This window comes from uncultured Allobosea sp. (assembly GCF_945957345.1).
Classification (GTDB): Bacteria; Pseudomonadota; Alphaproteobacteria; order Rhizobiales; family Beijerinckiaceae; genus Allobosea.
Genome location: NZ_CAMFKW010000044.1, coordinates 1 through 44,908, shown reverse-complemented (window position 1 = coordinate 44,908; position 44,908 = coordinate 1). Strand labels below are relative to the sequence as shown.

The window sequence follows — 44,908 nt, the reverse complement described above, 5'->3', positions numbered from 1 at the left end:
CGCTGACCAAGGTCATGACGCTCTACATGCTGTTCGAGCAGATGGAGCGCGGCCGGTTCTCGATGGATTCCGAGCTCAAGGTCTCATCTTATGCGGCCTCCCAGCCGCCGACCAAGCTCGGCCTGCGCGCCGGTTCGACCATCGCGGTCGAGGACGCCATCAAGAGCATGATCACGTTGTCGGCCAACGACTCCTCCGTCGTCGTCGCCGAGAATATCGCCGGCTCCGAGGAGGCTTTCGCCGACCAGATGACGCGCAAGGCGCGCTCGCTCGGCATGAGCTCGACCCGCTTCTACAATCCGCACGGCCTGCCGCATTCTCCGCCGAACCTGACGACCGCGCGCGACCTCACCATTTTGGCCCGCGCCATCCAGGAGCGTTTCCCGAAATACTACCCGCTCTTCTCGACGCGGGCCTTCCAGTACGGCAGCCGCACGATCCGCGGCCATAACCGCCTGCTCGGCAAGGTCGAGGGCGTCGATGGCATCAAGACCGGCTACACCCGCGCCTCGGGCTTCAACCTGATGACCTCGGCCCGCTCCGAAGGCCGGCATGTCGTCTCCGTCGTGCTCGGCGGCCGTTCCGGCGCCTCGCGCGACAAGATCATGACCGATCTCGTCCTCGCCAATCTGCCGCGCGCCTCGACCAGCGGCCGCGCCTCGGTGATGGTCGCCGAAGCCCCGGAGCCGGAGGAGCGTCCGCGTTCGATCCAGCAGGCGGCTGCAGCCGAGCCGGCGCCGATCCCGGTGCCGCGTCCGCGCCATCAGCAGCAGGTTGAGGAGCAGCAGCCGCTCCCGGCCGCCGCCCGCGCCTATGCCCCGATGCCGACCACCACGCCGATCGCGCCGCCGCGCCCGGTCGCCGTCGCCGGTGGCCAGCCGCTCCAGATCTCCGGCATGCGCCCGGTCACCGCGACGACCACGCCGTCGGCCATGCGCTGGTCGATCGGCGCCCAGCCGGCCGATGCCAAGGTCCTGCGCCCGCCGGCGAATGTCGACGTCACCTCCTCGATCGCCAAGGCTCCGGAGCCCGCGGCGGAGCCGGTGAAGGTCGCAGAAGCCAAGGCCGAAATCCCCGCCGTCCCGGTCGCCCGCAAGGCCGAGGCCGCCCCGGCCAAGGTGCAGGCTCCCGAGCCGGCCCCGGCCATGTCGCACCAGGCCGCGGTCATCGCCTCCGGCAAATGGGTGATCCAGCTCGGCGCCACCGACGACGAGGGCAAGGCCAAGGAAATCCTAGCCCGTGCCCGGGCCAAGGCTGCCGGCACGCTCGCCAGCGCTTCGCCCTTCACCGAGAAGGTCGCCAAGGGCGGCTCCACCCTCTTCCGGGCCCGTTTCGTCGGCTTCGACGACTCGAAGGACGCGCAGAACGCCTGCACCCAACTGAAGCGCGGCGGCTTCTCCTGCTTCGCCACGCGCAGCTGACCAAGGCTCAGGGAAAGGAGTTCACGACATGTCGCAGACCCACTCCCCGACCCCTTCGCTAGCGCTGCTTCAGAAGGACGTCCTTGGCCTGGTTGACGCGAGCGGCAAGGCCGCTGGTGCCCCCGGCATCCGGGTGGATGCGCTTCATCAGGGCCCGGTGGGCTTCGCGGATCGCCTCCTCGCCCGCCCCCGATTGAAGCCCCAGGATATCGTAGGCCTCCTGTTGCGTCATCGCGCCCGCGCCCGGCGCGCCGCGCTGCCCCGCGTCGCCATCACGCTGAGCGTCTTCACGCCAGCCGGGCGACCGGCGGTCGAGATATGCCTCTAGCAGGCGCGCCCCGTCCGGATCCCGCGTAAGGCAATCGCGCATCAGCGCGGCAAGGTCGCTCATGCTCAGGCTATCGAGCGCCTGCCCCGCATAGGGACCGGCCGTGACGCGGCCTGCCATCGCGCCGCTGTCGTGGTCGAGTTCCATCTCCAGCAACGCCGACTTCACCTTCGAGGTTGCGCCCGGCGTCGGGCTTGAGCGATCAGCCCAGGGAAAACGGATGCCGCCCGGCCCGGTCGCGCTCCAGCCGAGCAGCCAGGCGCCGAGGCCGCCGAGGAAGACGGCCATGTCCATCCGGCCGCGCAGCATCAGCAGGGCGGCGACGCCGAGCGAGCCCACGCCACCGACCGTCTTCGCCACCCGCGCCAGAAACTTCGGGTTGGCCCCGGTGAAGAGCTTCGCCAGCCACCAGACCAGGATGAGTACGGCAATGCCGTAGAGCAGGCTCACCGCTTGCCTCCGTCCATCGCAGCGATCAGCCCCTTCACCGCAGGCGTCGAGCCCGCCAGCCGCAGCATCGCCTCGCGTCCGCCGGCGGCATAGGCCGCCGCACCACGCAACAAATCGAGCAGCGAAGCCGGCGCATTCACGTCGAACCGGGCATGGGCACCGCCGGTCAGCCGCGCGATCGTCGCGAAGGCCGCGCTCGCCGCGGGATCATGTCCCTCCTGGAAAACGAAACCGCGGATCCCGCGCAGGCCGAGCTCGCCGGCAAGACTGGCAAGCGCATCGACATCCTCCTCCATCGCATCGCCTACGAAGACGAAGGCCCTGACCGGCACCGCCTTTGCCTCGTCACGGACATGACGCAGCACGCGCGCGATCTGGGTCTGTCCGCCCTCGCAGGCGATGCGGCGCCTCAGCCCGATCAGGCGCGCGGGCTCGCCGACCCAGCCCGACGCGCGGCACTCGCCGATGCCCCTGAAATAGACGAGTTGCACGGCAAGGCTGCCGCTTTGCGTGGCAACGTCGAACATCCGCGCCTGCAGCGAGCAGGCCAGGTCCCAGGTCGGTTGGCGGCTCATCGTGGCATCGAGCGCGAAGACCAACCGCCCCGCCTGTCCCGTCACCAAGGGCGCAAGCTGCTTCGCCGCACCGAGAAAGCGATCAATCTCACCCGGCTGCGAATGCGTCACCGGCGCGGTCGCTCCCGCCTTGTCGACGGCCCGGTCCTTCCTCTCGCTCATCGACCCCTTCGATCCGCCTGAATCATACCCTGGCCCTGATATTGGCCATGGCGCCGGCATTTGCTACCCGTGCGCTCAACGGAGGACGCGCCAGTGGCTGGGATCACGGTTTTCGAGACGGTCGCCGCGCTGCGCCAGGCCGTTGCCGGCTGGCGTGCCGCCGGCGAGAAGGTCGCGTTGGTGCCGACCATGGGCGCGCTGCACGAGGGCCATGTCGCGCTGGTCAGCGAAGGCCAGCGCCATGCGAAGCGCGTGATCGTGACGATCTTCGTCAACCCGACCCAGTTCGCCCCGCATGAGGATTTCAAGAAATACCCGCGCACCTTCGACGACGATTGCGCCAAGCTCGTCGCGGCAGGAGCCGATGCAGTCTTTTTCCCCTCGGTCGAGGAGATGTACCCGGCCGGCTTCGCGACGCGCGTGCTGCTGCTCGGTCCGGCCGCCGTCGGGCTGGAGGACCGCTTCCGCCCGACTCATTTCGAGGGTGTCGCGACGATCTGCTGCAAGCTCTTCACGCAGTCCCGCGCCGATCTCGCGATCTTCGGAGAGAAGGACTATCAGCAGCTCAAGGTCGTGACCCGCATGGCCGCCGATCTCGATCTCGGCATCCGCATCGTCCCGTTGGCCACGATCCGCGAGGCGGACGGCCTCGCCATGTCCTCGCGCAACCGCTACCTCTCGGCCGAGCACCGGGCGCTGGCACCCCTGCTCCACCGCGTGATGCAGAATCTCGCCATCCGCATCCGCAACCGCGACGACCTGTTCAAGGCCGTCGCCGATGCCCAGAACGAGATCATCACCGCCGGCTTCGAGCTCGATTATCTCGAAGCGCGCCATGCCGAAACGCTGGCGCCGGTCGCCTCGCTGGCAGACGGCCCGGTCCGGCTGATCCTCGCCGCCCGCATCGGCAGCACGCGTTTGCTCGACAATATCCCGGTCTAAGCTGCCTAGAGCAGCCCGAGCCCCGCCAGCTCCCGCCGCAGCTCTTCCGGCATCTCGCCGATATCGCCGCCATGCTCGGAGAGATCGCGCGGAGCGTCCTTGACCTGCAGATAGCGCCAGCCCTGGAAGGGTCGGAACGGGCGCGGCTCGACCGGCACCACGATCGGCTCCATCACCAGATGGCAGCGGCCGATGCCCTCGCCATCGGTGAAGGGGCGGATATCCGTCAAGCGCTGGCGTGCGGAAATCTGACCCTTGATCACCCAGTAGAGCGAGCCGCCGTCTAGTATCTCCTCGATCTTCTTCGGCACCATGCGCGTGGTGTGCAGTTGCTCTGCCGGCTCGCCGCAGGCGCGCCGCTGCGCCTGGCGCTCGGCGATCCATTCCTCGAGATCGCTGATCGATTCGGCGCCGACGCAGAGCTTGAGCAGATGAAGGGACATGGCTTTAAAATAGGCCTGCGCCAGCCGCCGGACCAGTCTCCACCGCGCTTCTCCACAGCCCGGCGTCAGCCTCGATGTGACAGCACGTTGACCAGCCGGCCGAACGGGTCGCGCAGGAAGAAACGCCTGACGCCCCAGGGCTCGTCGGCCGGGCCGTATTCGATAGCGAGCCCGGCGGCTTCGACCTTCCGCAAGACAGCGTCGAAATCCTCGACCTCGATCGACAGGTCCGGCACCGGCGTGCCCGAGCCACCCTCGCTGGCGAAGCTCAATTGCGGGCCGGCCGGATCGCCATCGGCCGCAAAGGTCTGGATCCAGCCATGATCCATGACGGGGTGCATGCCAAGAATGTCGCCGTAGAAGGGTTTGGCCAGCCCGGGCTCGGCGGTTAGCATGTTCGCCACGATACGCTTCACCATCATGCTCTTTTCCTCGACAGGCTACGGACGCTCCATCATGCGCGGACTTGCAGGCAAGGCCATCCTCGTCACCGGCTCCTCCACCGGCATCGGCTGTGCGATGGCCGAGCGCCTCATTGCCGAGGGCGCCAAGGTGCTGATCCACGGCCGCGACGCAGCCGAGGTCGACGCGGCAGTGGCGAAGCTCGGCAACGCGACGGCCGGAGCGACCGGGGACCTCGCCGATCCTGCGACCGCCCAGGCCATCGTCGATGCCACGCTCGCCGCCTTCGGCCGCATCGACGGGCTCGTCAACAATGCCGGCATCTACCCACGCGGCATCCTGACCGAGACCACCGCCGCCTTCTTCGACCACATGTTCGCGATCAACACCCGCGCGCCTCTGCTCTGCGCGGAAGCGGCGATCCGCGCCTTCCGTGTCCAGAAATCGCCCGGAGCCATCGTCACGGTCGGCTCGATCAACGCCTATTGCGGCCTCTCGAACCTGACGGTCTATTCGATGTCCAAGGGCGCGCTGATGACGATGACGCGCAACCTCGCCAACACGCTCGGTCCAGAGCACATCCGCGCCAACCAGCTCAATGTCGGCTGGACCTGGACCGCCAACGAGGACGCGACCCAGCAGCGCGAGGGTCAGAAGCCCGGCTGGCAGAACCATGTCCCGCTCCGCCATGCCCCGACCGGCCGCATCATGCAGCCAGAGGAGATCGCCGCGCACACTGCCTTTTGGCTCTCGGATGACAGCGCCCCGGTCTCCGGCCAGATCTACGAAGCCGAGCAGTTCCCGATCATCGGCCGCGGATGAACGACACCCCCGCGCGGGTTTTCGAGCCCTGGCTGATCCGTTGGGATCTCGTACCGGACGGCGAGCCGATCAGGACCCATGCCAGCCACCTGCTGCCCGTCCTGCAAGGCAGCGAACCTGCGATGCTCAAGCTGCCCGAGGTCGAGGACGAGCGGCGCGGCTACCTGCCGTTGGAATACTGGAATGGTGACGGCGCCGCCCGCTTGCTCGCCCGCAGCGAGAATGGAGAGGCGATGCTGATCGAACGCGCCACCGGCCAACACTCGCTCGCAGCCATGGCGCGCAGTGGTGCCAAAGGTGATGATGAAGCCACCGCCATCCTCTGCGACGCCATCTCAGCCTTGCAGAAACCGCGTGGTCCTTCCCCAACCGGGCTAATCCGGCTGGAAACCTGGTTCAAGGACCTCTTTCCAGCAGCCGCAAAGCACGGCGGTCTGCTCGCTCGCGCCGCAGCGGAGGCAAACGCGCTCCTGCCCACCCAGCGGGAAATCCTGCCGCTCCATGCCGACCTGCATCACGACAACGTCCTCGATTTCGAGGAACGCGGCTGGCTCGCGATCGACCCGAAAGCGGTGATCGGCGACCGCGCCTTCGAATACACGATCCTGTTCTGCGATCCCGATCTCGCCGACCCCGAGCCGCCGGTCGCCGTCGCGCCCGGAGCCTTCGAACGTCGGCTGGAGATCGTGCTGGCAAAATCGGCGCTGGAACGGCGGCGCCTGCTGCGCTGGATCATCGCCTGGTGCGGTCTTTCGGCAGCCTGGTTCCTTGAGGACAACGACCCGCTGGCAGAGGTCAACCTGACGATTCTGGCAAAGGCTGCTACGGCACTGGGCGCTTAGCGCCGTCATGCTCGCCCTTGTGGCGAGCATCCACGTCTTGAACACGACCTTCGATCAGTGAAGGCGTGGATGGTCGGGACAAGCCCGACCATGACGAAACCAGCTTGAATCAAAACCTCAGCAGTCGCCCGCAAGCGACTCCGCTGACTCGCCTATTCCCCCAGCACGACCACCTTCGCGCCCTCGGCCACCTGCGCGCCAGGCTCGCCCACGACCTCGCTGACCGTGCCGTCGCGGGGAGCGGTCAGCACGTGCTCCATCTTCATCGCCTCGACGATGGCGAGGCGCTGGCCCTTGGTCACGGCCTCGCCGGGCGCGACGAAGAGCGCAACGAGCTTGCCATGCATCGGCGCCTTGATGACGCCGCCTGAGCCCGCCGCCGCATCGAGATCGACGCTGAACGGATCGAACAGCGCGACCGCCGTCTGCCGGCCGCGATGCAGCGCAAGCCATGTCCCGCCCTCGCCCTCGGCCAGCGCGATCTCATGCTCGCCCTCGCCGATCTCATGGCCGGGCAGGCTGACGCGCGCATCCTCGCCATGCCATTCGATCCGCGCCTCGATGCGTTCGCCATCGACCATAAGCGGCAGGCCCAGCGGCTGGCGTGGCATCAGCGAGAAAGCGTCGGGATCGAGCCAGGGTGAACGCGCCTCGCCCTCCGCCCGGCCCGCAGCCGCGATCATGCCCGCCGCCTGCCGCTCCTCCTCGAGCTGCAGGGCCGCCGCCGCGACGGCCGCAGCATCGAGCGGCTGCGGCTCCGCGCCGAGCGCGCTGATATTGCGGTCGATGAAGCCGGTATCGAACGGCCCCCTGCGGAAGCCTTCCGCCTCGGTCAACTTCTTCAGGAAGGCGAGATTGGTGCGCGGGCCGGCAACCACCGTCTCGCCCAATGCCGCGCCGAGCCGGTCGAGTGCTTCGTCCCGCGTTGCGCCATGGGCGATCACCTTGGCGATCATCGGATCGTAGAACGGCGTCACCGTATCGCCGGCCTCGACGCCGGTATCGATACGGATGCCCTCGCCTTCCGGGAATTGCAGCGCCCAGAGCTTGCCGGTCGAAGGCAGGAAGCCCTTCTCCGGGTCCTCGGCATAAAGCCGCGCCTCGACGGCGTGGCCCGCAGCCGAGACATCGGCCTGCGTGAAACCGAGCGGCTCGCCCGCCGCGACCTTCAACTGCAATTCGACGAGATCGAGACCCGTGATCGCCTCCGTCACGGGATGCTCGACCTGGAGGCGGGTGTTCATCTCCATGAACCAGAAGCCGTCAGCCTTCAGCCCATCGCGCCCGTCGGCGATGAACTCGACCGTGCCGGCCCCGACATAGCCCACGGCCCTGGCGGCCTCGGTCGCAGCCTTTCCCATGGCGGCGCGAACTTCCGCGCTCATGCCCGGCGCGGGAGCCTCCTCGATCACCTTCTGGTGGCGGCGCTGGAGCGAGCAGTCGCGCTCGTAGAGATGGACGACATTGCCGTGGCTATCGCCGAACACTTGGATTTCGACATGGCGCGGCGAGAGCACATATTTCTCGACCAGCACGCGCGCATCGCCGAAGGCGTTCTGGCCCTCGCGCTGGGCACTGGTCAGCGCATCGTCGAAATCTTCGGGCCGGTCGACCTTCTTCATGCCCTTGCCGCCGCCGCCGGCGACCGCCTTGATCAGCACGGGATAGCCGATGCGCCGCGCTTCCGAGCGAAGGAAATCGGCGCCCTGCTCGGCACCATGATAACCCGGCACCACCGGCACGCTGGCCTTCTCGACCAGCGCCTTGGCGGCATCCTTCAGGCCCATCGCCCGAATGGCCGAGGCCGGCGGGCCGACGAAGACGATTCCGGCCGCAGCGCAGGCATCGGCGAAATCGGCATTCTCCGAGAGGAAGCCGTAGCCCGGATGGATGCAGGCCGCGCCCGCCTCTTTCGCCACGGCGAGGATCTTGGCTGCGTCGAGATAGCTCTCGCGGGCCGGGGCCGGGCCGATATGGTAGGCCTCGTCCGCCATCTGCACGAACAGCGCCTCGGCATCGGCATCCGAATAGACGGCGATGGTGCGCAATCCCAGCCGCCTGGCAGTGCGGATCACGCGGCAGGCGATCTCGCCGCGATTGGCGATCAGGATGGAGGGTAGCTTGGCGGCGATCGTCATGGCGGCGGCATCCTCAGGAGACGTGCCGCCTTTATAGCCCGCCCGTGGCATCTGTCTGCGCCTTGTTGCGCAAACCGGGTTGGGACGCTTCCGAACCCACGCTTCGCCACAACGAGCGCCAGATCGCCCATGTCGCCTGGAAACAGATGCCGGCGACGACGAGGTCGAACAGATATTCCGGCCAGCGCGCCGGCGCGACACGGGCAGCAAGCCCGACCAGCGCGAAACCGGTCGTCGAGATCGTATCGTTGCGGCTCGACAGCCAGGTCGCCTTGATGACCGGATTGCCCTCACGCCGGAACCGCCAGAGCGCGGCGACGACGAGGAAGGCGATGACGATGGCGCTCGCCGCCGCAAAGCCCAGCGTCCAGATCTCGATCGGCCGCGGCCGGGCGATCTTGTCCCAGAGGTCGTAGAGCGTGTGCAATCCGGCGACCGCCATGACGGCGCCGATCGCGATTGCGGCGAGACGCTCGATCCGCGCCTCGCGGCCGAAGACGATCGCCGCGATGCCGTAGAGCGCCACGTCATAGACCCAGTCGACACCGTCCTTGAAGAGCTGTGCATTGCCGACGGCGAGCGCCCAGGCGACGGTCGCCACCGCCTGGATCAGGATGCCGAGCGCGATGCCCCAGATAGTGAGCGTATAAGCGCGGGCAATGGCGGGATTCGGAGCCGAGCCTCCTCCGCCATCGTCATGGTCAAGCTTGTCCCGACTACCTACGTCTTGCGCCGCTGCGGCCACCCTCACCCCTGTCATCCCGGACAAGCCGCATCAGCGGCGCCGATTCGGGATCCATGCCAGAGCCGTCCCGGAATGGATCCCGGTCTACGCTGCGCTCCGCCCGGGATGACGGCAAGGGGACAGCGACCGGAAAGAGTGTTCGTCACCCACGCCCGACGAGCGGGGCCTTGGTCGCCATCACCGTGACGAACAGCACGTTCGCCTCGGGCGGCAGGCCGGCCATGTGCAGCACGGTCGTCGCGACATGCTCGACATCCATCACCGCCTCGACCTTGATCGAGCCATCAGCCTGCGGCACGCCGGTCGTCATCTTGCGCGCCATCTCGGTCAGCGCATTGCCGATATCGACCTGGCCGACGGCGATGTCGTATTTGCGCCCGTCGAGCGCCGCCGTCTTGGTCAGGCCCGAGATCGCGTGCTTCGTCGCGGTATAGGCGACGGAATTCGGCCGCGGCGCGTGGGCCGAGATCGAGCCGTTATTGATGATGCGCCCGCCTTGCGGCTGCTGCTCCTTCATCGCCTTGAAAGCGGCTTGCGTGCAGAGGAACGGCCCGGTCAGGTTGGTGTCGACCACCTTCTGCCAATCCTCCAGCGAGAGGTCCTCCAGCAGCACGCCGCCCGGCGCGTTCACGCCGGCATTGTTGAAGAGCACGTCGACCCGGCCGAAGGCTTCCTTCGTCCTGGCGAAGAGGTTCTCGACCGAGGCCTTGTCGGTGACGTCCGTCGGCACCGCGAGTGCTCGGCCCTTGTCGACGCCGGAGAGCGCGATCGTCTCCTCCAGCGCATCGGCGCGGCGGCCGGCCAGCACGGTGCGATAGCCGTCCTTCAGGAAAGCGATGGCGACCGAGCGTCCCACGCCCGAGCCGGCGCCGGTGATGATCGCGACCTTGTTATGCCCAGACATGCATTTCCTCGTATTTCCCTAGGCCTAAATCGTTTGAGATGGCACCCGACCATAACGGGCGAAACCGCCCAGGGGAACCATGAGGCGGGTGGAGTTCCATGCGCTTGCCGCCCGCCAACGCTGTCCTATCGTTGTAGTCGGCAGGACGACGCGATGACCAGCCTGAACCGCCGCCACCTGCTTGCGGCCGGTGCCGCCGCGCTCGCCGGCCCGGCGCTCGCCCAGCAGCAGGGCCATGAGCATCACGGCCCGCAATATGAGCGCCTGAGCCAGCCGGGCCGGATCGGGAAGCCGCCGCTCGCGGCGACACAGAACGTCTTCGATTCGCCTGCACCGAAAGCCGCCACGCCCGGCCGCTGGAGCGCCAAGGCGCCCTTGCCGCTGCCGCGCTCGGAAATGGCCTGGGCGACGGCCTTCGAGGACAGGATGCATGTCGTCGGCGGCTATGGCGAGCAGCGCACCGACCGCGCCTATCACCATGTCTACGATCCCAAGGCCGACACATGGCAGGATGGCGCTCCGCTCCCACAAGGCGCGAACCATGTCGGCGTCGCCTTCCTCGACGGCAAGCTCTACGCCATCAGCGGCTTCCTCGAGCAGAACCGCAAGCCGCATCCGCGCTGCTTCGTCAACGACCCGAAGACGGATCGCTGGGCCGAGATCTCCGCCCTGCCCCGCGCTGCCGGCTCGGCGGCCGTCGTAGGGCTCGGCGGTGTCCTGCACGTCATTGGCAGGGCGATCGGCGAGACCACCGAGACCAAGCGCTCGATCGACTGGCATCTGGTCTACGACCCGAAATCCGATCGCTGGAGCGAGCGCAGGCCCCTGCCGACCGCCCGCGATCACACCGGCACGCTCGCCATCGGCCCGCTGATCCATGTCATCGGCGGGCGCGTCGATTCCTTCCACACCAACTCGAACCTGCACCATTCCTACGATCCGGCCGCCGACAAATGGACGATGCGCACGCCGGCGCCGACAGGCCGCTCAGGCCATGGCGCGGTGCTTTATCGCGGCAAGGTCTTCGTGATGGGCGGGGAAGGCACCAATCGCGTCTTCGGCCAGATGGAGGCCTATGACCCGGCGAGCGACGGCTGGGAGCAATACGCGCCGATGCTGACACCCCGCCATGGGCTGGGTGCCGCGCTCGTCGGCGATGCGATCCATGTTGCCGGCGGCGGCCCGGTCATGGGCGGCGGCGTCCAGAGCGCCGTGCATGAGGCGTTCGCGCTGGGGTGAAGCCATCTGGGACTGGCCAACAGTGATTCTAGGAACTATCAGGACCCAACCACTTATGAAAACCCTCAATATCAGGAAAAAGAATACTTGGATCGCCACAAAGCAAATTTACGCTCAACGCCAATGAGGAAATAAATCTATTCTTACATGTAAATTTATATAATATTGGATCATCGATATCCATATCAGCAAGCTGCGCCTCCAGCGGCCGATTGTCAGACCCATGGATTGTAAAACAAGAATTCTGAGCCTTTAGTCGGCTAAATATAAAATCAGGAACAACCGGCGATGGAAATTTACCAACGCCCTTTTTTTGTCCATTATCAAATGAATACCCTGAATAATTCAATATTATATCATTGTCTTGCGTCGGGATAACGCCCTCGCCACACCTAACCAATTCTACCAGCGCAAACGGATTAAGAACCCAGATCGTTGAACTATTGAGCTTCTTTGATAGCGGCATCGTTGCAAAATACAAAGCTGGAAACAGGGATTCTGACCAATCCAACAAGCGGGTCGGAACTCCAAAATGCTGCATCGCACACAGCCAATCAAAATCTGTTTTCATACTCGGAAACTCGACGCGCATTCGGCGCCGAAATTCGACGGAGACGATATTTTCATTATAGTTACTGCTACGAAGGACCTTCGGAACTAAACTAAAATTAGCTGACCTCACCCCCCTGTACCATACAGAATCCCAATCTTTTGTTATTTTTATAATCTGACGAAAAAGATCATCTAAAGAATCAAATTGATTTTCAGATACCGCTGGCATGTTACCCCGCAGAAACCAATAGACCGCCTCCAACTAGACGCATGTTAGGCCCGCTGTTGCTCTATTAATCGAACACCATCACATCCGGAACACACCGAACTTCGTCTCCGGCACCTCCGCATTCAGCGTCGCCGAGAATGCCAGCGCCAGCACGCGGCGCGTCTCGGAGGGCAGGATGATGCCGTCGTCCCAGAGCCGAGCCGTGGCGAAATAGGGCGAACCTTCTTCCTCATACTTGCTGCGGATCGGCGCCTTGAAGGCCTCCTCCTCGGCTGCCGGCCAGCTCTTGCCTTCGACCTCGATATTGTCGCGGCGCACGGTCGCAAGCACGCTCGCCGCTTGCTCGCCGCCCATCACCGAGATGCGGCTGTTTGGCCAGGTGAACAGGAAGCGCGGCGAATAGGCCCGGCCGCACATGCCGTAATTGCCGGCGCCGAACGAGCCGCCGACCAGCACCGTGATCTTCGGCACCCGCGCCGAGGCGACCGCAGTGACGAGCTTCGCGCCGTCCTTGGCGATGCCGCGCGTCTCGACATCGCGGCCGACCATGAAGCCGGTGATGTTCTGCAGAAAGAGCAGCGGGATGCGCCGCTGGCAGCAGAGCTCAATGAAATGCGCGCCCTTGACCGCGCTTTCCGAGAACAGGATGCCGTTATTGGCGATGATCCCGACCGGGATGCCGTGGATGCGGGCGAAGCCCGTCACCAAAGTCGTGCCGTAGAGCTTCTTGAACTCGTCGAATTCCGAGCCGTCGACGAGGCGCGCGATCACCTCGCGGATGTCGTACTGCTTCTTGAGATCGGTCGGGACGACCGCTTCGAGCTCGGCCGGATCGTAGAGCGGCTCGACCGGCTCGGCGATGTCGATATCCGGGCGCTTCACGCTGTTGAGATTGCCGGCGATGCGCCGGGCGATCGCTAGCGCATGGGTATCGTCGCCGGCATAGTGATCGGCGACGCCCGAGAGCCGCGCATGGACATCGGCGCCGCCCAAATCCTCGGCCGAGACGACCTCGCCGGTCGCAGCCTTCACCAGCGGTGGGCCGCCGAGGAAGATGGTGCCCTGCTTCCTGACAATCACAGTCTCGTCCGACATAGCAGGCACATAGGCGCCGCCGGCCGTGCACGAGCCCATCACCACCGCGACCTGCGGGATGCCTTCGGCCGAGAGCGTCGCCTGGTTGTAGAAGATGCGGCCGAAATGCTCGCGATCGGGGAAGACCTCGGTCTGGTGCGGCAGGTTGGCGCCGCCCGAATCGACCAAATAGATGCAGGGCAATCGGTTCTCGCGCGCGATCTCTTGCGCCCGCAGATGCTTCTTCACCGTCATCGGGTAGTAGGTGCCGCCTTTGATCGTCGCGTCGTTGCAGACGATCATGCATTCCCGGCCGGCGACGCGGCCGATGCCGGCGATCATGCCGGCGGCATGGACATCGCCCTCGTACATGCCGAAAGCGGCGAGCGAGCCGATCTCGAGAAAGGCCGAGCCCGGATCGGTCAGGCGCAGCACGCGCTCGCGGGGCAAAAGCTTGCCGCGGGCGGTATGACGCTCTCGGGACTTGGCGTTGCCGCCGAGCGCGGCGGTGGCGCGGTGCTGCTGGAGTTCGTCGCGCAGGTCGGCCCAGGCTTCGGCATTGGCGCGCGTCTCGGTCGAATTCAGATCGACCTTGCTCTCGATGACAGGCACGGGCGCGCTCCTCGATAACAACCTCTGCCGAGGTTATGGCGCGCCGCGTCGAAAACGCCAACCGGCGCGGACGCACGGACGCGGCCGCGCAAATCCGCGCCGCAGGGTCGGCTCATTCCTTCATCTTGTTGATCGAGCCGGTCACCGACGGCGCGGCGACCGCACCGATCGCGCCACCGGCAATGGCCCCGATCGGCCCACCGACGATCGCGCCGGCTCCCGCGCCGGCCGCTGCTCCAGCGATGCGCTGGTCGGTGGTGTTGCAGGCCGCGAGCAGCATGGCGAGGCTGCCCGCCAGAAAAAAGCTTCGCATCGTCGTCCCCATTTTCAGCCCCAACCCCGGAGCGAAAATGGCGGCGCCATGGCTAACGGTTGGTAAATCAGACTTGAACGGTCGGCCCGAACACCCGCTCGAACGCCTCGCGCAGCACCGAATCGACCTCCGGCATCGTCACCGGAAGGCCGAGGTCGACCAGCGAGGTCACGCCATGCTGGCTGACGCCGCAGGGTACGATCCCGTCGAAATGCGTGAGGTCTGGCTCGACATTGAGCGAAATGCCGTGGAACGAGACCCAGCGACGCACGCGGATGCCGATCGCGGCGATCTTGTCCTCGGTGCCGGCACTCTTGTCCGGCCGGCGCACCCAGACGCCGACGCGGTCCTCGCGTCGCTCGCCACGCACATTGAAACCGTCGAGCGCACCGATCAGCCAACCCTCGAGCGCGGCAACGAAGCGGCGCAGGTCCGGCTGACGCCGCTTCAGGTCGAGCATGACATAGGCCACGCGCTGGCCGGGGCCGTGATAGGTGAACTGCCCGCCCCGCCCCGAGCGGAACACCGGGAAACGCTCGGGCGCGATCAGATCCTCGTCGCGGGCCGACGTGCCGGCGGTATAGAGCGGCGGATGCTCGACCAGCCAGACGCGTTCGCGCGCCAGCCCGTCCGCGATCAACGCCGCGCGCGCCTCCATCTCGGCGACGGCCTCGTCATAGCCGGTGAGCCCCTCGGCCACGACCCACTCGACGGGCTCGGGCACACCTTCCGGCAGGAAGGAGATGGCCAGTTCCTCACGCATCTTCACCATGGCTTAACCATGTTCCATTCAAAGTTTCCGGGCCGACGAAATGATCCGGCACGCCCCGCGGAACGCCTCTTGCGCCCAAAACCGGCAGGCAGGCAAGTTTCGCTGGACGAATTCTGAAGTAGGGTTCCGGAGGCAGGACTTGAAGGCCGATCTCGATCTCGTCCCGGTGGAACTCACGGTCGTCCTCGGCCAGACCGAAATGCCGATCTACAAGCTGCTGCGCCTCGGCCGCGGCGCCATCATCGAGCTGAACACCAGCGAGACCGACGAGGTCCAGATTCTCGCCAACAACCACCCCTTCGCCAAGGGAATCGTGGTGGTCAGCGGCGCGCGAATCTCCGTTGAGATCACCCAGATGCTGAAGCGCCCGACGATCTATACCCAGCAGAGCGTCGCCGAGGCCGCCTGACCCGGCCGATCTGGGGAAAAATCGAGCTTCTTCGTTTTTCCGTCATGACGCTCTTGTGGCGGCGGATTCGATTTGCTAGATCGGCGCCGCTCCCTGGTTGCACCGCCCGCAACCGGAAACGAGCTGCGGTCGTGGCGGAATTGGTAGACGCACTACCTTGAGGTGGTAGCGGGGAGACCCGTGGAGGTTCGAGTCCTCTCGACCGCACCAAATTCGGATGAAAATCCAGCGAAAGGCGACCTTCGGGTCGCCTTTCGTGTTTCCGGGCAATGCCAAGCGTTTGCACGCGAATCCTCACGTTCCGCAGCAACCGCGATTCGTCAGGCCCGCACCACCCTGCGACAGCCCCGTCGCCGATTTGGCTGACAGATGGCAGAACTTTGGTAACGTAAACCGAGCGTCAAGCATTCTCCGCAATTCTCCGCGACATGAACACCCGCCGCATGCCCCGCTTCCGCGCCCTGCCTTTTCTGGCTGCCGCCGCTTTCGTGGCCCTTGGCGGCTGCGTGGCGCTCGACAATTACCCGTCCAAGGGCGATGCAAGGCCGCATCCCGGCGTCGCGGCGGCGCATAACTATCCGATCCACGGCATCGACATCTCGCGCTGGCAGGGCGAGATCGACTGGAGCGCCGTCAAAGGCGCCGGCACCCGCTTCGTCTACATGAAGGCGACCGAGGGCGGCGACCATGTCGATCCGGCCTTCCGCCGCAACTGGGAAGGCGCGCGCCGGGCCGGCATCGCGCGCGGCGCCTATCATTTCGTCTATTGGTGCCGCCCGGCGCATGAGCAGGCGACCTGGTTCAAGCAGCAGATCCCGAACGATCCCGACGCCCTGCCCCCGGTGCTCGACGTCGAATGGAACGGCCATTCGCGGACCTGCCCGCAGAAGATCGACCGCGAGCTCGCCCGCGAGAAGATCCAGCTCATGCTGACCGAACTCGAGCAGCTCACCGGCAAGAAGCCGGTGATCTATACCGACATCACCTTCCATCGCGAGGTGCTGGAGGGGCAGTTCAACAACTACGCCTACTGGATCCGGTCGACCGCGGCGCTGCCGGAAGCTCGCTACAGCAACCGTCCCTGGTCCTTCTGGCAGTTCACCACTACCGGCCGCGTGCCCGGTATCAAGGGCGATGTCGACCGCAACGCCTTCTTCGGCAGCGAAAGCCAGTTCGCCGGCTGGCTGCGCGGCGAATACGATATCGGCACGCGTCGCTGGGACCGCCGCGACGCGCCGGCGGCCCCACAGCCCACCCCCACGCCGCAGCAGGCGCCGATCCCCGCCGTCCCCAGCCCGGATTTCGGACCGGAGCCGCTGGCGCCGCAGCAGGACGTGCCCGTCGCACGCGTTCCCGGCAGCGTGCCCGCCGTCGCCGCGTCCCTACGAGCGATGGACAATCAGGTCGAGCCCGACGTTCTCGACTGAGCGACGGGCCGTCGCCGCCCCGGTTAACCACGCCTGAAATTCATTGTTCGACTGCGCCGCAATTCTAACGGGCGCTTAACCACGCTCCTCGCATCTGGACCTGTGATGCGGGAGGAACACATGCCAGCGCGCAAGCTGACCAGCGGACGGATCGGGCTGAAGGCCCTCGCCTGTGCGGCGCTCTTGGCCTGCCTGGTCGAGCCCGCCCAGGCTCTCTATCCGAAGAAGGGCGACAGCGCCCCGCATCACGGCGTCCGCGATGCGCGGCGCAAAGTGATCCAGGGCATCGACGTCTCCCGCTGGCAGGGTGAGATCGACTGGGCCCGGGTCAAGGATGCCGGCACGCGCTTTGCCTTCATCAAGGCGACCGAGGGCGGCGACCATCTCGACCCGAATTTCAAGCGCAACTGGGCCGAAGCGAAGAAGCACGGCATCGCGCGCGGCGCCTATCATTTCGTCTGGTGGTGCCGCTCGGCCAAAGACCAGGTGCGCTGGATCAAGAAACACATCCCGCGCGACCCCGACGCCTTGCCGCCCGTGCTCGATGTCGAATGGCAGAACGACTCGCAATGCACCCGCAGGATCTCGAAGGAGCTGGCGCTGGCCAAGATCGAGGAGATGCTGAAGGGCCTGCGCGAGCATACCGGCAAGAAGCCGATCATCTACACCGACATCAATTTCCACGAGGACGTGCTGGAGGGCGAGCTCAACGACCACCCCTTCTGGCTGCGCTCGACGGCGGCCCCGCTCGCCAAGCGCTATGCGCGGGATCGCTGGGAGTTCTGGCAGTTCACCACGACCGGCCGCGTGCCGGGCATCTCAGGCGATGTCGACCGCAACGCCTTCTTCGGCAACGAACGCGAGTTCGACGCCTGGCGCCAGGGCCGTTTCGATATCGGCTCGCGGAAATGGCATGGCGGCGAGCCGAAGGTCGCGGTCCGCACGCCACCGCCGACCCCGGCCGGACTGCGCGCGCCCAAGGAAGCCGGCGGCACAAGGCTGAGATTCGCACCACCGGGCCGCATTCCAAACGCACACACGGCCGTGAATCGCAATGTCGACGTGACCGGCTCGATCGGGCGGGACTGAGGCAGCTTTGCCGCCCGTCACGCCGCTGTCACATCCGCGGCGCCCTTAGGCGCCGCGCTGCCGGGAGCTGCCCTGTAGCGGCAATGGAAGCCCGGCATGCCCAGCGATATCCAATCCCAGTCCGGCCTGATCTGGGCCTATCGCTTCGACGAGGACGGAAACCCCTCCCGTATTCCCCGCGACGAGATGCCAGGCCTGGCCCCGGCCGAGGGCTTCGTCTGGCTGCATCTCGACCTCGTCCATACGCGCGCGCAAAGCTGGATCGCCGAGCAGGACCTGCCGGATGCGACGCAGGAAGCCTTTCTCTCGCATGAACCGCACCAGCGGCTCGACCACTCGGCCAGCCTCGCCTGGGGTGTCTCGCACGACCTGATCCGCGACATCGCCGACAAATCCGAGGACGTCGGCGCGCTGCGCTGGATCGTCGGCGAGAAATTCCTGCTGACCGGCCGACGCGAGGCCCTGCATTCGATCCGCATGACGGCCGAGGCGCTGGATCGCGGCGAGCCGGCCGCGAGCCCTGCCGGGCTCTTCGAGCAGATCATCGAATATATCATCAACGACGTGACTGACGCCGTCGTGCGCCTCGTCGACGAGACCGATAGCGTCGAGGACCATATCCTGCTCGACCGTCTGCGCGACGGGCCGCAGCGCGTCGGCACGGTCCGGCGCACGGCTGTCCGGCTGCATCGCCAGCTCAGCGGGCTGCATGTCCTGTTCCGCCGCTTCGCCGAGACCCAGTCCGGCCGCAGCGCTCCGGACGCGGTCAAGGCGGCGGCGACGCGGCTGCTGCAGCGCGTCGACGGCCTGCATCACGACGTCCAGTCGGTGCAGGATCGGGCACGCCTCCTGCAGGATGAGATCGCCGCCCGCTCGGCCAGCCGCACCAACCGCCAGCTCTACGTGCTGTCGATCCTGACGGCCCTGTTCCTGCCCGCGACCTTCATCACCGGCCTGTTCGGCATCAACGTGAAGGGGCTGCCCTGGGTCGAATCGGAGGGCGGCGCAATGTTCGTGACGCTGACCTGCGTTGCCGCCGCCCTGATGACCCTTATCCTGCTGAGACGCCGGGGTGTGATCGGAAGCTGAATCGTCAGGGCTTTGCCAGCGCCGCCGCCGGTCGCTCGGTGATACGCAGCACATCGAGCACGCCGCCTTCAACCACCGGCAGCACCTTGTTGGCGGCGAGCCCGGTCTGGCTTTCCGGCTCCAGCATCACCGGCAGCAGGGCCGCCAATGGCTGGTCGAGGCCGATATAGACGTCACCCGGCGCGAGCGCGACCGAGGCCGGCTCGAGCGCATAACTGCCCTTCACGATCTGACCCGCTCCGGTATCGTCGCCGCGCCCGTCCTCCTTGGCGCCGAGCTCGACCTTGACCACCAGGAAGCGCTCTCCGGGTACGGTCATAGCCTTGGTCACCGTCTCGGTCTTCAACCCCAAGCGCTGCAGAGCCTCGATCGCAGCCCCGGCCTTGGCGGGCAGCACATAACCGGCCGGGCGCGGCCTCGTCAGCGTTGGTTCGATCTCGAGCGAGGACAGCCATTTCACCTCGACCGGCTTGTCCTGCCCCGTCTTGGGATCGATGAAGGTCAGCGTGCGCTGCTCCGGCTTCTGCCGCGCGGTGACAATGAAGGGGGTACCCGGCTTGATCGCCGTGACTTCGGCTTCCGCCTTGCGCGTCGCCGCGAGGATATCAGCGGGGCGTTGGGCCGCGAGCTTCATCATCGCTTCCGACGCGGCGACATGAGCCTGCACCCGCCTGCCCAGATGCGCCCGGCCGATCCCGACGCCGCGCGTCTCCAGCAGGAGGCTCACCGCATTGCGCAAGCCGGCGATGTTGCGTCCGGTATCGGCGCCGATGCTACCCATCGCCACCGGCGAAGCCGGGTTCGCTCCGTCCGTGGTGTGATACCAGTCATAGGTCACGCCAGCCGCCTCGAAGGCCGACCGCAGCGCCGGCAGCACCACATCGTCCTGGACCTGTTTCAGGGCCGGCGCGAGATTGGGCACCGTCGCGGCCTGGATCATCCCGTCGATCCTGACCAGACCGCCGGTCTTCTCGACCCAGCGCCCGGCGACGGTGAATTCATGGCAATCGAGCAGAATGTCCGGGCGATAGCGCGTGAACAGCTCGGCGATCGCCCGGATTTCCGGCGTGCGCAACTGCGTATGGTCGCGGTTGGCATCGATGCCGTTGGCCAGCGCCCGGCGGAAGCGATCGGCTCCGTCCGGATTGCCACGCGGGATGATGACGACATCGATCGCATCGAGCAGCGGCGCGAGATTGCCCGCCCCGAGCCGTTCTGCCAGCACCAGCATGGCCTCGCCGCCGGCCGGCTCGTTGCCGTGCTGCTGGCCGATCAGCATCACCACCGGCCGTTGGCCCTTGCCGATCGTGTCGAGCCCATGGCGCGTGAACATCAGGGCGGGCATGTCGCGCCCCTCCTGGCTCTTGGCGACGATCGACAGCGTCATCTGCGGCGCGCGCTCCTTGAGCGCCGTCAGGAAGGCCATCATTTCGGCCTGGCTGGTGAAGTCGGCCTTGCCCGGCGCGAAGGCCGGCGTCGTGAAGGCGACCTGCGGATCGGGATAGCGCTCGGCCACCGCCGGGCTCTCATGATAGGCGCCTTCCGGCTTGAACTGCGCCAGCGCCCCGCCTCCGAGCGCGACGAGGAGACCGGTTGCGAGGATGGTCCGACCGTTCATAACGCGCTCCCGACTGACGATATGGGAGCGCTACCCTAGAGCGGCGCGCGAGCGGCCTGCAACGTCTGGCACCCGCAGATGCTTCAGGCTGCAATCGGGCGTGCATTCACCTCGACGGTGACATGGGACAGCGTCGGCAGATCGGCAAGCAGAGCCTTGTAGGTCGCGGGCGGCTTGGGCTCGCCGGTGACGATCGAGACGATGGCGCTGCGATGGCCAGGCCCGACCTGCCAGAGGTGGAGATCAGCAACCTCCGCCCCTTCCGCGGCGAGCCGCTCGCCAATGCGCTCCGCCAGCTTTTCGTCCGGCACGGTATCGAGCAGGACGGCGCCCGAGTTGCGAATGAGCCCGACCGACCAATGCGCGATCACGCCGGCGCCGACGATGCCCATCACCGGATCGAGCCAGACCCAGCCGTAAAACCGCCCGCCGAGCAGCGCCACGATCGCCAGAACCGAGGTGAAGGCATCAGCGATGACGTGCATATAAGCCGCGCGCAGATTGGTATCGCCGCCATGCCCGCCATGCGAGTGATGGGCATGATGGTGATCGCCATGATCGTGATGATCATGCGCGTGCCCATGGCGATGATGCCCGGCGCCGCCATGGTTGTGACTATGGTGATGGCCGTCATCGTCCCTGAGCAGCCACGCGCTCGCCAGGTTGACCGCGAGCCCGAGCACCGCGATCGCCGTCGCCTGCGTGAAATCGATTGCGATCGGAGAATAGAGGCGTAGCGCCGATTCCCCGGCAACCGCGAGCGCGATGAACATCAGCAGCAAAGCACTGGCGAAGGCTGCGAGATCGCCGAGCTTGCCCGTCCCGAAACTGAAGCGGCGGTCATGCGCATGCTGTCGCGCGAAGCGATAGGCGAAAGCCGCGATGCCGAGCGCCGCCGCATGGGTCGACATGTGCCAGCCATCGGCTACCAGCGCCATCGAGCCGAAGACGGTGCCGGCGACGATCTCGGCCACCATCATGACCGCGGTCAGGCCCACGACGAGCCAGGTGCGCCGCTCGTGCCGGTCATGCTCGCTGCCGAGGAAGACATGCTGGTGCTGGGCGGGAAAGCTGTCCACGGCTGACATCGGTTCGCTCCGAACAATCAGAGATATTTGGTGAGGGCCTTGAGCTCCTCGATCGAGCGGCGCGCCTCGGGCGTCGTCGCCTGGGTATGGTCGAACAGGTGATGCTCGATATGGTCGAAGATCAGCAACGACTTGACCTTCTCCAGCGCCTTCTCGACCGCCTGGAGCTGGTGCACGACGTCAGGAACGCTCCTGCCCCCTTCGACCATCCCGACGACGGTACCGAGATGCCCCTGCGCCCGGCGCAAGCGGTTGATGATGTCGGGGTCCATGGCATGACTCATGAGTCCCATCCTATCCCCCCGGATAGGATATGCAAGAGCCCTGGCCGCACCGACGCTCAAATGCGTCGGGCGCGGCTGCGCACTGACGCCCCGGCCCGGGACGGCTATAACAGCGGCAAAGGGAGCAAGGCTCCCCATGCTCTGCCGGGAGGATCAGCCATGCTTGCCAACGCGCCGCGTCCGTTCAATTTCGACCTCGGCGAGACCGCCGACGCCATCCGCGACACAGTTCATGCCTTCGCGCAGGAAAAGATTGCCCCGCGCGCCGAGGAAATCGACAGGACCAACCAGTTCCCGCGCGATCTCTGGCCGGAGATGGGCGCGCTCGGCCTGCACGGCATGACGGTCGAGGAAGAGTATGGCGGCACCGGGCTCGGCTACCTCGAGCATTGCATCGCGGTCGAGGAAATCTCCCGCGCCTCGGCCTCGGTCGGCCTCTCCTACGGCGCCCATTCCAATCTCTGCGTCAACCAGATCAGCCGCAACGGCAACGAGGCACAGAAGCGCAAATACCTGCCGAAGCTGATCTCCGGCGAGCATGTCGGCGCGCTCGCCATGTCGGAGCCCGGCTCGGGCTCGGATGTTGTCTCGATGCGGACCCGCGCCGACAAGAAGGGCGACCGCTACGTCCTCAACGGCAACAAGATGTGGATCACCAACGGCCCGATCGCCGAGACGCTGGTCGTCTACGCCAAGACCGATCCGGACGCCGGCCCGCGCGGCATCACGGCCTTCCTGATCGAGAAGGGCATGAAGGGTTTCTCGACCCACCAGAAGCTCGACAAGCTCGGCATGCGCGGCTCGGACACTTGCGAGCTCGTCTTCCAGGATTGCGAGGTGCCGGAGGAGAACGTGCTGGGTACAGTGGGGCGCGGCGTCAACGTGCTGATGTCCGGCCTCGACTACGAGCGCGTCGTGCTGGCGGCCGGCCCCCTCGGCATCATGCAGGCGGCGCTCGACGTGGTCATGCCTTATGTCCATGAGCGCAAGCAGTTCGGCCAGTCGATCGGCGAATTCCAGCTCGTCCAGGGCAAGGTCGCCGACATGTATGTCGCGATGAATTCCTGCCGCGCCTATGTCTACGCCGTCGCCAAGGCTTGCGACCGCGGCGAGACCACCCGCGAGGATGCTGCCGGCGCGATCCTGATCGCAGCCGAGAAGGCGACGCAGATCGCGCTCGACGCGATCCAGCTCCTCGGCGGCAACGGCTATATCAACGACTATCCGACCGGCCGCCTGCTCCGCGACGCCAAGCTCTACGAGATCGGCGCCGGGACGAGCGAGATCCGCCGGATGCTGATCGGCCGGGAGCTGTTCAACAAGACGAAGTGAGAGGCGTCACCGCGTCATGCTCACCCTTGTGGCGAGCATCCACAGCTTGACCACAGCCCTCGAAAAGCAAAGACGTGGATGGTCGGGACAAGCCCGACCATGACGGAAAGCGCGCGACCCGAACCATGCCACTCTACTTCGCCTATGGCCTCAACATGGATCCGGTCGGGATGGCCGAGCGCTGCCCGAAGGCGCGGCCGCTCGGCCCGGCCCGCTTGCCGCGGCACCGCTTCATCGTCACGCGCGACGGCTATGCCTCGGTGATCCGCGATCCCCGCGAGGAGGTCCATGGCGCGCTCTGGGACTGCTCGCTCAGCGACATGCGCGCCCTCGACAAGTTCGAGGAACTGGCCAGCGGGCTCTATGTGAAGATCAGCCAGCCAGTGATCGTGCCGGGCGGCGCCAAGCGCGCGCTGATCTATATCGGCCGCTCCGGCGATCCGGGGCGCCCCAAGCCGGGCTATATGGAGGGGGTCATCGCCGGGGCAAAACATTTCGGCTTGCCAGAGACTTACATCGCCGGCTTGAATCGTTTTCTGACCAAGCCGACTCTCGATCTGAAGAGCTTGAATCGGGATGCGAGCGCACCGCTGCCACCCGGCCCGGTCAAGGGCGTGCGGCCAAGGGCGCTGGCGCCGAAATAGCTCCGAGAACGAAAAGGGCCGCTCGCGCGGCCCTTTCCTTATTCGGGGAAGCTGACGGCGATTACGCCGCCAGCCCCTTTGCCAGCTCGCTGACCTGCTTCTCGAACAGCGCGCGATAGGCGCCGTCCGGACGGGTCAGCAAGGCCTCGTGCGGGCCTTCCTCGATCACCCGGCCGCGATCGAAGACCAGGATGCGGTCCATGGCCCGCACCGTCGACAGACGATGCGCGATCACGATCGTGGTGCGGCCTTCCATCAGGCGCTCGATCGCCTGCTGGATCAGTGCCTCCGATTCCGAATCGAGGCTCGAGGTCGCCTCGTCCAGGATCAGGATCGGCGCATCGGCCAGGAAGGCGCGGGCCAGCGCGACACGCTGGCGCTCGCCGCCCGAGAGCTTGATGCCACGCTCGCCGACGAGCGTGGCGTAGCCCTTGGGCAGACGCATGATGAACTCATGCGCGTTGGCGAGCTTCGCCGCCTGCTCGACCTGCGCCAGGCTCGCGCCCGGCCGGCCATAGGCGATGTTCTCCGCCAGCGAGCGGTGGAACAGCACCGGCTCCTGCTGCACGATCGCGATCTGCTGGCGCAGAGACGCCTGCGTGACATCGGCGATGTCCTGCCCGTCGATCGCGATGCGGCCCGCAGTGACGTCGTAGAGCCGCTGCACCAGCTTGACGAAGGTCGTCTTGCCGGAGCCCGAGCGGCCGACGAGGCCGACCTTCTCGCCGCCACGGATGGTCAGCGAGAAATCGCGGTAGAGCGGATCGTGATGCCCGCCGTAATGGAAGGTCACGTCCTCAAAGGCGATCTCGCCCGCCGTCACGCCCATGTCCACCGCGCCCTTCCGGTCCGGCACGCCATAGGGAAGGTCGTGCATCCAGACGAGCTCCTCCATGTCGTTGACCGAGCGCTGCAGATTGTGGACGTGCTGGCCGACATCGCGCAGATAGCCATGCACCACCGCATAGGCCGTCAGCACGAAGGCGACATCGCCGGGCGAGGCCTGCCCGTTCGCCCAGAGCCAGATCACGAGGCCGATCACTGCCGCACGCAGCACCAGCAGCACGACGTTCTGGCCGGTACCCGACCAGGTGCCGCGCAGCCAGGCCCGACGCGTCCGGAGGCTCCATTTGGAGACGACCGTTGCCAGCCGCAGGTCCTCGCGGGCCTCGCCGCCGTAGGCCTTCACCACCGGGTTGCAGGTGATGGCGTCGGCCAGCGCGCCGCCGAGACGCGTGTCCCAGGCATTGCCGAGCCGTGCCGCCGGCGCGACGAAGCGCAGCGACAGCGCCAGCGTCAGCCCGATATAGGCCAACGCACCGAGCGCCACGACGAGCCCCATCGCCGGCCAGTGCCAGGCCAGCACCGCCGTCATGCCGAGCAGGATGACCAGCGAGGGCAGCAGCGCGATCAGGACCGTATCGCTCAGAAGGTCGAGCGCCCACATGCCGCGCGTGATCTTGCGCACCGTCGAGCCCGCGAAATTGTTCGCGTGCCAATCGGTCGAGAAGCGCTGCAGGCGCGCGAAGGCCTCCTGCGAAACGTCGCTCATCGTGCGCAGCGTCATCACGGTGATGCCGGTGAAGGCGAAATGCCGCCCGATCACCATGACGGCGGCGAGCACCATCATCGCGCCCAGCGCCCACAGCGCCGCTTCCGCACCGCCGGAGCCGGCAGTTCCCGACACAGCATCGACGAGGCGGCCGGCATAGACCGGCGTGAAAAGCTCGGCGAGCGTGGCGGCGATGGTGACGCCGGCCACCCAGGCGACCTGCCCGGGCTGGCGCGCCCAATGCTTGAAAGTGAAGCCGAGAACGGCCCGGAACGGCTCCCGCCGCCCGGTTTGAGTATCGTGAGACATAGCGTCATTCGGCGCCGAGGCGGCTGCCGACTCCGAAATCAGGCAGAGACGACGACGCGCGCCGGCTCCGGCAAGGAAAGACAAAAGTTGGAAAAAGGCTCAGGAGACCGCCCGGAGGCGGGCCTCGTGCGAGACCGACCTAGTGCCAGGTTGGTCGCATGGGAGGGGCGGTGATCACGATGAATTTCATTCAGCCCTCCCTTTCTTGAGTTGGAGCCAAGGTCGGAGAAAATGCCTGATTGTTGGGCAGGGCGCAAGCCCACCCCTCATGCAACGGTTGCAGAGGGCGCCTTCGCCCAATTCAAGGCAGAGTTGTGCGCCGGCTTACCAGAACAGCGCGACGAGACGCGCAGCAATCACCAGCAGGAAGGCCGCGATGATCGTACCCAGCACCTGCTGGCGCTTGGCGTGATTGGGCCAGCGTCGCGCGAGCAATTTGCCCAGCGGCTTGCGGAAGACAAAGGCCGCGACCAGCAGAACGATGACGTAGTGGGACAAGATACGGGTCTCAGGCCTTCTTAGCCGCCGGAGCCGTGTCGACGGGCGCGCCGGCCTTCTTCCAGGCGCCGAACCCGCCGGCGACATGCGCGACCGGCTTCAGGCCCATCTCCTGGGCCGCCTGCGCAGCCAGCGCCGAACGCCAGCCACCGCCGCAGAAGAAGACGAAGCGCTTGTCCTGCTGGAAGACCGGCTTGGCATAGGGGCTTTCCGGATCGATCCAGAATTCCAGCATGCCGCGCGGGCAATGGAAGGCGCCGGGCATCCGCCCTTCCCGCTCCAGTTCACGCGGATCGCGCAGGTCAACGAAGACGACATCGTCGCGACCGGAAAGAGCCTGCGCCTCTGCGACCGACAAGGTCTCGATCCGGCTCTCGGCTTCCGCGACCAGCGCCTTGTAGCCCTTGGTGATGGTCTGCGGCATGGCTCTCGCCCTCCCCCGATTCCGGCCGCACCGTGGCGGTTCACCGCCGCAGCGTCAATGCCATCCCGCTTGCCGCCGACCGGCCTTCGTCACAAGCTGCTTGCTTCTCCGGCTCCCGAAATGGCAGAGCGGCAGCATGCTCGGTTTCAGCAATCTGGACGTCATCGCGCTGGCGTTCTTCGCCGCCTCCTGGGTCGGCTATCACTATGCGGTCGAGCTCGGCCCGCACGCCGCCGGGACCCTCAACATGCGGATGAACCTGCGCCGCGCCCGCTGGATCCGCGAAGCGGCGGGCCGCGAGGTCCGGATCGTCGACACGCAGGTCATGAACGGGCTGCAGAACGGCACGGCCTTCTTCGCCTCGACCTCGCTGATCGCCATCGGCGGCACACTTACCTTGCTGAACTCGACCGAACGTGTGGTCGCTATCTTCAGTGATCTGCCCTTCGTGCCGGTGACCCTGCGCTCGGTCTGGGAGATGAAGGTGATCGGGCTCGTCGCCATTTTCGGCTACGCCTTCTTCAAGTTTGCCTGGGCCTATCGGCTGTTCAACTACTGCGTCATCCTGCTCGGCGCTTTGCCTCCGTTCGAGAGCAAGGACGAGAGGGCCATGGCCGATGCCGTGCACGAGACCACCGAGATGAACATCGCTGCCGGCCGTCATTTCAATCGCGGCCAGCGCGCCTTCTTCTTCGCCCTGGCCTATCTCGGCTGGTTCCTCGGCCCGGTCACCTTCATCGGCTTCACAGGCGCGGTACTGGTCGCGATGTATCGCCGCCAGTTCGCCTCCGACGCGACGCGCGTCTTCAACCACCCGAGCCAATCATGAGCATCGAACCCGAGGCGATCGAGAGCGCGATCCTCGACCTGCTGGCGAAGCGCGAAGCGGGCCTGACGATTTCGCCGATGGATGCCGCCCGCCAGCTCGGCGGCGATCACCCGGATGGCTGGGGGCCGTTGATGCAGCCGGTGCGCCGGGCCGCCGTGAAACTGATGAAGGAGGGCCGGCTCGTCATCACCCGCAAGGGCCGCCCGGTGGACCCAGACGATTTCCGCGGTGTCTATCGCCTGGTCCTGCCGGCGGCTTCCTCCTGACTCACGGCGCCGGGAAGAGTTCGTCGGTATAGCCCGCGAGGCGGTAGGCAACGAGCCCCACCCACTCCTTGAAACCGTTATCGGCGATTTCGAGCGCGCGCGGCGCCCGGCTGTAGGGGCGGAGGAAATCGCCCGGCTGCCCGCTCGTCCAGTAATCGACCGGGAAGGCCTCGACGGCGAATCCGGCCTTGCGGAAGACGCCCATCGAGCGCGGCATATGCCAGGCCGAGGTCACCAGCAGCCAACGCTCGCCGGGCTTGGGATCGACGAGTTTGCGCGTGAACGTCGCGTTCTCGCGCGTGTTGCGCGACTTGTCTTCGAAGATGAGCCGGGAAGGATCGAGCCCGAGCCCCTCGAACAGCAGCTTCGCTCCGTCCGCTTCGGTCACGGTTGTTTCCGAGATCAGGTTGGCCGCCCCTCCGGTGAAGACGATCTTAGCCTGCGGATGCAGCCGTGCCAGCTCGACCGCCTTGGTCATGCGCGCCGCCGAGGAATTCAGCGCGACATCGCCCCGCGACACGCCGATGGCGCCGCCCAGCACGACGATTCCCGTCACCGGTTCTTTGCGGGCATCCTGCTGCGGGAAGCGGTCCTCCAGCGGCCGGAGCACGATGCGCGGCAGCGGGCTGAACGCCATCAGGCCAAGCGCGATCAACGAGATCAAGCCGATCCAGCGCGCCGGGCGGGCGAAGCGTGTGAAGGCCATGAGCCCTGCGAACCCGGCAAGCAGGATAGCGAGATTGACCGGCGACAGGACGAACCAGACGACCTTTGAGAGAACGAAGAACATCGGGGGCTCGCGCGCCGAGAGAAGGACTTGGAGAGTCCTATCGTCAAATACTGACGGCTTTCTGAAAGCGAGAATCCGCCGGATCTATTACGGCGTCTTTGGGCTCGTTCCAGCAATGTCAGCGGATGATCTGCGGCGGCGATTGCGGACGACGGCGGCCGCTTTGCGGCAGGGCCTTCGCGAGTTCGATCGCGCGGCCCGCGACCTCCCGCAATTCGCAGCCCGCCTGACGGCCAGCCTGCAACGCCTCTCGCTGGGTCGCACCATAGAAAGCGCATTTCTGCGTGACATAGCTTTCCCAGGCAAGCTGCAGCGCCGCGAGCCGGCTGCGCTGGCCGGCATCGAGCGACCGTCCCGCCACTTGCAGGGCGGCCGTCAGGCGCTCGCGCCATGCTGCCTCCTCGCGCCGGGCACAAGCGGCCTCGGCGCCGCGCGGATCATTGCTGGCGGCACGCACGCAGGCCACGGCCACCGCACCGATGCAGGCCGACGGCGAGGAGCCGCTGTCGCGCAGGCACCCTGAGAGCGCCGTGAGGTCCGCCCGCAGCGTCGGTGAATTCTGCGCCGCCGCCGGCGCAGCAGCGGCGAGGCTGCACAGAAGCAGGATCGTCCGAAGAGCGTTCATGCCGCTATCATGCCAGCGGCAGCGACCGGATCAAGCGCCGTTGCGCGACCTCACACGATCGGCAACGGCAGCGCGGCCTGGGCCGCCGGACGCGCGAAGAGCTGCTCGTACCAGCGCTGGACCCGTGGCCGCGCGATCCGCTCGACCGGCATGTTGAGCCAGCGATGCGCGCCACAGCCGACTGCGATATCGGCCATGCCGAAGCGCTCGCCTGCAAGGAAGGGCCGATCCGCCAATTGCGCCTCGAGGATAGCCATCAGCGCCTCGGCTTTCGCGATCGCGTCGGAGATCACCTTCGGATCGGTGAAGGGCGGCACCTTGCGCACCACGCCCCAGAGCACCGGCGCCATGGCAGGCTGAAGCTCCGACAGCATCCAGTCCAGCCAGCGATCGGCCAGCACACGCCGCGCCGGATCCTCCTCCCAGAGCATGCCCGAAGCATAGCGGGCCGCGATATAGCGCAGGATGCTGTTCGACTCCCAGAGCACGAGCTCGCCGTCGCGCAGCACCGGAATCTGCCGGTTCGGGTTCATCGCCCGGTATTCTGGCGTATCCAGCCCACCGAATGGCCCGCCGACATCGATGCGCTCGAAGGCCTGCCCGGCCTCGCCGGCGGCCCAGACCACCTTCTGCACGTTTATCGAGCTCAACCGGCCCCAGATCGTCAGCATGAAACCCTCCGGATCGTCATGCTCGCCCTTGTGGCGAGCATCCACGTCTTGAACACGACTTGGACCAGCGAAGACGTGGATGGTCGGGACAAGCCCGACCATGACGGCAGAGCCGCGTCATGCACCGTCCGCTCAGGCGAATTCCATGATCACCGCGTCGACGGCGAGCGAATCGCCCTCCTTCGCCAGAATCTTGGCGATGGTGACGTCCTTTTCGGCGCGCAGCACGTTTTCCATCTTCATCGCCTCGACCATGGCGAGCGGCTCGCCGGCCTTGACCTCCTGCCCGACCGTGACCGCGATCGACTTGACCAGGCCCGGCATCGGGCAGAGCAGGAACTTGCCGGTATCGGCCGCGACCTTCTCCGGCATCAGCGCGGCAAGCTCCGCCTCACGCTGCGTGTAGACATGGGCATTGGCATAGGCACCGGCATGGCCGAGCGCGACGCCGTTCAGGATCGGCCGCACCTGTGCCGCGACCTTCACCCCGTCGAGCGTGCCATGCCAGACCGGCTCGCCCGGCGCCCAGTCGCTGACGACACTGACGCTGCGGCCCGGGAAGGCGATGATCACCGCCCCGCCCTGCTCCGTCACCTCGCCCTCGAAGCGCTCCGCGCCGAGCTGGACGATGCGTTGCCGATCGAAGGAGACCTTGCGCCAGCCTTCCATCTGCGCCGAGACATGGCGCTTGCGCTGGTTGAGCTTGTGGTCGCAGGCGATCGCGATCGCCGCCATGCGCTGCGCGATCTCACCCTGCGGCGCCGGCAGCGAGAAGCCTTCCGGAAATTCCTCGGCGATGAAGCCGGTCGAGAGATTGCCGGCGATCCAGCGCGGATGCTGCATCACCGCCGCGACGAAGGGGATATTGTGGCGGATGCCGTCGATGGCGAAGGCATCGAGCGCGCGCGCCTGGGCCTTGATCGCGGCCTCGCGCGTCGGCGCGTGGGTCACGAGCTTGGCGATCATCGGGTCGTAATAGATCGAGATCTCGCCGCCTTCGAACACGCCGGTATCGTTGCGCACCATCGCCTCGCCATCCGGTCCCTCGCTCGGGGGGCGGTAGGTCACGAGACGTCCGGTCGAGGGCAGGAAATTGCGGGTCGGGTCCTCGGCATAGACTCTGGATTCGACCGCCCAGCCGTCCAGCTTCACATCGGCCTGCGTGATCGCGAGCTTCTCGCCATAGGCGACACGGATCATCTGCTCGACGAGATCGATGCCGGTGATCATCTCGGTCACCGGATGCTCGACCTGCAATCGGGTGTTCATCTCCAGGAAGTAGAACGACTTGTCCTGGCCGGCGACGAATTCGACCGTGCCGGCTGAGTCGTAATTCACCGCCTTCGCCAGCGCGACGGCCTGCTCGCCCATCTTCTTGCGGGTCGCCTCGTCGAGCAGCGGCGACGGCGCTTCCTCCAGCACCTTCTGGTTACGGCGCTGGATCGAGCATTCGCGCTCGCCGAGATAGATGACGTTGCCGTGCTTGTCGCCGAGGACCTGAATCTCGATATGCCGGGGATCGACGATGAACTTCTCGACGAAGACGCGGTCGTCGCCGAAGGAAGACGCCGCTTCCGACTTGGCGCGGGCGAAACCCTCCGCCACCTCACCGGCCGAATGGGCGATACGCATACCCTTGCCGCCGCCGCCCGCCGAAGCCTTGATCATCACGGGATAGCCGATCTCATCGGCGATCGTCACGGCATGCTCGGGGCTCTCGATAATGCCGAGGAAGCCGGGAACGGTCGAAACCTTGGCCGCGGCTGCGGCCTTCTTCGACTCGATCTTGTCGCCCATCGCGGCGATCGCACCGGGATTGGGGCCTATGAAGACGATGCCGTTATCCTTCAACGCCTGGGCGAAAGCCTCGCGCTCGGAGAGGAAGCCATAGCCGGGATGCACGGCCTCGGCGCCCGTTGCTTTGCAGGCATCGATGATCTTGTCGATCAGCAGATAGGACTGGGCGGCGGGAGCGGCGCCGATATGCACGGCCTCGTCGGCCATCTCGACATGCAGCGCGTCGCGATCCGCGTCGGAATAGACGGCGACCGTCTTGATGCCCATGCGCCGCGCCGTCTTGATGACACGGCAGGCGATCTCGCCGCGGTTCGCGATCAGGATCTTCGAGAACATGCGCGGCCACTCCCGGCTTCAGACCAGACTGCAATAGCCGGGGTCTATGGGATGCCGCAACTGCCGTCCACCGATGCGAAAGTCGGCTATCGGCCAAGCCGTTGTGCAAGGATGCACAGGTCCGGGGTACCACGCCCTGTCAGAGAACGTGCGGCCCGACGCCGTCATGCCCGGGCCTGACCCGGGCAGCTCTGGCAGGAAGCGCTTGCCTCCTTCGGTCCAATATTCTCTGGCCAAGCCCGGGAATGACGCTGGCTCAGCTCGCGAGCAGGACGCGCGGGGCGGCGCCGACACCGGCACGGACCACGGCCTTCGCCGAGCCCTTGGCGAAGGCGAAGGCAAGCAGCGTCTCGTCGCAATGCTCGGCCTCGCGGACGATCTCGTTGGCGATGCGCTGGGCGGTCGCAGTCGGCCCCTCGCCGGCCGAGAGCGTCGTGACCAGCCAATGCGCCTTGTCGCGATCGATCACGCCGGTCGGGCGGTTCTCCCAGACGGCGAAGTCGACGACCAGCGCCACCATGTAATTCGCATAGGCTTTGCAGCTTTGCGGCACGGCCCGGTCGAGCGCGATGAGGACATCGACGATGTCCCGCGTGATGACGATGTCGCTCAAGATGTTACGGTGAAGCATCTTGACGTCTTCTTCGTCGATCGCGCAACGATCCATCACGCGATCGACGAATTCACGAAGCTCATGATCCATCATGTTCGAACCCCTGTCCGGCGTTGTTTTGTGCCGGTACGTCCCTGTTGTGGGAACACCATGCACCCCGCCTCGGCATCAGGTGGTTAACGCGCAAATCTGAACGGTTATTCAGGTTAAACGGAACTGAGTCGGCTTGGTTGCGAAGATGTTACTGGCGAGCAAGGCGGGGGCGCCGCGGACAGCGACCTCCAGCCCGCGCCACGGCAAGCACGCCGGGTACTTGCCGCCGCTTGAGGGCATGCAGACGAGCATGGCGAGATCGGATCGGGAAAAGGCATTCCCGCACACAGATCCGGCCTGACGACCGATCGTTTCCGGCCCGCCCCTTTGTCATTCCGGGGCTTCGCATCGCGAAGAACCTGGAACCCACGATTGGGCATGCCGCCTGCAACCAAGTGCCCGAGGCCTCACCCAGTCGTGGGTTCCGGGTTCGCGCCGTTGGCGCGCCCCGGAATGACAAGGGCTGCGCCTCGAAATCAAGCGATGCTTTTGGGCACTTCTACGCTGCCACGGCCTTCGGCAACCCCAGCGCCGTCGGCAGTTCCTGAAACTCCCGCAGCACATGCCGGGCGCCGAGCGAGACGAGCTTCTCGACCGGCTGGAAGCCCCAGGACACAGCGACGGGCACGACGCCGGCCGCCACCGCCATCTCGATATCGAAGGAGCTGTCGCCGACCATCGCGGTACGCTCCGGAGCTGCTCCCGTCTCCGCCATCGCCCGCTGGATCATGCCGGGATGCGGCTTCGACGGTGGATCGTCCGCCGACTGCACCGTGTCGAACAGGCCTTCCCAGCCATGCCGGGCAACAATGAACTCGGCCCCCTTGCGCGACTTGCCGGTGGCGATGCCGAGCTTCAGCCCGCCATGGCGCTTCAGCTCGGCCAGCGTTTCCGCAACGCCCGCGAACAGCGGCTCGTCCAGCGAAGGATCGCTCTCGGCCTGCACCCGCATCGCGCTGAAGACCTGGCGATAGGTCTCGGTCAGCACATCGTCAGGCTCGGTCAAGCCAGCAAGTTGCGCTAGCGCGATATCCAGGGTGAGCCCGACGATGCCGAGCCCGGCCTCGCGGCCCGGATGCGCCCTCCCGCAGAGCTTGAAGGTCTCGTATTGCGCGCCGAGGATGATCGCCTCGGAATTGATCAGCGTGCCGTCGAGATCGAAGATGATGAGATCCATGCCGGCGCTTTAGCCCGGATCGCGCGGGCGATCCACTGCAGGCCCGGCATGGCTTCATCCCGCTCGCGAGCAGTCAGCCCTTGGCCTCGCGGGCGCAGGCATCGACAGCCTTGCGCAGATCGGCGCCGTCGAGCCCTTTGGCCCGCGCTTCCTTGCGGCATTCGGAGCGCTGGGCAAGGTCCGGCCGCTTGCCGTTGAAGCAGGCGGTCAGAGCCGCGATCCGCTCCGAACCTTCGAGCTTGCGCCCGTCGACCTCCTCCTTGCAGGCCGCCCGCGCCGCCACTGCCGTCGGCTTTCCATCGCGGGTCACGCCGTCGCGGGCATAGAGCTGCACGCCGGGGAATTTGCCCTGCATGCAGATCCGCATCGCCGCACGCAGATCGTCGCCCGTGAGCGCGATGTTCTCGGAGACGCAATCCTGCCGCGCCTTGGCCCGCTCAGTGCGCGGAATCGGCTCATCCGTCGGTGCCGCAGCGACGGTCTGCGCCGGCGCTTTCGCGGGCACGGCAGTCTGTGCCTGAGCGGCCCCGACAAGGCCGAGAACAAAGGCGGAAACGATCCAGATCGAACGCATGGTCAGCCCCTCCGATGACGAGAACATCAATAGAACAGAAAGCGTTTTGTTCCGCAACTGTTCTCTTACGTTTCGTCATCCCATCAAGGGAAATCTCACTCGTCGGGGGCCTCGACGATCGGGTCATAGGGCGCGTCGTCGAAGCCGAGCAGGTTCCAGCTCTGCCGCATATGCGGCGGCAGCGGCGCGCTCACATCGATCGTGCCCTTGCCGCGCGGATGCGGCAGCACGATCCGCCGCGCCAGCAGGTGCAGCTTGTTCTGGATGCCGCCGGGCAGTTCCCAGTTCTGGATGTTGAAATATTTGGGATCGCCGATGATCGGATGGCCGATATGGGTCGTGTGGGCGCGCAGCTGGTGTGTGCGCCCGGTCACAGGCTTGAGCGACAGCCAGGCGAGCTTCTGCGCTGCCGTCTCCACCACCGCGTAATAGGTCACCGCATGCATCGCGCCATCCTCGCCATGCTTGGCGACCGCCATGCGCTGGTCGCCGTCATAGGCCTCCTCGCGGGCGAGATAGGTCGAGATCCGGCCCTGTCGCACGCGCGGCACGCCGACGACCAACGCCCAATAGACCTTGCGGGCCGAGCGCGAACGGAAGGTCTTGGCCAGCGTCGCCGCCGCAAAGCGCGACTTGGCGATGACGAGGCAGCCGGCCGTATCCTTGTCGAGGCGGTGGACGAGGCGCGGCTTCTGCCCATCCTTGCCCGTCAGCGCCTCCAGCATCTGGTCGACATGGCGCGTCGTACCCGAGCCGCCCTGCACGGCAAGCCCCGCCGGCTTGTTGAGGACCATGACGTCGTCGTCCTCGTAGAGCGTGATCGAGCGCAGGAAGCCGATCGTGTCGGCATCGGCCTTGGCCGAGCGCGGGCGCTCGGCCTGCTCCTCCAGCCTCAGCGGCGGGATGCGCACGGTCTGGCCCTCGCTCAGCCGGTCCTTGCTGTCGGCGCGTTTGCCGTCGACCCGCAACTCGCCCTTCCGGACGATGCGCTGGATATGGCTGAAGGAGAGCTGCGGGAAGCGCGCCTCGAGGAAGCGGTCGATCCGCATCTCGTTCTCGTCCGGCGTCACCACGAGCTGCTGCACGCCGGTCGAGAGCACCTGTGCGGTTTCGGCCTTGACCTGCGCGCGGGTCGGCTTGGGAGCAGCTTCCTCCATCGGCCGCAGACGGGCTGGGCGCTGCGCGCGCTCCTCGCCGCCGGTCGGGCGCGCCGCGGCACGACGCCGGGCATCATGGCTCGGCCGCTTGCCACGCGGCGCACCCGCCGCTGGCGGCTTCCCGCCGCGCGAGGGGCCTCCGGTGCCCTTGCTCCCGGCGCCCTTGCCGCCAGGGCCTTTCCCGCCCGCCTTCATGACATGCTCCGCATCATCGCGAGGCCACCGATCAGCGCCGCCAGCGACAACATAACCGAGCCGATCACATAAGTGGCCGCCAGCATCGTCTCGCCGCGCTCCCAGAGCAGGACGGCATCGAGCGAGAAGGCCGAGAAGGTGGTGAAACCGCCGAGGATGCCTGTCGCCAGGAACAGGCGGAGGTGCTGCGGCACGCCCTCCCCGGCGCGGAAGGCAAACCAGCCGGCGACGAGCCCCATCAGGGCGGAGCCGATGATGTTGATGGCCATGGTCCCATAAGGGAACCCCATGCCGAACCAGCGCGGCGAGACGGTATTGATGCCGTGGCGCAGGGCGCCGCCGATGCCGGCGCCGACGAAGACGAAAGCGGTGGAGATCATCGTTGTGGAATAGAGCGCACAGCCGCCTTGCACAAACGAAATCCGCCGCAATTACACGGCTCCGTGCAACCGGGCAGCAAGCCGACAATAGAAACGAACCCGGCGCAGGCGATAGGAATGGAAACGATGGATCTTCAAGCGCGTATCGCCAAAGCCGGCATGGTCGCCTCCTTGGTGACCATGGGCAGCACGCTTGCCCTCTCGCAGCAGAGCGGCGGCACGGACTGGCCGACGGAGAAGTGCAACCGCTACCGGAAGGCCTATGATCAGTCGATCGCCTATCTCGGCAAGAAGGGCCTGAGTGCTGAATTCCTCGCCAGCCACGACGCCTTCCTCGCGTCGAACTGCCAGGCTCGCGCCGAAGTCTGCGCCCGCAGCAAGGAGGAGCTGGAGCTTGCGAACCGCCTCGTCCTGATGGCGATGAACAGCGGCATGTCCGGCACCTTCCTGCCGTTCACCTGCCGCAGCTGAGAGCGGGCTACGAGTCGCCGCGCCTCCTCAGCCGCGGATGCACGTAAAGCTCGAAGGCGATGGTCAGCACGATGAAGACCAGCGCGATCGCGAAAGCGACGACCCAATAGGAGACATCGTCCTTCGAAACGAACCAGCCCGCGATCACCGAGGGCACGATCAGGAGCAGGCGCGCCAGCATCGCTATTCCCCCCGCTCCTGCCGCAGCCGTTCCCAGTATTCCAGGCGCTTGCGGATCTCGCGCTCGAAACCGCGTTCCGGCGGATCGTAGAAGCGCTGCCGTCCGAGCACCTCCGGCCAGTAGTTCTGCCCGGAAAAGGCATCGGGCTGGTCATGATCATAGGCGTAATCGGCGCCATAGCCCTCTTCGCGCATCAGCTTGGTCGGTGCGTTGAGGATGGTCTTGGGCGGCGTCAGGGATCCCCGCTCCTTCGCCACCCGCACTGCCGCCTTGTAGGCGGTGTAGGCGGCATTCGATTTCGGCGCGGTCGCCAGGTAGATCACGCAATTGGCCAGCGCGAGCTCGCCTTCCGGCGTGCCGAGTTGCTCATAGGTTTGCGCAGCGGCGCGCGCATGCAGCAGCGCCTGCGGATCGGCGAGCCCGATATCCTCCACTGCCATCCGGACCAGCCTGCGCGCCAGGAAACGCGGGTCCTCACCGGCATCGAGCATGCGCGCGAAATAGTAGAGCGCAGCATCGGGATCGGAGCCGCGGATCGTCTTGTGCAAGGCGGAGATCAGGTTGTAGTGGCCGTCCTGTGCCTTGTCGTAGATCGGCGCGCGGCGCTGGATCACTTCGGACAAGCCGTGCTCGTCGAGGATCTCGCCGGGTTTCGCCGCCCGCCAGATCTCCTCTGCCAGAGTCAGTACAGCACGCCCGTCGCCATCGGCGAAGCGCGCCAACGCGAGCCGCGCCTCCGGCGTCAGCGGCAGCTCCTTGCCTTCCAGGACCTCGGCCCGGCCGAGCAGGAAGAGCAGCGAGCCCTCGTCCAGCGATTTGAACGTCAGCATGCGCGCCCGCGACAGCAGAGCAGCATTGAGCGCGAAGGACGGGTTCTCGGTCGTGGCGCCGATCAGCGTGATCGTGCCGTCTTCCATGACGGGCAAGAAGGCGTCGAGCTGGGCGCGGTTGAAGCGATGGATCTCGTCGACGAAAAGCAGCGTGCCCCGGCCGCCGAGGCGGCGCCCGCGCGCGGCCTCGAACACCTTCTTGAGATCGGCGACGCCGGAGAAGATCGCGCTGATCTGCTCGAAGCCGAGATCGACCAGCCCGGCGAGCAGCCGCGCTACCGTCGTCTTGCCGGTGCCGGGCGGCCCCCAGAAGATCAGGCTGCCGATCGTCCCGGAGGCCACGAGCCGGGTCAGCGCGCCGTCCGGCCCAGTCAGATGTTCCTGACCCGCCACCTCGGCGAGCGTCGTCGGCCGCAAGCGGTCGGCAAGCGGCCGCGGGCCGGACTTGTCCAGCCCCGAGGCTGAAAACAGGTCGCTCACCCCGGGAAGACCGACGTGATCGTCTGACCGTTGCGGATGATCGTCACCTCCCAGGCGCGCTTGCGATCCTTGAGGATCGCTTCGACCTCGCGCGACGTGTTCATCTGCTCACCGTTCAGCGCCTTGATCATGTCGCCCTTCTGGAAGCCGATGTTGGCAGCGGTGCTGCCCTCTTCGACCTCACTGACGACTACGCCCTCGTTGCCGGTGTCGACCGAGAGCTCCTCGGCCAGAGCCGGCGACATGTTGCCGACGGTCAGGCCGGCGAGCGGCGAACGGCTCGTGAGCTTGACCATTTCGCGCGGCCGGGTCTCGGGCGCCGCGACCAGCTTCACGGGAATCGAGATACGCTTGCCGCCGCGCAGGACAGTCAGCATCGTCGTGCCGCCGATCGGCCGCGTCGCGAAGCGATAGCCGAAGGATTCGGGGTCATCGACCGCGAAACCGTCGACCGAGAGAATGACATCCGAGCGCTTCAAGCCAGCCTGATCGGCCGGCCCCTTCTCGACGACGCTGGCAACGACCGAGCCCGCGGGGCGGTCGAGCCCGAGCCCGTCGGCGACGTCTGCCGTCAGAATCTGCAGCCGTGCGCCGAACCAGGGGCGCTTGACCGTCTTGACGCCGGCCTTGGCGCTGTCGACGACGAGGCGCACCATCGCCGAGGGGATGGCGAAGCCGATGCCGACGCTGCCGCCGGAGCGCGAATAGATCGCCGTGTTGATGCCGACGACGCGCCCCTTCATGTCGATCAGCGCGCCGCCCGAATTGCCGGGATTGATCGCCGCGTCGGTCTGGATGAAGGACTGCGCATCGCCGACGCCGATCTGCGTACGCGCCAGCGCCGAAACGATGCCCTGCGTCACCGTCTGGCCGACGCCGAAGGGGTTGCCCATCGCGAGCACGATATCGCCGACCTGGAGTTCGTCGGTATCGGCCAGCTCGATAGCCGTCAGGTTCTTGGCATCGGCAAGCTTGAGCACGGCGAGATCGGTGCGCGGATCGCGCAACAGGATCGTGGCCTCGACCTCGCGCTTGTCGGCGAAGGCCACCTTCACTTCGCTCATGTTCTCGATGACGTGGTTGTTCGTCACCACGAGGCCGGCGCCGGCATCGACGATCACGCCCGAGCCGAGCGAACGCTGCACCCGCTCGCGCGGCACGCCGAAGCCGCCATCGCCGAAGAAGCGGCGGAAGAACGGGTCGTCCATAAAGGGGTTCTGCGGACGCTTCTCGACGCGCGCGCCATAGACGTTCACGACCGCGGCCTGCGTCTGCTTGACCAGCGGCGCGAAGGAGAGCGTCACCTGCTCGCGCGTCTCGGGCACTTGCCGCGCCTGGCCGAACGCCGGCCACGGCGCCCCGCCTGCCATCAGCGCGCCGGCAAGGGCGGCCGCAGCCAAGCTCTTCCGATATGGTGCGGGACGGTGGATCATGCTCATCCTCGTTCAGAAACAAAAAAGCGCCGGCACGGAGTTTCCCGTTCAGGCGTGGCACCCGCTATACCCATGTAACGCCCTGCGGTTCCCGCAGCGGCATACCCAACCCGATATGGCCTTTCCTGGCCGGATAGGAAGAGCAGGATGAGCCTGATTCGGCTTGTGTACGCCAGCGAGAGCCGCCTCGTCGACGCCAATCGCCGCGCCGAACTCGACAGGACGCTGGCAAGCGCCCGCCGCTTCAACGGCCAGAACGGCATCACCGGCTTCCTGCTGGCGACGGACAGGGCCTTCGCGCAGGTGTTGGAAGGGCAGCAAGACAACGTAACGGAAACCTATGGCCGGATCGTGATGGATCCGCGCCATGCGGCTGTTCGGCTGCTGATCGAGGAACCGATCGCGGCCCGCTCCTTCCCCGGCTGGGCCATGGGCATTGCCGAGCGCGACGAGACGACCGGCTTCATCTTCGGCCTCTACGGCGTCACGCCGGAGAACGATCTCCATGCCCAACCGCTGGAGACGCTCGTCGATCTCGCAGGAGAGCTGGCAGGGCGGCCGGCCTGAAGCAATTCCGGCCACCAACGAGGCAAAGAAAAAGGCGGCCCGCGAAGGCCGCCTTTTCCAATTCAGTCGGATGAAGCCGATCAGGCGGCTTCGTCTTCAGCCGTGAAGACCGGGCCGGAATCCTTGCCCTTGGCCTCGACGTCGCGGTCGACGAACTCGATGATCGCCATCGGGGCGTTGTCGCCGAAGCGGAAGCCCGCCTTCATGATGCGGAGATAGCCGCCGTTGCGCTCCTTGTAGCGCGGGCCGAGGACCGCGAAGAGCTTGCCGACGAGCTCGACATCCTTGATCTGCGCGATCGCCTGACGGCGGGCATGCAGGTCGCCGCGCTTGCCGAGGGTGATCAGCTTCTCGACGACCGGACGCAGGTCCTTGGCCTTCGGCAGCGTGGTGGTGATCTGCTCGTGCTTGATCAGGGCCTGGGCCATGTTGGCGAACATCGCCTGGCGATGCTCGGCCGAGCGGTTGAAACGACGACCGCGGAAACCGTGACGCATTGTTTGGCTCCTTCGTTGATTACGGCCGCCGTGCCACGGAACGACCGTTCGTTATGCTCCGGCTCGGATGAGCCGGGCGGGGTTGGCGCGGGATGCCTCCCGCGCCGTCAAACTCAGTAGTGCTCCTCGAAGCGCTTCGCGAGCTCTTCGATGTTCTCCGGCGGCCAGCCCTGGACATCCATGCCCAGGTGCAGGCCCATGGTGGCGAGCACTTCCTTGATCTCGTTCAGCGACTTGCGGCCGAAGTTCGGGGTGCGCAGCATCTCGCCCTCGGACTTCTGGATGAGGTCGCCGATATAGACGATGTTGTCGTTCTTGAGGCAGTTCGCCGAGCGGACCGAAAGCTCGAGCTCGTCGACCTTCTTGAGCAGCGCCGGGTTGAAGGGCAGCTGCGGCGCGGTCGAGACGGCCTCTTCCTTGCGCGGCTCCTCGAAGGTGATGAACACCGCGAGCTGGTCCTGCAGGATGCGGGCGGCGAGCGCCAGCGCGTCCTCGGGGGTGACCGAGCCATTGGTCTCGATCGCCAGCGTCAGCGAGTCCTTGTCGAGGTTCTGGCCCTCGCGGGTGTTCTCGACGCGGTAGGAGACCTTCTTGACCGGCGAGTACAGGCTGTCGACCGGGATCAGGCCGATCGGCGCGTCCTCGGGGCGGTTCTGCTCGGCCGGCACATAGCCCTTGCCGGTGTTGACCGTGAACTCCATGCGGATCTCGGCCCCGTCATCCAGCGTGCAGAGCACGAGGTCGGGGTTCAGGATCGACACGTCGCCGATGGTGTTGATGTCGCCGGCGGTGACGGTGCCCGGGCCGGACTTGCGCAGGGTCATGCGCTTCGGGCCCTCGCCCTGCATCTTGACCGCGACGGCCTTGATGTTGAGGACGATGTCGGTGACGTCCTCACGGACGCCAGGAATCGAGGAGAACTCGTGGAGAACGCCGTCGATCTGGACGGCGGTCACGGCCGCGCCCTGGAGCGACGACAGCAGCACGCGACGGAGCGCATTGCCGAGCGTCATGCCGAAGCCGCGCTCGAGCGGACGCGCAACCACAGTCGCCTGACGTTTCGGGTCGTCTCCGACCTTCACTTCGAGCTTGTTCGGCTTGGAAAGATCCTGCCAGTTCTTGCTGATCACGACCGCACTCCTGGTGCTGAATTCTTCTGGCGGCCACCGCCGCCCCGGACAGGCGCCCGCCCCTGCGGGCGCCCTGAGGCTTACCAAGTCAGGCGTCAGACGCGACGGCGCTTGCGCGGACGGCAGCCATTGTGCGGGATCGGCGTCACGTCGCGGATCGAGGTCACGGTGAAACCCGCGGCCTGGAGAGCGCGAAGAGCCGACTCGCGGCCCGAACCCGGACCGGTCACCTCGACCTCGAGGGTGCGCATGCCATGCTCGGCAGCCTTGCGGGCGGCGTCCTCGGCGGCGACCTGGGCGGCGTAGGGGGTCGACTTGCGCGAGCCCTTGAAGCCCATCGTACCGGCCGACGACCACGAGATCGTATTGCCCTGCGCGTCGGTGATGGTGATCATGGTGTTGTTGAACGAGGCGTTCACATGCGCGACGCCGGAGACGATGTTCTTGCGTTCGCGACGACGGACGCGCTGGGCTTCCTTGGCCATATCTCTTCTTCCATCCTTCAGGCGCGCCCGTCATGCCAGGCGCTGGGGATGCCGGCGGCCCGTGAGCGGACCGGCCGGCGTATAGACGGCGGGCCGGATTACCGGCCCGCCGAAATCACTTCTTCTTGCCGGCGATCGGCTTCGCCTTGCCCTTGCGGGTGCGGGCGTTGGTGTGCGTGCGCTGGCCGCGGACCGGCAGCGAGCGGCGATGACGCAGGCCGCGATAGCAGCCGAGGTCCATCAGGCGCTTGATGTTCATCGAGACTTCGCGGCGCAGGTCGCCCTCGACGAGGTAGTCGCGGTCGATCGTCTCGCGGATCTGCAGGACTTCGGCGTCGGTCAGCTGGTTGACGCGGCGCTCCGGCGCGATGCCGACCTTCTCGACGATCTCCTGGGCCTTGGCCGCGCCAATGCCGTGGATGTACTGCAGGCCGATGACGACGCGCTTGCCGGTGGGAATGTTGACGCCCGCGATACGAGCCATGGTCTCATCTCCATGTCGGCCGAAGCACCCGATGGCACCCCGGCGGTGGGAAAAATCCCGCGTCCGGTGGAGGCCGGCTCATGCAGGACGTTGAACGGCTCCACGCGATAATGCGACGTCGTCCCTTCTCGCGAAGGCAACGGCATCGCTCCCATGAAACCGGATGGCGGCTCGTTAACGGGTTGGGCGCAACGAGTCAACCCGTCGCAACCAAGAAACATGCCAAGGCCATGAAGCGGCCGAAGCACTGCGAGGTCAAGGCGGTAGCCGCGATTGCCATATAGGGTGCTTCGTCATTCCGGGCAAGTGGCGACGCCGCGTCGATCCGGCATGACGGCCTTCCGGCGCAGGCACCCCGCCCTATTTCTTCACCAGACTGCACTTGCTCTCCGAGAGTGGCGCGATGATCTCGGCCGCCGGGATCTTGCGGACGACCTTGAAGTAATCCCACGGCGCCTTCGATTCGGCCGGCTTCTTCACCTCGACCAGCAGCATGTCGTTCATCAGCCGGCCGTCCTCGCGGACCTTCGCGCCCGGCGCGTAGAAATCCTCGACCGGCATCTCCTTCATCTTCGCCGCGACCGCAGGGCCGGCCGCCGTGCCGGCTGCCTTCACCGCCTTGAGATAGTGCAGCACCGAGGAATAGACGCTGGCCTGAATCATGCCCGGCATCTTCTTGGTCCGCGCCATGTAGCGGTCGGCGAAGTCGCGGCTCGGCTTGTCGGCGTCGTGGTAATAGGCAGTGGTGGTGATCAGCCCCTTGGCCTTGTCGAGGCCGAGCCCGTGAACGTCGCTCAGCACCACGACCATCGCTGCGAGCTTCTGGCCGCCATCGACCAGGCCGAACTCGCCCGCCTGCTTGATCGAGTTGATCGTGTCGGTGCCGGCATTGGCGAAGGCGACGATCTTGGCCTTGGAGGCCTGCGCCTGCAGCAGGAAGGAGGAAAAGTCCGGCGTGCCCAGCGGCGCACGCACCGCGCCCAGCGTCTTGCCGCCATTGGCCTTCACGATCGTCTCGATGTCGGCGGTGAGCTGATGGCCGAAGGCGTAGTCGGCGGCGATGATGTACCAGCTGTCGCCGCCTTCGCGCAGCACCGAAACCGCCGTGCCCTTGGCCGAGGTCGCGGTGTCGAAGGTCCACATGAAGCCGGTCGCCGTGCAGTCCTCGTTGAAGAGGCGCGTCGTCGCCGGGCCATTATAGAGCGCGATCTTCTGCTTTTCCCTGGCGATGCCGGCCACGCCCAGCGCAACGGCGGAGTTGGTGAGGTCCGCGATCGCGGTGACGCCATCCACATCGTACCAGCGCCGCGCCAGCCCGACGGCGATATCCGGCTTGTTCTGGTGGTCGGCGGAGACGATCTCGATAGGCTTGCCCAGCACGGAACCGCCGAAATCCTCGATCGCCATCTTCGCGGCCTCGACCGAACCGAGGCCGCCGAATTCGGCATAATTGCCCGACTGGTCGTTGAGGATGCCGATCTTCACCGCGTCCTGTGCCCGCGCCGCCGCCGGCATCAGCGCCAGCGTGCTCGCGACCAGCAACGCTCCAAACCTCGTCATGCGCCTGCTCCCTGTCCTGCCTCCGGACCTGGAAAGCCGCTTCGCCTCCCGGTCGACGGATGCTTGCCACCGCTTCGCGCGGATTGGCCTCCAGCACATCTGCCGGGCACTGGCCTGTCAACGCACGGGCGGACCGAGAAAAGGCAAAGGCATCCGCGCAAAAGCGCACCGCCGAAACGAGAAACCCGGACGGACCGTCAGGTCCGCCCGGGTTCGAATGTATGATGCTGGAGAGCCGATCAGCCCTGAGCCGCCACCGAAAGCGCGTCGGTGATCGCCTGCGAAACGCTGTCGATCGGCTGCATGCCGTCGATCGCCGTCAGCTGGCCGCGCTTCTCGTAATAGGGAGCGACCACTGCGGTATCGCGGTTATAGGCCTCGAGCCGGGTCTTGAAGACCTCCGGGTCGTCGTCCTTGCGCACCGGCTGCCCGGCCGCCTTCGCCTCTTCGGCGCGATGGACGATGCGGTCGACGAGCTTGGTCTGGTCGACCTTGAGCTCGAGCACGGCATCGAGCTTCAGCCCCTTGCCGTCGAGCATCGCGTCGAGCGCCTCGGCCT

At 66.3% G+C, this 44,908-nt stretch carries 49 protein-coding genes, 1 tRNA gene and 1 pseudogene; 16 read left to right on the top strand and 35 right to left on the bottom strand.

Features of this window, described 5'->3' with window-relative positions; all coding sequences use genetic code 11:
* On the top strand, positions 1 to 1,421 hold a 1,421-nt coding region (locus Q0Q36_RS19415), incomplete at its 5' end, for an SPOR domain-containing protein (RefSeq protein WP_293800531.1).
* A 58-nt stretch (positions 1,422 to 1,479) separates the two neighbouring features.
* On the opposite strand, the gene Q0Q36_RS19410 is transcribed toward Q0Q36_RS19415, so the two are convergent.
* Together Q0Q36_RS19410 and Q0Q36_RS19405 are read right to left on the bottom strand one after the other, a co-directional pair.
* On the bottom strand, positions 1,480 to 2,199 hold the full coding sequence (locus Q0Q36_RS19410; RefSeq protein ID WP_293800529.1) for a DnaJ domain-containing protein: 720 nt from the start codon (positions 2,197 to 2,199) through the stop codon (positions 1,480 to 1,482).
* Entirely contained in the window at positions 2,196 to 2,936 is a 741-nt protein-coding gene (locus Q0Q36_RS19405) for a VWA domain-containing protein (protein WP_293800527.1), read from the bottom strand. Before Q0Q36_RS19405 ends, Q0Q36_RS19410 begins: the two co-directional genes overlap by 4 nt.
* Positions 2,937 to 3,029: 93 nt before the next feature.
* Here Q0Q36_RS19405 and panC point away from each other — a divergent pair, with 93 nt between their 5' ends.
* Positions 3,030 to 3,878 carry a pantoate--beta-alanine ligase gene (gene panC / locus Q0Q36_RS19400; RefSeq protein ID WP_293800525.1) on the top strand — a complete coding sequence of 283 codons (849 nt, stop codon included), beginning with the start codon at positions 3,030 to 3,032 and terminating at the stop codon, positions 3,876 to 3,878.
* Between the two features lie 5 nt (positions 3,879 to 3,883).
* On the opposite strand, the gene Q0Q36_RS19395 is transcribed toward panC, so the two are convergent.
* Both Q0Q36_RS19395 and Q0Q36_RS19390 read right to left on the bottom strand, forming a co-directional pair.
* Positions 3,884 to 4,321: a DUF1489 family protein gene (locus Q0Q36_RS19395; protein ID WP_293800523.1), complete on the bottom strand. Its 438-nt coding sequence runs from the start codon at positions 4,319 to 4,321 to the stop codon at positions 3,884 to 3,886.
* A 65-nt stretch (positions 4,322 to 4,386) separates the two neighbouring features.
* A complete protein-coding gene (locus Q0Q36_RS19390) occupies positions 4,387 to 4,743 on the bottom strand; it encodes a VOC family protein (RefSeq protein ID WP_293800521.1) in 357 nt (118 codons plus the stop codon).
* A gap of 34 nt (positions 4,744 to 4,777) precedes the next feature.
* Here Q0Q36_RS19390 and Q0Q36_RS19385 point away from each other — a divergent pair, with 34 nt between their 5' ends.
* Both Q0Q36_RS19385 and Q0Q36_RS19380 read left to right on the top strand, forming a co-directional pair.
* Positions 4,778 to 5,545, top strand: a complete 768-nt coding sequence (locus tag Q0Q36_RS19385; protein ID WP_293800519.1) for an SDR family oxidoreductase — start codon at positions 4,778 to 4,780, stop codon at positions 5,543 to 5,545.
* Positions 5,542 to 6,387 (top strand): aminoglycoside phosphotransferase family protein, encoded by an 846-nt coding sequence (locus tag Q0Q36_RS19380; protein WP_293800517.1) that lies wholly within the window; start codon positions 5,542 to 5,544, stop codon positions 6,385 to 6,387. The genes Q0Q36_RS19385 and Q0Q36_RS19380 overlap by 4 nt, the downstream gene beginning before the upstream one ends.
* A gap of 152 nt (positions 6,388 to 6,539) precedes the next feature.
* Here Q0Q36_RS19380 and Q0Q36_RS19375 read toward each other — a convergent pair whose 3' ends face one another.
* The 3 genes from Q0Q36_RS19375 to Q0Q36_RS19365 form a co-directional block, all read right to left on the bottom strand.
* Positions 6,540 to 8,525 (bottom strand): biotin carboxylase N-terminal domain-containing protein, encoded by a 1,986-nt coding sequence (locus Q0Q36_RS19375; RefSeq protein WP_293800515.1) that lies wholly within the window; start codon positions 8,523 to 8,525, stop codon positions 6,540 to 6,542.
* A 31-nt stretch (positions 8,526 to 8,556) separates the two neighbouring features.
* Complete coding sequence (locus tag Q0Q36_RS19370; protein WP_293800513.1) at positions 8,557 to 9,276, bottom strand: cation transporter; 720 nt, start codon at positions 9,274 to 9,276, stop codon at positions 8,557 to 8,559.
* 136 nt (positions 9,277 to 9,412) lie between these two features.
* Positions 9,413 to 10,174, bottom strand: a complete 762-nt coding sequence (locus Q0Q36_RS19365; RefSeq protein ID WP_293800511.1) for an SDR family oxidoreductase — start codon at positions 10,172 to 10,174, stop codon at positions 9,413 to 9,415.
* Between the two features lie 153 nt (positions 10,175 to 10,327).
* Between Q0Q36_RS19365 and Q0Q36_RS19360 the strand changes: the two genes are divergently transcribed.
* Positions 10,328 to 11,413 carry a kelch repeat-containing protein gene (locus Q0Q36_RS19360; protein ID WP_293800509.1) on the top strand — a complete coding sequence of 362 codons (1,086 nt, stop codon included), beginning with the start codon at positions 10,328 to 10,330 and terminating at the stop codon, positions 11,411 to 11,413.
* Between the two features lie 28 nt (positions 11,414 to 11,441).
* Here Q0Q36_RS19360 and Q0Q36_RS19355 read toward each other — a convergent pair whose 3' ends face one another.
* From Q0Q36_RS19355 to lipB, 4 genes are all read right to left on the bottom strand, one after another.
* Entirely contained in the window at positions 11,442 to 12,194 is a 753-nt protein-coding gene (locus Q0Q36_RS19355) for an FRG domain-containing protein (RefSeq protein WP_293800507.1), read from the bottom strand.
* A 78-nt stretch (positions 12,195 to 12,272) separates the two neighbouring features.
* Complete coding sequence (locus tag Q0Q36_RS19350; RefSeq protein WP_293800505.1) at positions 12,273 to 13,880, bottom strand: carboxyl transferase domain-containing protein; 1,608 nt, start codon at positions 13,878 to 13,880, stop codon at positions 12,273 to 12,275.
* A gap of 112 nt (positions 13,881 to 13,992) precedes the next feature.
* On the bottom strand, positions 13,993 to 14,193 hold the full coding sequence (locus Q0Q36_RS19345; protein WP_265059814.1) for a hypothetical protein: 201 nt from the start codon (positions 14,191 to 14,193) through the stop codon (positions 13,993 to 13,995).
* A gap of 67 nt (positions 14,194 to 14,260) precedes the next feature.
* A complete protein-coding gene (gene lipB, locus Q0Q36_RS19340) occupies positions 14,261 to 14,965 on the bottom strand; it encodes a lipoyl(octanoyl) transferase LipB (RefSeq protein ID WP_293800503.1) in 705 nt (234 codons plus the stop codon).
* Positions 14,966 to 15,104: 139 nt separating this feature from the next.
* Here lipB and Q0Q36_RS19335 point away from each other — a divergent pair, with 139 nt between their 5' ends.
* The 5 genes and pseudogenes from Q0Q36_RS19335 (at position 15,105) to Q0Q36_RS19315 (ending at position 18,979) form a co-directional block, all read left to right on the top strand.
* The gene (locus tag Q0Q36_RS19335; RefSeq protein ID WP_293800501.1) at positions 15,105 to 15,374 is read left to right on the top strand and encodes a FliM/FliN family flagellar motor switch protein; all 270 of its coding nucleotides are present in this window, start codon (positions 15,105 to 15,107) and stop codon (positions 15,372 to 15,374) included.
* A gap of 125 nt (positions 15,375 to 15,499) precedes the next feature.
* Positions 15,500 to 15,584 (top strand) — tRNA-Leu (locus tag Q0Q36_RS19330).
* Between the two features lie 218 nt (positions 15,585 to 15,802).
* Positions 15,803 to 16,561: pseudogene (locus tag Q0Q36_RS19325) on the top strand (GH25 family lysozyme); the annotation flags it as partial.
* A 360-nt stretch (positions 16,562 to 16,921) separates the two neighbouring features.
* Positions 16,922 to 17,890, top strand: a complete 969-nt coding sequence (locus Q0Q36_RS19320) for a GH25 family lysozyme (protein WP_293800499.1) — start codon at positions 16,922 to 16,924, stop codon at positions 17,888 to 17,890.
* Positions 17,891 to 17,986: 96 nt separating this feature from the next.
* Positions 17,987 to 18,979: a CorA family divalent cation transporter gene (locus Q0Q36_RS19315; RefSeq protein WP_293800497.1), complete on the top strand. Its 993-nt coding sequence runs from the start codon at positions 17,987 to 17,989 to the stop codon at positions 18,977 to 18,979.
* Between the two features lie 4 nt (positions 18,980 to 18,983).
* Here Q0Q36_RS19315 and Q0Q36_RS19310 read toward each other — a convergent pair whose 3' ends face one another.
* The 3 genes from Q0Q36_RS19310 to Q0Q36_RS19300 form a co-directional block, all read right to left on the bottom strand.
* Positions 18,984 to 20,597, bottom strand: a complete 1,614-nt coding sequence (locus Q0Q36_RS19310; RefSeq protein WP_293800495.1) for a M14 family metallopeptidase — start codon at positions 20,595 to 20,597, stop codon at positions 18,984 to 18,986.
* An 83-nt stretch (positions 20,598 to 20,680) separates the two neighbouring features.
* A complete protein-coding gene (gene dmeF, locus Q0Q36_RS19305; RefSeq protein ID WP_293800493.1) occupies positions 20,681 to 21,685 on the bottom strand; it encodes a CDF family Co(II)/Ni(II) efflux transporter DmeF in 1,005 nt (334 codons plus the stop codon).
* Between the two features lie 17 nt (positions 21,686 to 21,702).
* Positions 21,703 to 21,969, bottom strand: a complete 267-nt coding sequence (locus Q0Q36_RS19300; protein WP_293800491.1) for a metal-sensing transcriptional repressor — start codon at positions 21,967 to 21,969, stop codon at positions 21,703 to 21,705.
* Positions 21,970 to 22,128: 159 nt separating this feature from the next.
* Between Q0Q36_RS19300 and Q0Q36_RS19295 the strand changes: the two genes are divergently transcribed.
* Positions 22,129 to 23,301 carry an isovaleryl-CoA dehydrogenase gene (locus Q0Q36_RS19295; RefSeq protein ID WP_293800489.1) on the top strand — a complete coding sequence of 391 codons (1,173 nt, stop codon included), beginning with the start codon at positions 22,129 to 22,131 and terminating at the stop codon, positions 23,299 to 23,301.
* 125 nt (positions 23,302 to 23,426) lie between these two features.
* Positions 23,427 to 23,945, top strand: coding sequence for a gamma-glutamylcyclotransferase family protein (locus tag Q0Q36_RS19290; protein ID WP_293800487.1), 519 nt, complete (start codon positions 23,427 to 23,429; stop codon positions 23,943 to 23,945).
* 61 nt (positions 23,946 to 24,006) lie between these two features.
* Here the strand turns inward: Q0Q36_RS19290 and Q0Q36_RS19285 are convergent, their stop codons facing one another.
* From Q0Q36_RS19285 to Q0Q36_RS19275, 3 genes are all read right to left on the bottom strand, one after another.
* Positions 24,007 to 25,806, bottom strand: a complete 1,800-nt coding sequence (locus Q0Q36_RS19285) for an ABC transporter ATP-binding protein (RefSeq protein WP_293800485.1) — start codon at positions 25,804 to 25,806, stop codon at positions 24,007 to 24,009.
* A 324-nt stretch (positions 25,807 to 26,130) separates the two neighbouring features.
* The gene (locus Q0Q36_RS19280) at positions 26,131 to 26,304 is read right to left on the bottom strand and encodes a hypothetical protein (RefSeq protein ID WP_265059825.1); all 174 of its coding nucleotides are present in this window, start codon (positions 26,302 to 26,304) and stop codon (positions 26,131 to 26,133) included.
* 10 nt (positions 26,305 to 26,314) lie between these two features.
* A complete protein-coding gene (locus Q0Q36_RS19275) occupies positions 26,315 to 26,728 on the bottom strand; it encodes a rhodanese-like domain-containing protein (protein WP_293800483.1) in 414 nt (137 codons plus the stop codon).
* Positions 26,729 to 26,864: 136 nt separating this feature from the next.
* On the opposite strand from Q0Q36_RS19275, the gene Q0Q36_RS19270 reads away from it, so the two are divergent.
* Entirely contained in the window at positions 26,865 to 27,557 is a 693-nt protein-coding gene (locus Q0Q36_RS19270) for a DUF599 family protein (protein ID WP_293800481.1), read from the top strand.
* On the top strand, positions 27,554 to 27,823 hold the full coding sequence (locus tag Q0Q36_RS19265; protein ID WP_293800479.1) for a DUF3253 domain-containing protein: 270 nt from the start codon (positions 27,554 to 27,556) through the stop codon (positions 27,821 to 27,823). The genes Q0Q36_RS19270 and Q0Q36_RS19265 overlap by 4 nt, the downstream gene beginning before the upstream one ends.
* Position 27,824: 1 nt before the next feature.
* Here the strand turns inward: Q0Q36_RS19265 and Q0Q36_RS19260 are convergent, their stop codons facing one another.
* The 9 genes from Q0Q36_RS19260 to crcB form a co-directional block, all read right to left on the bottom strand.
* The gene (locus Q0Q36_RS19260) at positions 27,825 to 28,613 is read right to left on the bottom strand and encodes a YdcF family protein (RefSeq protein WP_293800477.1); all 789 of its coding nucleotides are present in this window, start codon (positions 28,611 to 28,613) and stop codon (positions 27,825 to 27,827) included.
* A gap of 118 nt (positions 28,614 to 28,731) precedes the next feature.
* Positions 28,732 to 29,238, bottom strand: coding sequence for a lysozyme inhibitor LprI family protein (locus Q0Q36_RS19255; protein WP_293800475.1), 507 nt, complete (start codon positions 29,236 to 29,238; stop codon positions 28,732 to 28,734).
* 50 nt (positions 29,239 to 29,288) lie between these two features.
* The gene (locus Q0Q36_RS19250; protein ID WP_293800473.1) at positions 29,289 to 29,909 is read right to left on the bottom strand and encodes a glutathione S-transferase family protein; all 621 of its coding nucleotides are present in this window, start codon (positions 29,907 to 29,909) and stop codon (positions 29,289 to 29,291) included.
* A 132-nt stretch (positions 29,910 to 30,041) separates the two neighbouring features.
* A complete protein-coding gene (locus Q0Q36_RS19245; RefSeq protein WP_293800471.1) occupies positions 30,042 to 32,042 on the bottom strand; it encodes an acetyl/propionyl/methylcrotonyl-CoA carboxylase subunit alpha in 2,001 nt (666 codons plus the stop codon).
* Between the two features lie 256 nt (positions 32,043 to 32,298).
* The gene (locus Q0Q36_RS19240; RefSeq protein WP_293800469.1) at positions 32,299 to 32,748 is read right to left on the bottom strand and encodes a hypothetical protein; all 450 of its coding nucleotides are present in this window, start codon (positions 32,746 to 32,748) and stop codon (positions 32,299 to 32,301) included.
* Between the two features lie 499 nt (positions 32,749 to 33,247).
* The gene (locus tag Q0Q36_RS19235) at positions 33,248 to 33,925 is read right to left on the bottom strand and encodes an HAD-IA family hydrolase (protein WP_293800467.1); all 678 of its coding nucleotides are present in this window, start codon (positions 33,923 to 33,925) and stop codon (positions 33,248 to 33,250) included.
* Between the two features lie 73 nt (positions 33,926 to 33,998).
* Positions 33,999 to 34,499 (bottom strand): hypothetical protein, encoded by a 501-nt coding sequence (locus Q0Q36_RS19230; RefSeq protein ID WP_293800465.1) that lies wholly within the window; start codon positions 34,497 to 34,499, stop codon positions 33,999 to 34,001.
* Between the two features lie 95 nt (positions 34,500 to 34,594).
* The gene (locus Q0Q36_RS19225) at positions 34,595 to 35,851 is read right to left on the bottom strand and encodes an RluA family pseudouridine synthase (RefSeq protein ID WP_293800463.1); all 1,257 of its coding nucleotides are present in this window, start codon (positions 35,849 to 35,851) and stop codon (positions 34,595 to 34,597) included.
* On the bottom strand, positions 35,848 to 36,231 hold the full coding sequence (gene crcB / locus Q0Q36_RS19220; protein WP_293800535.1) for a fluoride efflux transporter CrcB: 384 nt from the start codon (positions 36,229 to 36,231) through the stop codon (positions 35,848 to 35,850). The genes Q0Q36_RS19225 and crcB overlap by 4 nt, the downstream gene beginning before the upstream one ends.
* A gap of 126 nt (positions 36,232 to 36,357) precedes the next feature.
* Here crcB and Q0Q36_RS19215 point away from each other — a divergent pair, with 126 nt between their 5' ends.
* On the top strand, positions 36,358 to 36,702 hold the full coding sequence (locus tag Q0Q36_RS19215) for a hypothetical protein (RefSeq protein ID WP_293800461.1): 345 nt from the start codon (positions 36,358 to 36,360) through the stop codon (positions 36,700 to 36,702).
* A 7-nt stretch (positions 36,703 to 36,709) separates the two neighbouring features.
* Here the strand turns inward: Q0Q36_RS19215 and Q0Q36_RS19210 are convergent, their stop codons facing one another.
* From Q0Q36_RS19210 to Q0Q36_RS19200, 3 genes are read right to left on the bottom strand one after another with little or no spacing between them, the layout of a single operon-like run.
* Positions 36,710 to 36,883 (bottom strand): hypothetical protein, encoded by a 174-nt coding sequence (locus tag Q0Q36_RS19210; RefSeq protein ID WP_293800459.1) that lies wholly within the window; start codon positions 36,881 to 36,883, stop codon positions 36,710 to 36,712.
* Positions 36,884 to 36,885: 2 nt separating this feature from the next.
* On the bottom strand, positions 36,886 to 38,193 hold the full coding sequence (locus Q0Q36_RS19205) for a replication-associated recombination protein A (protein ID WP_293800457.1): 1,308 nt from the start codon (positions 38,191 to 38,193) through the stop codon (positions 36,886 to 36,888).
* On the bottom strand, positions 38,190 to 39,563 hold the full coding sequence (locus tag Q0Q36_RS19200; RefSeq protein WP_293800533.1) for a Do family serine endopeptidase: 1,374 nt from the start codon (positions 39,561 to 39,563) through the stop codon (positions 38,190 to 38,192). The genes Q0Q36_RS19205 and Q0Q36_RS19200 overlap by 4 nt, the downstream gene beginning before the upstream one ends.
* Before the next feature lie 210 nt (positions 39,564 to 39,773).
* Between Q0Q36_RS19200 and Q0Q36_RS19195 the strand changes: the two genes are divergently transcribed.
* Positions 39,774 to 40,193 carry a BLUF domain-containing protein gene (locus Q0Q36_RS19195; protein ID WP_293800455.1) on the top strand — a complete coding sequence of 140 codons (420 nt, stop codon included), beginning with the start codon at positions 39,774 to 39,776 and terminating at the stop codon, positions 40,191 to 40,193.
* Between the two features lie 80 nt (positions 40,194 to 40,273).
* Here the strand turns inward: Q0Q36_RS19195 and rplQ are convergent, their stop codons facing one another.
* The 6 genes from rplQ to Q0Q36_RS19165 form a co-directional block, all read right to left on the bottom strand.
* A complete protein-coding gene (gene rplQ / locus Q0Q36_RS19190; RefSeq protein ID WP_291667610.1) occupies positions 40,274 to 40,690 on the bottom strand; it encodes a 50S ribosomal protein L17 in 417 nt (138 codons plus the stop codon).
* 113 nt (positions 40,691 to 40,803) lie between these two features.
* Complete coding sequence (locus Q0Q36_RS19185) at positions 40,804 to 41,820, bottom strand: DNA-directed RNA polymerase subunit alpha (protein WP_257731996.1); 1,017 nt, start codon at positions 41,818 to 41,820, stop codon at positions 40,804 to 40,806.
* A gap of 95 nt (positions 41,821 to 41,915) precedes the next feature.
* Positions 41,916 to 42,305: a 30S ribosomal protein S11 gene (gene rpsK / locus Q0Q36_RS19180; RefSeq protein ID WP_043237079.1), complete on the bottom strand. Its 390-nt coding sequence runs from the start codon at positions 42,303 to 42,305 to the stop codon at positions 41,916 to 41,918.
* Positions 42,306 to 42,420: 115 nt separating this feature from the next.
* Positions 42,421 to 42,789 (bottom strand): 30S ribosomal protein S13, encoded by a 369-nt coding sequence (gene rpsM / locus Q0Q36_RS19175; RefSeq protein WP_112581136.1) that lies wholly within the window; start codon positions 42,787 to 42,789, stop codon positions 42,421 to 42,423.
* A gap of 360 nt (positions 42,790 to 43,149) precedes the next feature.
* Positions 43,150 to 44,349, bottom strand: a complete 1,200-nt coding sequence (locus Q0Q36_RS19170; RefSeq protein WP_293800423.1) for an ABC transporter substrate-binding protein — start codon at positions 44,347 to 44,349, stop codon at positions 43,150 to 43,152.
* Positions 44,350 to 44,588: 239 nt separating this feature from the next.
* Positions 44,589 to 44,908: nucleoside monophosphate kinase (locus Q0Q36_RS19165; protein ID WP_293800421.1), on the bottom strand; the 320-nt coding region annotated here is incomplete at its 5' end.

Bases quoted from the DNA above. Each gene is read 5' to 3' on its own strand.
- Q0Q36_RS19215 (WP_293800461.1), top strand. From the start codon at position 36,358: ATGGATCTTCAAGCGCGTATCGCCAAAGCCGGCATGGTCGCCTCCTTG.
- dmeF (WP_293800493.1), bottom strand. From the start codon at position 21,685: ATGTCAGCCGTGGACAGCTTTCCCGCCCAGCACCAGCATGTCTTCCTC.
- Q0Q36_RS19390 (WP_293800521.1), bottom strand. From the start codon at position 4,743: ATGATGGTGAAGCGTATCGTGGCGAACATGCTAACCGCCGAGCCCGGG.
- Q0Q36_RS19285 (WP_293800485.1), bottom strand. From the start codon at position 25,806: ATGTCTCACGATACTCAAACCGGGCGGCGGGAGCCGTTCCGGGCCGTT.
- Q0Q36_RS19385 (WP_293800519.1), top strand. From the start codon at position 4,778: ATGCGCGGACTTGCAGGCAAGGCCATCCTCGTCACCGGCTCCTCCACC.
- Q0Q36_RS19355 (WP_293800507.1), bottom strand. From the start codon at position 12,194: ATGCCAGCGGTATCTGAAAATCAATTTGATTCTTTAGATGATCTTTTT.
- rplQ (WP_291667610.1), bottom strand. From the start codon at position 40,690: ATGCGTCACGGTTTCCGCGGTCGTCGTTTCAACCGCTCGGCCGAGCAT.
- Q0Q36_RS19260 (WP_293800477.1), bottom strand. From the start codon at position 28,613: ATGTTCTTCGTTCTCTCAAAGGTCGTCTGGTTCGTCCTGTCGCCGGTC.
- Q0Q36_RS19275 (WP_293800483.1), bottom strand. From the start codon at position 26,728: ATGCCGCAGACCATCACCAAGGGCTACAAGGCGCTGGTCGCGGAAGCC.
- Q0Q36_RS19170 (WP_293800423.1), bottom strand. From the start codon at position 44,349: ATGACGAGGTTTGGAGCGTTGCTGGTCGCGAGCACGCTGGCGCTGATG.
- Q0Q36_RS19375 (WP_293800515.1), bottom strand. From the start codon at position 8,525: ATGACGATCGCCGCCAAGCTACCCTCCATCCTGATCGCCAATCGCGGC.
- Q0Q36_RS19210 (WP_293800459.1), bottom strand. From the start codon at position 36,883: ATGCTGGCGCGCCTGCTCCTGATCGTGCCCTCGGTGATCGCGGGCTGG.
- Q0Q36_RS19360 (WP_293800509.1), top strand. From the start codon at position 10,328: ATGACCAGCCTGAACCGCCGCCACCTGCTTGCGGCCGGTGCCGCCGCG.
- Q0Q36_RS19200 (WP_293800533.1), bottom strand. From the start codon at position 39,563: ATGGCAGGCGGGGCGCCGTGGCCGGCGTTCGGCCAGGCGCGGCAAGTG.
- rpsK (WP_043237079.1), bottom strand. From the start codon at position 42,305: ATGGCCAAGGAAGCCCAGCGCGTCCGTCGTCGCGAACGCAAGAACATC.
- Q0Q36_RS19250 (WP_293800473.1), bottom strand. From the start codon at position 29,909: ATGCTGACGATCTGGGGCCGGTTGAGCTCGATAAACGTGCAGAAGGTG.
- Q0Q36_RS19405 (WP_293800527.1), bottom strand. From the start codon at position 2,936: ATGAGCGAGAGGAAGGACCGGGCCGTCGACAAGGCGGGAGCGACCGCG.
- Q0Q36_RS19195 (WP_293800455.1), top strand. From the start codon at position 39,774: ATGAGCCTGATTCGGCTTGTGTACGCCAGCGAGAGCCGCCTCGTCGAC.
- Q0Q36_RS19230 (WP_293800465.1), bottom strand. From the start codon at position 34,499: ATGCGTTCGATCTGGATCGTTTCCGCCTTTGTTCTCGGCCTTGTCGGG.
- crcB (WP_293800535.1), bottom strand. From the start codon at position 36,231: ATGATCTCCACCGCTTTCGTCTTCGTCGGCGCCGGCATCGGCGGCGCC.
- Q0Q36_RS19290 (WP_293800487.1), top strand. From the start codon at position 23,427: ATGCCACTCTACTTCGCCTATGGCCTCAACATGGATCCGGTCGGGATG.
- Q0Q36_RS19295 (WP_293800489.1), top strand. From the start codon at position 22,129: ATGCTTGCCAACGCGCCGCGTCCGTTCAATTTCGACCTCGGCGAGACC.
- Q0Q36_RS19365 (WP_293800511.1), bottom strand. From the start codon at position 10,174: ATGTCTGGGCATAACAAGGTCGCGATCATCACCGGCGCCGGCTCGGGC.
- Q0Q36_RS19265 (WP_293800479.1), top strand. From the start codon at position 27,554: ATGAGCATCGAACCCGAGGCGATCGAGAGCGCGATCCTCGACCTGCTG.
- Q0Q36_RS19300 (WP_293800491.1), bottom strand. From the start codon at position 21,969: ATGAGTCATGCCATGGACCCCGACATCATCAACCGCTTGCGCCGGGCG.
- Q0Q36_RS19235 (WP_293800467.1), bottom strand. From the start codon at position 33,925: ATGGATCTCATCATCTTCGATCTCGACGGCACGCTGATCAATTCCGAG.
- Q0Q36_RS19395 (WP_293800523.1), bottom strand. From the start codon at position 4,321: ATGTCCCTTCATCTGCTCAAGCTCTGCGTCGGCGCCGAATCGATCAGC.
- Q0Q36_RS19320 (WP_293800499.1), top strand. From the start codon at position 16,922: ATGCCAGCGCGCAAGCTGACCAGCGGACGGATCGGGCTGAAGGCCCTC.
- lipB (WP_293800503.1), bottom strand. From the start codon at position 14,965: ATGGTGAAGATGCGTGAGGAACTGGCCATCTCCTTCCTGCCGGAAGGT.
- Q0Q36_RS19255 (WP_293800475.1), bottom strand. From the start codon at position 29,238: ATGAACGCTCTTCGGACGATCCTGCTTCTGTGCAGCCTCGCCGCTGCT.
- Q0Q36_RS19380 (WP_293800517.1), top strand. From the start codon at position 5,542: ATGAACGACACCCCCGCGCGGGTTTTCGAGCCCTGGCTGATCCGTTGG.
- Q0Q36_RS19225 (WP_293800463.1), bottom strand. From the start codon at position 35,851: ATGAAGGCGGGCGGGAAAGGCCCTGGCGGCAAGGGCGCCGGGAGCAAG.
- rpsM (WP_112581136.1), bottom strand. From the start codon at position 42,789: ATGGCTCGTATCGCGGGCGTCAACATTCCCACCGGCAAGCGCGTCGTC.
- Q0Q36_RS19315 (WP_293800497.1), top strand. From the start codon at position 17,987: ATGCCCAGCGATATCCAATCCCAGTCCGGCCTGATCTGGGCCTATCGC.
- Q0Q36_RS19310 (WP_293800495.1), bottom strand. From the start codon at position 20,597: ATGAACGGTCGGACCATCCTCGCAACCGGTCTCCTCGTCGCGCTCGGA.
- Q0Q36_RS19240 (WP_293800469.1), bottom strand. From the start codon at position 32,748: ATGATGGATCATGAGCTTCGTGAATTCGTCGATCGCGTGATGGATCGT.
- Q0Q36_RS19270 (WP_293800481.1), top strand. From the start codon at position 26,865: ATGCTCGGTTTCAGCAATCTGGACGTCATCGCGCTGGCGTTCTTCGCC.
- Q0Q36_RS19245 (WP_293800471.1), bottom strand. From the start codon at position 32,042: ATGTTCTCGAAGATCCTGATCGCGAACCGCGGCGAGATCGCCTGCCGT.
- Q0Q36_RS19345 (WP_265059814.1), bottom strand. From the start codon at position 14,193: ATGCGAAGCTTTTTTCTGGCGGGCAGCCTCGCCATGCTGCTCGCGGCC.